This window comes from Vibrio sp. AIC-3 (assembly GCF_013114515.1).
GTDB lineage: Bacteria > Pseudomonadota > Gammaproteobacteria > Enterobacterales > Vibrionaceae > Vibrio > Vibrio crassostreae_C.
In genome coordinates, this window is sequence record NZ_VTXG01000003.1 from 173015 (window position 1) to 230685 (window position 57671).

The 57671-nt window shown below is 45.5% G+C and carries 47 protein-coding genes and 5 tRNA genes (1 of these 52 cut by a window edge); 18 read left to right on the forward strand and 34 right to left on the reverse strand.

The window, feature by feature from the left end; all coding sequences use genetic code 11:
• Positions 1 to 147 precede the first annotated feature (147 nt).
• The 3 genes from glnL to F0229_RS04040 all read left to right on the forward strand — a co-directional run bounded on the left by glnL (position 148) and on the right by F0229_RS04040 (position 5440).
• Complete coding sequence (gene glnL / locus F0229_RS04030; RefSeq protein ID WP_019826501.1) at positions 148 to 1224, forward strand: nitrogen regulation protein NR(II); 1077 nt, start codon at positions 148 to 150, stop codon at positions 1222 to 1224.
• Positions 1225 to 1345: 121 nt separating this feature from the next.
• A complete protein-coding gene (gene glnG / locus F0229_RS04035) occupies positions 1346 to 2749 on the forward strand; it encodes a nitrogen regulation protein NR(I) (protein ID WP_017059224.1) in 1404 nt (467 codons plus the stop codon).
• A gap of 108 nt (positions 2750 to 2857) precedes the next feature.
• Positions 2858 to 5440 carry a GGDEF and EAL domain-containing protein gene (locus tag F0229_RS04040; RefSeq protein ID WP_171732304.1) on the forward strand — a complete coding sequence of 861 codons (2583 nt, stop codon included), beginning with the start codon at positions 2858 to 2860 and terminating at the stop codon, positions 5438 to 5440.
• A gap of 83 nt (positions 5441 to 5523) precedes the next feature.
• Here the strand turns inward: F0229_RS04040 and hemN are convergent, their stop codons facing one another.
• From hemN to F0229_RS04065, 5 genes are all read right to left on the reverse strand, one after another.
• Positions 5524 to 6915, reverse strand: a complete 1392-nt coding sequence (gene hemN, locus F0229_RS04045; RefSeq protein WP_017060165.1) for an oxygen-independent coproporphyrinogen III oxidase — start codon at positions 6913 to 6915, stop codon at positions 5524 to 5526.
• 284 nt (positions 6916 to 7199) lie between these two features.
• Positions 7200 to 7688 carry a DUF2489 domain-containing protein gene (locus F0229_RS04050; RefSeq protein WP_017060164.1) on the reverse strand — a complete coding sequence of 163 codons (489 nt, stop codon included), beginning with the start codon at positions 7686 to 7688 and terminating at the stop codon, positions 7200 to 7202.
• 6 nt (positions 7689 to 7694) lie between these two features.
• Positions 7695 to 8252 carry a Der GTPase-activating protein YihI gene (gene yihI, locus F0229_RS04055; RefSeq protein WP_017060163.1) on the reverse strand — a complete coding sequence of 186 codons (558 nt, stop codon included), beginning with the start codon at positions 8250 to 8252 and terminating at the stop codon, positions 7695 to 7697.
• A complete protein-coding gene (locus F0229_RS04060; RefSeq protein WP_010433503.1) occupies positions 8252 to 8890 on the reverse strand; it encodes a class I SAM-dependent methyltransferase in 639 nt (212 codons plus the stop codon). The genes yihI and F0229_RS04060 overlap by 1 nt, the downstream gene beginning before the upstream one ends.
• Before the next feature lie 557 nt (positions 8891 to 9447).
• The gene (locus F0229_RS04065) at positions 9448 to 10065 is read right to left on the reverse strand and encodes a cytochrome c (RefSeq protein WP_171732305.1); all 618 of its coding nucleotides are present in this window, start codon (positions 10063 to 10065) and stop codon (positions 9448 to 9450) included.
• A 148-nt stretch (positions 10066 to 10213) separates the two neighbouring features.
• On the opposite strand from F0229_RS04065, the gene yihA reads away from it, so the two are divergent.
• Together yihA and F0229_RS04075 are read left to right on the forward strand one after the other, a co-directional pair.
• Positions 10214 to 10873 carry a ribosome biogenesis GTP-binding protein YihA/YsxC gene (yihA, locus tag F0229_RS04070; protein WP_017060162.1) on the forward strand — a complete coding sequence of 220 codons (660 nt, stop codon included), beginning with the start codon at positions 10214 to 10216 and terminating at the stop codon, positions 10871 to 10873.
• A gap of 218 nt (positions 10874 to 11091) precedes the next feature.
• Positions 11092 to 11691 carry a GTP-binding protein gene (locus tag F0229_RS04075; protein WP_171732306.1) on the forward strand — a complete coding sequence of 200 codons (600 nt, stop codon included), beginning with the start codon at positions 11092 to 11094 and terminating at the stop codon, positions 11689 to 11691.
• Between the two features lie 507 nt (positions 11692 to 12198).
• On the opposite strand, the gene polA is transcribed toward F0229_RS04075, so the two are convergent.
• The 3 genes from polA to hemB all read right to left on the reverse strand — a co-directional run bounded on the left by polA (position 12199) and on the right by hemB (position 17232).
• On the reverse strand, positions 12199 to 14997 hold the full coding sequence (polA, locus tag F0229_RS04080) for a DNA polymerase I (RefSeq protein WP_171732307.1): 2799 nt from the start codon (positions 14995 to 14997) through the stop codon (positions 12199 to 12201).
• A 679-nt stretch (positions 14998 to 15676) separates the two neighbouring features.
• On the reverse strand, positions 15677 to 16111 hold the full coding sequence (locus F0229_RS04085; RefSeq protein WP_171732308.1) for a GNAT family N-acetyltransferase: 435 nt from the start codon (positions 16109 to 16111) through the stop codon (positions 15677 to 15679).
• A 77-nt stretch (positions 16112 to 16188) separates the two neighbouring features.
• Positions 16189 to 17232, reverse strand: a complete 1044-nt coding sequence (gene hemB / locus F0229_RS04090) for a porphobilinogen synthase (protein WP_086711595.1) — start codon at positions 17230 to 17232, stop codon at positions 16189 to 16191.
• A 208-nt stretch (positions 17233 to 17440) separates the two neighbouring features.
• Between hemB and F0229_RS04095 the strand changes: the two genes are divergently transcribed.
• Entirely contained in the window at positions 17441 to 18202 is a 762-nt protein-coding gene (locus tag F0229_RS04095; RefSeq protein ID WP_146491961.1) for a TatD family hydrolase, read from the forward strand.
• Between the two features lie 288 nt (positions 18203 to 18490).
• On the opposite strand, the gene tatC is transcribed toward F0229_RS04095, so the two are convergent.
• The 7 genes from tatC to rmuC all read right to left on the reverse strand — a co-directional run bounded on the left by tatC (position 18491) and on the right by rmuC (position 24826).
• On the reverse strand, positions 18491 to 19246 hold the full coding sequence (gene tatC / locus F0229_RS04100) for a twin-arginine translocase subunit TatC (RefSeq protein WP_017060156.1): 756 nt from the start codon (positions 19244 to 19246) through the stop codon (positions 18491 to 18493).
• A gap of 148 nt (positions 19247 to 19394) precedes the next feature.
• Positions 19395 to 19802 (reverse strand): Sec-independent protein translocase protein TatB, encoded by a 408-nt coding sequence (tatB, locus tag F0229_RS04105; protein ID WP_017060155.1) that lies wholly within the window; start codon positions 19800 to 19802, stop codon positions 19395 to 19397.
• Between the two features lie 3 nt (positions 19803 to 19805).
• Positions 19806 to 20060, reverse strand: coding sequence for a Sec-independent protein translocase subunit TatA (gene tatA / locus F0229_RS04110; protein WP_017060154.1), 255 nt, complete (start codon positions 20058 to 20060; stop codon positions 19806 to 19808).
• Between the two features lie 53 nt (positions 20061 to 20113).
• Positions 20114 to 21748 carry a ubiquinone biosynthesis regulatory protein kinase UbiB gene (ubiB, locus tag F0229_RS04115; protein ID WP_017065813.1) on the reverse strand — a complete coding sequence of 545 codons (1635 nt, stop codon included), beginning with the start codon at positions 21746 to 21748 and terminating at the stop codon, positions 20114 to 20116.
• Positions 21745 to 22350 carry an SCP2 domain-containing protein gene (locus F0229_RS04120; RefSeq protein ID WP_017063051.1) on the reverse strand — a complete coding sequence of 202 codons (606 nt, stop codon included), beginning with the start codon at positions 22348 to 22350 and terminating at the stop codon, positions 21745 to 21747. The genes ubiB and F0229_RS04120 overlap by 4 nt, the downstream gene beginning before the upstream one ends.
• A gap of 98 nt (positions 22351 to 22448) precedes the next feature.
• On the reverse strand, positions 22449 to 23228 hold the full coding sequence (gene ubiE, locus F0229_RS04125) for a bifunctional demethylmenaquinone methyltransferase/2-methoxy-6-polyprenyl-1,4-benzoquinol methylase UbiE (RefSeq protein ID WP_029235100.1): 780 nt from the start codon (positions 23226 to 23228) through the stop codon (positions 22449 to 22451).
• A gap of 65 nt (positions 23229 to 23293) precedes the next feature.
• Positions 23294 to 24826, reverse strand: coding sequence for a DNA recombination protein RmuC (gene rmuC, locus F0229_RS04130; RefSeq protein ID WP_171732309.1), 1533 nt, complete (start codon positions 24824 to 24826; stop codon positions 23294 to 23296).
• Between the two features lie 138 nt (positions 24827 to 24964).
• Here rmuC and F0229_RS04135 point away from each other — a divergent pair, with 138 nt between their 5' ends.
• Positions 24965 to 25858, forward strand: coding sequence for a DMT family transporter (locus F0229_RS04135; protein ID WP_171732310.1), 894 nt, complete (start codon positions 24965 to 24967; stop codon positions 25856 to 25858).
• Between the two features lie 137 nt (positions 25859 to 25995).
• Here the strand turns inward: F0229_RS04135 and F0229_RS04140 are convergent, their stop codons facing one another.
• The 3 genes from F0229_RS04140 to ftnA all read right to left on the reverse strand — a co-directional run bounded on the left by F0229_RS04140 (position 25996) and on the right by ftnA (position 28358).
• Positions 25996 to 27189, reverse strand: coding sequence for an NAD(P)/FAD-dependent oxidoreductase (locus tag F0229_RS04140; RefSeq protein ID WP_171732311.1), 1194 nt, complete (start codon positions 27187 to 27189; stop codon positions 25996 to 25998).
• A 249-nt stretch (positions 27190 to 27438) separates the two neighbouring features.
• A complete protein-coding gene (gene uspB, locus F0229_RS04145) occupies positions 27439 to 27762 on the reverse strand; it encodes a universal stress protein UspB (RefSeq protein WP_009848060.1) in 324 nt (107 codons plus the stop codon).
• Between the two features lie 68 nt (positions 27763 to 27830).
• Positions 27831 to 28358, reverse strand: coding sequence for a non-heme ferritin (ftnA, locus tag F0229_RS04150; protein WP_004735556.1), 528 nt, complete (start codon positions 28356 to 28358; stop codon positions 27831 to 27833).
• Positions 28359 to 28547: 189 nt separating this feature from the next.
• Here ftnA and uspA point away from each other — a divergent pair, with 189 nt between their 5' ends.
• Both uspA and F0229_RS04160 read left to right on the forward strand, forming a co-directional pair.
• Positions 28548 to 28982, forward strand: a complete 435-nt coding sequence (uspA, locus tag F0229_RS04155; protein ID WP_017060149.1) for a universal stress protein UspA — start codon at positions 28548 to 28550, stop codon at positions 28980 to 28982.
• A gap of 52 nt (positions 28983 to 29034) precedes the next feature.
• Positions 29035 to 29913: a carboxylate/amino acid/amine transporter gene (locus tag F0229_RS04160; protein WP_017060148.1), complete on the forward strand. Its 879-nt coding sequence runs from the start codon at positions 29035 to 29037 to the stop codon at positions 29911 to 29913.
• Positions 29914 to 30025: 112 nt separating this feature from the next.
• On the opposite strand, the gene F0229_RS04165 is transcribed toward F0229_RS04160, so the two are convergent.
• From F0229_RS04165 to F0229_RS04175, 3 genes are all read right to left on the reverse strand, one after another.
• Positions 30026 to 30616 (reverse strand): hypothetical protein, encoded by a 591-nt coding sequence (locus tag F0229_RS04165; RefSeq protein ID WP_017060147.1) that lies wholly within the window; start codon positions 30614 to 30616, stop codon positions 30026 to 30028.
• 141 nt (positions 30617 to 30757) lie between these two features.
• The gene (locus F0229_RS04170; RefSeq protein WP_171732312.1) at positions 30758 to 31537 is read right to left on the reverse strand and encodes a class I SAM-dependent methyltransferase; all 780 of its coding nucleotides are present in this window, start codon (positions 31535 to 31537) and stop codon (positions 30758 to 30760) included.
• 112 nt (positions 31538 to 31649) lie between these two features.
• Entirely contained in the window at positions 31650 to 34772 is a 3123-nt protein-coding gene (locus F0229_RS04175; RefSeq protein WP_171732322.1) for an EAL domain-containing protein, read from the reverse strand.
• Positions 34773 to 34898: 126 nt separating this feature from the next.
• On the opposite strand from F0229_RS04175, the gene asnC reads away from it, so the two are divergent.
• Positions 34899 to 35363: a transcriptional regulator AsnC gene (gene asnC, locus F0229_RS04180; protein WP_008218581.1), complete on the forward strand. Its 465-nt coding sequence runs from the start codon at positions 34899 to 34901 to the stop codon at positions 35361 to 35363.
• A 91-nt stretch (positions 35364 to 35454) separates the two neighbouring features.
• Here asnC and prlC read toward each other — a convergent pair whose 3' ends face one another.
• The gene (prlC, locus tag F0229_RS04185) at positions 35455 to 37497 is read right to left on the reverse strand and encodes an oligopeptidase A (protein ID WP_171732313.1); all 2043 of its coding nucleotides are present in this window, start codon (positions 37495 to 37497) and stop codon (positions 35455 to 35457) included.
• 279 nt (positions 37498 to 37776) lie between these two features.
• Between prlC and F0229_RS04190 the strand changes: the two genes are divergently transcribed.
• From F0229_RS04190 to F0229_RS04205, 4 genes are all read left to right on the forward strand, one after another.
• Entirely contained in the window at positions 37777 to 38616 is an 840-nt protein-coding gene (locus F0229_RS04190) for a 23S rRNA (adenine(2030)-N(6))-methyltransferase RlmJ (RefSeq protein ID WP_017060143.1), read from the forward strand.
• Between the two features lie 187 nt (positions 38617 to 38803).
• Complete coding sequence (gene gorA / locus F0229_RS04195) at positions 38804 to 40159, forward strand: glutathione-disulfide reductase (protein WP_171732314.1); 1356 nt, start codon at positions 38804 to 38806, stop codon at positions 40157 to 40159.
• A gap of 201 nt (positions 40160 to 40360) precedes the next feature.
• Positions 40361 to 42088: a hypothetical protein gene (locus F0229_RS04200; RefSeq protein ID WP_171732315.1), complete on the forward strand. Its 1728-nt coding sequence runs from the start codon at positions 40361 to 40363 to the stop codon at positions 42086 to 42088.
• A gap of 41 nt (positions 42089 to 42129) precedes the next feature.
• Complete coding sequence (locus F0229_RS04205) at positions 42130 to 42483, forward strand: DUF6482 family protein (protein WP_277815879.1); 354 nt, start codon at positions 42130 to 42132, stop codon at positions 42481 to 42483.
• A gap of 92 nt (positions 42484 to 42575) precedes the next feature.
• Here the strand turns inward: F0229_RS04205 and F0229_RS04210 are convergent, their stop codons facing one another.
• The 11 genes from F0229_RS04210 to F0229_RS04260 form a co-directional block, all read right to left on the reverse strand.
• On the reverse strand, positions 42576 to 43817 hold the full coding sequence (locus F0229_RS04210; RefSeq protein ID WP_102320134.1) for an NADH:ubiquinone reductase (Na(+)-transporting) subunit B: 1242 nt from the start codon (positions 43815 to 43817) through the stop codon (positions 42576 to 42578).
• Between the two features lie 200 nt (positions 43818 to 44017).
• Positions 44018 to 44980 (reverse strand): SPOR domain-containing protein, encoded by a 963-nt coding sequence (locus F0229_RS04215; RefSeq protein ID WP_029235875.1) that lies wholly within the window; start codon positions 44978 to 44980, stop codon positions 44018 to 44020.
• A gap of 187 nt (positions 44981 to 45167) precedes the next feature.
• On the reverse strand, positions 45168 to 46106 hold the full coding sequence (locus tag F0229_RS04220; RefSeq protein WP_017060135.1) for an ABC transporter permease: 939 nt from the start codon (positions 46104 to 46106) through the stop codon (positions 45168 to 45170).
• 2 nt (positions 46107 to 46108) lie between these two features.
• Positions 46109 to 47086: an ABC transporter permease gene (locus tag F0229_RS04225; RefSeq protein ID WP_008218600.1), complete on the reverse strand. Its 978-nt coding sequence runs from the start codon at positions 47084 to 47086 to the stop codon at positions 46109 to 46111.
• A gap of 178 nt (positions 47087 to 47264) precedes the next feature.
• Positions 47265 to 48818, reverse strand: a complete 1554-nt coding sequence (locus tag F0229_RS04230) for an ABC transporter substrate-binding protein (protein WP_017060133.1) — start codon at positions 48816 to 48818, stop codon at positions 47265 to 47267.
• 94 nt (positions 48819 to 48912) lie between these two features.
• Complete coding sequence (locus F0229_RS04235) at positions 48913 to 50640, reverse strand: ABC transporter ATP-binding protein (RefSeq protein ID WP_017060132.1); 1728 nt, start codon at positions 50638 to 50640, stop codon at positions 48913 to 48915.
• 891 nt (positions 50641 to 51531) lie between these two features.
• Positions 51532 to 51608, reverse strand: a tRNA-Pro gene (locus F0229_RS04240).
• Between the two features lie 55 nt (positions 51609 to 51663).
• Positions 51664 to 51739: transfer RNA gene (locus F0229_RS04245), tRNA-His, on the reverse strand.
• A gap of 44 nt (positions 51740 to 51783) precedes the next feature.
• A tRNA-Pro gene (locus F0229_RS04250) sits at positions 51784 to 51860 on the reverse strand.
• Between the two features lie 77 nt (positions 51861 to 51937).
• Positions 51938 to 52013, reverse strand: a tRNA-His gene (locus tag F0229_RS04255).
• Positions 52014 to 52061: 48 nt separating this feature from the next.
• Positions 52062 to 52138, reverse strand: a tRNA-Arg gene (locus tag F0229_RS04260).
• Positions 52139 to 52436: 298 nt separating this feature from the next.
• On the opposite strand from F0229_RS04260, the gene F0229_RS04265 reads away from it, so the two are divergent.
• Positions 52437 to 52850, forward strand: coding sequence for a cytochrome c5 family protein (locus tag F0229_RS04265; RefSeq protein WP_017063036.1), 414 nt, complete (start codon positions 52437 to 52439; stop codon positions 52848 to 52850).
• Positions 52851 to 52931: 81 nt separating this feature from the next.
• Here F0229_RS04265 and rep read toward each other — a convergent pair whose 3' ends face one another.
• A complete protein-coding gene (rep, locus tag F0229_RS04270) occupies positions 52932 to 54950 on the reverse strand; it encodes a DNA helicase Rep (protein ID WP_017061960.1) in 2019 nt (672 codons plus the stop codon).
• 180 nt (positions 54951 to 55130) lie between these two features.
• Here rep and F0229_RS04275 point away from each other — a divergent pair, with 180 nt between their 5' ends.
• The 3 genes in view from F0229_RS04275 to F0229_RS04285 are tightly spaced (at most 18 nt apart) and all read left to right on the forward strand, a layout consistent with a single transcriptional unit that may run on beyond the window.
• Positions 55131 to 55712 (forward strand): TetR/AcrR family transcriptional regulator, encoded by a 582-nt coding sequence (locus F0229_RS04275; protein ID WP_171732316.1) that lies wholly within the window; start codon positions 55131 to 55133, stop codon positions 55710 to 55712.
• 18 nt (positions 55713 to 55730) lie between these two features.
• Positions 55731 to 56837: an efflux RND transporter periplasmic adaptor subunit gene (locus F0229_RS04280; RefSeq protein WP_171732317.1), complete on the forward strand. Its 1107-nt coding sequence runs from the start codon at positions 55731 to 55733 to the stop codon at positions 56835 to 56837.
• 11 nt (positions 56838 to 56848) lie between these two features.
• A protein-coding gene (locus tag F0229_RS04285; protein WP_171732318.1) for a multidrug efflux RND transporter permease subunit crosses the window boundary here: on the forward strand, positions 56849 to 57671 show its beginning. It continues 2300 nt past the right edge of the window; only the first 823 of its 3123 coding nucleotides appear in the window; it begins with the start codon at positions 56849 to 56851; its stop codon lies off the right edge, out of view.

A 57671-nucleotide genomic window follows, 5' to 3' on the forward strand; every position in this document is an offset into this window, starting at 1 on the left:
AAATAACCTCTACTTTTCACCTAATCGAAGCAGCTTTCAGCGACTCTAATGAATTATCTTTAGCTTCTGGTTGATATGCGCCATACTTGAACTTAGCCACGCACCAATTTGGTGCAGTGAGAAAAACACCAGTTCAAGGACGAAATAGTGAATCGATCAGCCAAAAGCGACAGCATAGATACACATCATCTTTCCAGCGCCATTCTCGACAATATGGTGACTTCGACATTGATGCTCGATGAGCAATTGTATGTCCGATACGCAAATCCGGCGGCTGAGCAGCTCTTTTCACAGAGCGCACGACGCATCGTTGATCATCCACTGAGCCAACTTATCCAACACGCTTCACTTGATTTGGCGCTTCTGACGCAACCGCTACAAAGTGGCCAGAGCATTACCGACAGTGACGTTACCTTCGTTGTTGATAACCGCCCACTGATGCTTGAAGTCACGGTTAGCCCAATATCTTGGCAGCGAGAGACGCTGTTATTGGTTGAGATGCGCAAGATAGACCAGCAAAGACGCCTTAGCCAAGAGCTCAACCAACATGCACAACAACAAGCGGCTAAGTTGCTGGTACGCGGGTTAGCACATGAGATCAAAAATCCACTCGGTGGCTTAAGAGGTGCGGCGCAGTTACTTGGGAAAATGCTTCCTGATCAGTCTCTTAATGAATATACGCAGATCATTATTGAGCAAGCCGACCGCTTAAGAGCATTAGTCGACCGTCTGCTTGGCCCACAGAAGCCGGGGACTAAATCAGAAGAGAACCTTCACCAGATACTTGAGAAAGTCAGGCAGCTCGTAGAGCTCGAATCGGGTTCAACGCTCGCCATCGAAAGGGATTACGACCCGAGCCTACCGGACATCTTGATGGATTCGGCACAGGTTGAACAAGCGATGCTCAATATCGTGAGCAATGCAGCGCAGATTCTAAAGACTCAAGATTCTGGCAAAATCACCATTCGCACCAGAACGGTGCATCAAGCAAATATTCACGGGCAGCGACACAAACTCGCAGCTCGTATTGAGATCAGCGATAACGGTCCGGGCATCCCCGATGATTTAAAAGACACGCTGTTTTACCCAATGGTCAGCGGACGAGAAGGTGGAACAGGGCTGGGGCTATCGATTTCTCAAAACCTGATCGATCAACACAATGGGAAAATTGATGTTGAAAGCTGGCCAGGCAACACCACATTCACGATTTATCTACCGATTTAGGTCATAAGAACCTCGCTATTGGACAGCGAGATGAAAGGCTTAGCTCGGTAACACAAAGATTAAGACATCATAAAAACAACAATGATTATCACAATAGATTTGGCTGCAAAGGAATTGAATTATGAGTAAGGGATACGTTTGGGTCGTCGATGACGACAGCTCTATCCGCTGGGTAGTAGAGAAAACACTTTCATCTGCGGATATTAAGTGTGAAACATTTGCTGATGCTGAGAGCGTGTTGCTTGCGCTTGAGCGCGAGACACCGGACGTATTGGTGTCTGACATTCGCATGCCCGGCATTGACGGGATTGAGCTGTTGCATCAGGTTCATCAACGCTCTCCCGACCTGCCCGTGATCATTATGACCGCGCACTCAGACCTTGATGCGGCGGTGAATGCTTATCAAAAAGGCGCCTTTGAATATCTTCCAAAGCCGTTCGATATTGATGAAACACTGACTCTAGTCGAACGAGCGATCGCGCACAGCCAAGAGCAGAAACGCGAACAAGCCAGTGAGGTCGCTGAAGACACCAACGCGCCAGAAATCATCGGTGAAGCACCGGCAATGCAGGAGGTTTTCCGAGCGATTGGCCGTTTGTCTCGCTCATCCATATCCGTGCTGATCAATGGTGAATCGGGTACCGGTAAAGAATTGGTCGCTCACGCTCTGCATCGTCACAGCCCAAGAGCTAAGAAGCCCTTCATTGCCTTGAACATGGCAGCAATCCCCAAAGATCTGATCGAGTCTGAACTGTTTGGCCACGAAAAAGGTGCCTTTACCGGTGCTAACAGCGTTCGCCAAGGACGCTTTGAACAAGCCAACGGCGGCACCCTATTTCTGGATGAGATCGGTGACATGCCACTCGATATCCAAACTCGCTTGTTGCGTGTACTTTCTGATGGTCAGTTCTATCGTGTCGGCGGTCACTCTGCAGTTAAGGTAGACGTTCGTATCGTTGCCGCAACCCACCAAGATCTTGAGCGCTTAGTGCATGAAGGCGACTTCCGTGAAGACCTTTTCCACCGACTCAACGTTATCCGAATCCATATCCCGGCACTTCGCGAACGTAAACAAGACATTGAAAAGCTGACTCATCACTTCCTAGCATCCGCCGCCGAAGAGCTCGGTGTTGAAGTGAAGACACTGCATCCTGAGACCATTTTGAAGCTCAACCAGCTCAATTGGCCGGGTAACGTGCGTCAGCTTGAAAACATTTGTCGTTGGCTTACCGTGATGGCCAGCGGCAGCGAAATTCTTCCTTCAGACCTGCCACCAGAGCTGCTAGAAGAAAAAGTGGTGACCACCTCAGGAACTGGAGATAACTGGCAACAACTGCTCGCTAATTGGGCAAAGTGTGCGCTTGATTCAGGAGAAAAAGAGCTGCTAACTTATGCTCTGCCAGAATTTGAACGTATACTGCTAGAAGCTGCACTCCACCACACTAATGGTCATAAACAGGATGCAGCTAAGGTTTTGGGATGGGGAAGAAACACCCTAACTCGTAAACTCAAAGAACTGTACTAGACCTTATATGATTCTCGATGCAGCTACTTTTTAACCAAAAAAGTGTCGCTTGGTTTGAATAGTGTCGGTACAATTACAGTACACTATTCACCAAAGTTGTAGCTAAAGATGTCTTTGAAAACACAAATTACTTTGAGAACCGCAGTGGTTCTGCCATTCGTGATGATTTTTCTGTTCACTATGGGTGTAATGGTTTTCACTCAAAAGCTAAGCTACAAAGAGATGGTGAGTGATGTTAGTGCACGCCAGCTGACATCACTGACTGACAATGTTCATCAAAGCCTGTCTAATTTTTTAGAAAAGCCATTTCACGCCAACCTCTCGCTCAGCCATAACATCGGCTACCACCATCTTTATCAAGCAGGCAATCTTAGTAAGGTCCAAGACTATATTTTTTATACGTTTTCAGACCATTACACTGCTGTACCTCAACTCGATGCGATCGGCTTTGGTTCTGAAGATGGTAACTACGTCGGTTTCCGCAAAGAGGCCAACAAAGGCTACACCTTGATGGTGCAAGACGAACGCACCAATGATCAGCTGGTCATTTACCGTGGCAGCAAAATTAGTGAAGACATTCGATCGGTGATTTCAGGTTACGATCCTAGAATCCGTCCTTGGTACACACCCATTGCGACACAGAAAAAACCGTTATGGTCACCAATTTATGCCAATGCTGACGAACGTCAAGAAATCACCTTATCTGCTCTAGCGCCTATCTATGATGATAATGAATTCAAAGCCGTCGTAGTCAGCGACATCAAAATCAATACCTTCAATGCGTTTCTCAGAAAGCTCAAAGATAGAACGGATGCCTCTGTTTACATCATCGATAAGCAGCAACGCTTGGTCGCGCACTCAGGCGGAGGCAGTGTCGTTTCATGGGGCACAGGACAAACCAACAAAGGGCAACGCAAACTAGCAACAGAGAGTGCTAATCCAGTCATACGTGAGAGTGCTAGCTACGTAGAGCAATTCCACCTAATCGAGAATTTGGGCGAGCAGCGCTTTAGTTTTAGCCTAGACAACGAACGCTACTTCAACCAAATCACCCCATACGAAGATGAGCACGGGCTCACGTGGTTTATTGGGGTGTCGATCCCTGAAAGCAATCTGCTCGGTGAATTGCCAGAAAATCAAAGAAACAGTTGGTTGCTTGGGCTAGCACTGAGCTGCATTGGGGTCATTGCAGGATTAATTGCCTTTAATCGCGCAACCCAACCCATCACCTCGACAGCGGATGCGGCAAAACGCCTTGCTAAGGGCGATTGGGACGCGAGCATGCCAAAAACAGGGCATATATATGAAACCAGCATGTTGGTCGAGTCATTCAATGAAATGACCAACAACTTAAGGGCTTCGTTTCATGCATTACAGTCTCAACTTACCTATGACTCATTAACCAAGCTATACAGCCGTGAAGGCTTTATTGACGCTGCCAAGAAACACCCCGACAACGAAAAAGGCACACTGTATTTGATTGGTATTGATCGCTTCCGAGACATCAATGACAGCCTAGGTCATTACAATGGCGACCAGCTACTTATCATTGCGGCCGCTCGTTTAAGAGGCACACTGCCATCCGAATACCTACTAGCTCGCACTGGTGGTGATGAGTTTGCCATCTACGCGCCAAACGTAACGCAAAGCGATGATGTTCAGCTGCTGACTAACCGCTTACTTCAAACCTTCGCTTCCCCATTTTCAATGGAATCGGAAAGCGTGGTGATTAAGGTATCGATGGGGATAGTGAATGTCTCGAATCTTCACGACATTACACTCCTGCTACGCAGCAGCAGCATTGCATTGAGCAATGCGAAACAAGACAAAACCAGTGTCTGTATTTATAGCCTTGAAATGGGCAAAGCATCGAGACATCGCACCAAGATGTTAGCGCGGATGAACCGAGCGATTGAGCTTCAACAGTTCGAACCGTTTTATCAGCCTATTATTGATCTGGAATCTGGCTCGACCATAGGAGCAGAAGCTTTAGCTCGCTGGATAACGGATGAAGGGGTGATCTCGCCACTCGAGTTCATTCCTCTCGCGGAAGAGAGCGGGCTCATTGACGATATCGGAAAACAAATTCTGCATAAGTCGTGTCGAGATACAGCCATCGCGATTGAGTCAGGAAAATGGAGCAAGGACTTCTCTATTCACGTTAACCTGTCGGTCGATCAACTGAGTGAAAGTGGCTTTGTGGAACAAGTAAAAGGCACGTTGCGAGACACAAATCTGCCAGCAAGCAACCTGACACTAGAGATCACCGAATCACGCATCGTCGACAACGACCCGACCATCATCGATAACATGCTGACTCTAAAAGCACTAGGGATATCAATTGCGATTGATGACTTTGGTACCGGCTATTCGTCACTGGCTTACTTACACAAACTGCCATTCGACTGCCTTAAGATCGACCGCAGCTTTGTCAGCAAACTTGATAAAGAGAACCTAGATAGCTCCATCGTCGCGGCCATCGTTAACATCACTAAGGGCTTCAAAGTAAGCTTGGTGGCAGAGGGCGTTGAAACACAGCAACAGGCTGAACTTCTCAAGCAGCTGCAGTGCCCGCTTGCTCAAGGCTTCTTATACAGTCGCCCAGTTCCGTTTGACCAATGGCCTACCGACCTCATCAACTCCAAGCAAAGTGCCAAGGTCAAACAAAATACCACTGAGAGTCTCACCTAAACCAGGCAGAAATCGAATGAGTCAGATACAAAAATGCCAGCATGATGCTGGCATTTTTTATTGTTCTATTCTCTATCGAGCGATTAGATAACGCGAGAGAATTGCTGCTGGCGAGCCTTTGCACGTAAGTATTTATCAAAACACATACAGATGTTACGGATCAGCAAACGGCCACGCAAAGTCACGCGGATTTCTTTGTCATCCACTTCAACCAACTCATCATTGATGAAGGTTTGCAGTAGCCCTAAGTCTTCTTTGAAGTAACCATTAAAGTCTACAGAAAACTCAGACTCGATCATGGTTTTATCAAGCTTAAAGTTACAGATAAGCTGTTTAATGACCTCACGACGCACTAGGTCATCACTGTCTAATACCACACCTTTCCAAAGTGCATGACGCAGGTCATTCACCTGAGCGTAATACTTCTTCAGCTCTTTTTGGTTTTGAGCGTAAGCATCACCGACCATAGAGATAGCAGAGACACCGAAACCAATTAAGTCAGCTTCACCTTGGGTCGTGTAGCCTTGGAAGTTACGATGCAGAATACCTTCACGCTGTGCTACGGCTAGCTCATCTTCAGGTAGTGCGAAGTGATCCATACCAATGAACTGGTAACCCGCTCCCGTTAGCGTCTCGATGGTATCTTGCAAGATAGCCATTTTCTCTTTCGCTTCAGGTAGATCTTCGTCTTTAATCTTACGCTGCGCCGCAAACAGCTGAGGCATGTGTGCGTAGTTAAATACCGATAAACGGCCCGGCTTCATTTCTAACACTTGCTTCAATGTTTCAGCGAACAAAGCTTGAGTCTGCTTTGGTAGGCCGTAGATCAAATCCAGGTTAGTTGAACGGAAGCCTAGCTCTTTCGCTCGTTTAACCATCGCAATGATGAACTCTTCATCTTGCTCACGGTTAACCAGTTTCTGCACTTCTTTATTGAAGTCTTGCACGCCAATGCTCAGGCGGTTGAAGCCTTCGTTACGCAGGTGGTCAAGTACGTCTAGCTCAATCTCACGCGGGTCAACTTCAATACTGATTTCAGCGTCAGCGGTGAAGTTAAACTCTTCACGCAAAATACTCATCAAACGAGTGATTTGTGTTTTGGTCAAGAACGTTGGCGTACCACCACCGAAGTGCAATTGCGTCACTTCACGGCCATTCAATAAAGAGGCGCGTTGGCGGATTTCATGTTCAATCACATCAAGGTACTCATCCGCTTTATGCGAGTGACGAGTAATGACTTTATTACAACCACAGTAGTAACAAAGCTTGTGGCAGAACGGGATATGCACGTAAAGAGAGAGTGGACGCTCAGGATATTGAGTACACGCCATGTCGTAATCAGCGACGGTAAACGCTTCATGAAACTCCAACGCAGTTGGGTATGAGGTGTAACGAGGTCCCGAATAGTTGTACTTGTTTAAGATCTCTTGATCCCAAACGATTTGCTGATTCGTTGTTACTGGCTTGCTCGACATAGCGGTATTTCCAATTTAGATCCGCGAGAACCTAAGGTCTCTCAAATCATTTTACATACATTAAAATATAGACGGGTTATTTTGCCACACGACCTGTAAGGTCGTTCCAAGACAAAATCAATTTTTTAGACAAAAACTCAGAACTGCTAGCTTGATCACTAACAAAGCGTCGGGATTAACGAGACGCAAAAGGTAAGAAGGCTCATTTAACACTATCTATAAAGATAAGGTGTCTCAAGAACACCCTGTATTAAACAAGCCTCTATTTTAAATAGTCTTAGCGACTAGATCATCTGAATGTTGATTTGGTTGTTGAGAGGTTTAACCTTCTCTTGCAACCTTTTCAGATCTTCAATGACCGCATCATTCAAGCGAGTCTCTGCCTTATGGCGCGTGAGATTCTGCTGCATGCGCTCTTTCTTCGTCAGTTCCTGTCTTGCCTCTCCGCGAGCCATATCTTTTACGATATGGTACAGCTCAGAAAGAGCAGGATACTCAGAATCAAAATCGACACGCTCATCACCCTGAACATTATCCATAATGATACACACTCGGATACTGATCTCAGGTAAGTCACATTGCCCTTGAATGCCCGCTAAGCACAAAGTATTTACGTTTTCGTAAATCGTCGCGTTGCGTTTTTCAATGGCTAGTGCTTGATGCTGCTTTTGCAACTCCGTCTGCTTCTTCACTTGAAGTAGAAGGTAACCTGCGTAAGAGCCCAAGCCGAGAATGATAATTCCACCAGCAATTGCTAATAAGGTTACGTTCACTGGCTATTAACCTTTAAAGCTGTCTAAATCGAAATCTTCGAATTGAGATAGCAAGTCTTCGTCAGAGCTCGCTTTCTTCTTAGAGGCAACCGGTGCTTCTTCGAAGATCTCTTCTTCATCGTCTTCTGGCTCTAGTAGACCTAAGCGTCCCATTAGGTGTTCGATACGATCAAGTTTCTCATCAACAAACTTCTGTAGACCAGCACCTAGGTTTTCACCATTTTCGATACGATCTAGGAGTGTGTTCAGTTGAGCGTCATTCTCAAGCATCTCTAACTCTTGTTCGTTAGATAGCTTGCGCTCTTGTTTAGTCGGCTTCTTCGCTGGTTCAACGATCAGCGGAATTTTTTTCTTGCTGCCTAAACGTGGATCACGAGCTTGTGCAGCTTTACGCTGTTTTGCTTCGCTACCATCTGAGTGACGGCTGCCAGACTTAAGGCCTTTACGCTTTTTAACACGCTTACGTTCACGACCTTCAACATCAGATTCACTACGGTTACGAGTAACCATAGGCTCCGGAGCGCCAAGTGCTCCCGGCTTTCTTGATTTCTTACTACGACCCATTACTGCACTTTCCTCAGTAAAATTACATCATTTCCAAAAAATTCTAGTTCGAGCTTATCCCGCTCTGCCAAAAACTGGAATGTTTGACGACTAAAGAAGACGACATGTGTCGGGTCATTCTTGTAGTGCCAACCAGCAAACGCGTCTACGTCTATTACTAGTTTAGTCATAAGACCAATCCAGCCCTTGGGTTTAACTAAATTCAACCATTGCTGCCACACTTTGTCTGGGTGATAAAGATGCTCTATCACCTCCGTGGCAGTCATAAAGTCATACGTTTTTTCCAACACAGAGGGTTCTGGGTGGTAATAGATATCGTACAACTCCATGGTGTGTCCGGCTTCTTCTAACATAATAGATAGCGTAGGGCCTGGGCCACAACCAAAATCCAACCCGTGTGAGTTAGATGAAATTTTGTCTGTTAGTGGATCCGCGATGCGAGATAAAAAGCGGCGATAGCCTGCATCACTAGGATCGTTCTCATGGAGATCATAGTGTGCTTTTTCTTCTTTTGCTTCTAACCTTTGTTCAGGTTTAACAAATACCAGTTCACATTGCTGACACTGCAGATAGGCTCTGCGTTTGTCTTCAAAATAGTGATTCACGCCTTGGTGATGGCATAAGGGACAAGTATACATAGCACATCCTTAAACAGGGATGCGAAACATACCAGAAACTGAGTTTATAGTGGAGAGGTATTGGGTGTTTTTTCATCAAATCAATAAAAAAAGCGATAGGAAAACCTATCGCTCTCTAAATCTGCCTATATCGGCCAAAATTTGCATACTCAACTTGGTACACAAATCTCCATTTGTTATTGGTGCTTTCCATGCCAAATTTGTTTGTTGTTCATCGTCCTGATGAGTTTTGGCTATCCTTTTCTAACACCTTGTTGCTGGGCTGTCCTAGCCTGATCCATTTCTGTCTATACCGTTAGACTAGATGATCATCCATATCTAAGTCAGCTCCTAGCTGATGGCGGTTACTTTACCGTGTTACAAAAAGACTACAAGAGTGCGACTTCACACTTTTGTACACAAATCGATCACACATTGATAAATCAGACATAAACACAAAACGCATTAATAAAACCAATACAAAAGAAAACGCCCCGACCATTACTGATCGGGGCGTCTCTTCAATCTCGCTCGAACGTACATTCCTTTACTCTGGCTAAGAGCAAGAAACCGACAAATTAGTGTAGACCACCAACGTACTTCGATAAGGTATCAATATCAGCGTCTGTTAACTTTTTAGCTACATCACGCATCATCGCATTCATGTCGTTATTACGGTCACCATCGCGGAATTTTTCAAGTTGAGCCTTGATGTAATCTGCGTGCTGACCTGAAATTTTAGGGAAACCAGAAAGTTCGGTACCATTACCACGAGGGCCATGACAAGCAATACACGCCGTTACGCCGCGTTCTGCGTTACCCGCTGTGTAAAGAACCTTACCTTCATCTAATACATTTTCAGGAGTAGAGTTACTAGAGATAGGTAGAGAGGCGTAGTATGCCGCTAGGTCAGCCATATCTTCTTCAGATAAAGGCATCGCCATTGCACCCATTACAGGTTCGTAACGACCTTGCTTACCACCACTTGTCATACCTAGCTTAAGCTCTTTTAACTGCTTCTCTAGATACTTCTCATGTTGACCAGCCAGCTTAGGGTACTGAGTGATCAGGCTGTTGCCGTCAGCACCGTGGCAGGCAACACATGTTTGTGATTTGGCTTTACCAGCTTCAATACTACCTTGAGCCCATACTGAGCAGCTGGCTAAAAGACTCAAAATTAGCGCTAATTTCTTCATGACATTCCATTATAATTATCAAGCTTCCAGTACCACTCTATGTTGCCACTCATGGTACAATAGGCGACCTTATGCCGAGCACGGTTATTTTACACAAATTCACAAAAAAGTAATCAATCGACTACACAAAGTCGAGATGGAGTTAACAGTGAGCGTAAAAATTCATTATCAAAACACGCATTTCATTACCAGTGCACCTGATATTCGTCATTTACCAGAAGACGAAGGGATCGAAATTGCGTTTGCAGGACGCTCCAATGCTGGTAAATCTAGCGCGCTAAATCGCGTTACAAACCAAAAAAGCTTGGCGAAAACCAGTAAAACACCCGGTCGAACTCAGCTAATCAACCTATTTAAGGTAACGGACGGTTGTCATATCGTCGATTTACCTGGATATGGCTTTGCTCAAGTACCACTTGAGATGAAGAAAAAATGGCAGAAGTCGCTAGGTGAATACCTACAACGACGTGAAAGCCTGAAAGGTTTAGTGGTATTGATGGATATCCGTCACCCAATGAAAGACCTTGACCAACAAATGATCTACTGGGCTATCGATAGCCGCATCCCAGTACAGGTTTTGTTAACAAAAGCAGACAAACTGAAAAGTGGTGCGCGTAAAGCACAGCTACTGAAAATCCGTAACGATGCAAAATCTTTCGGTGGTGATGTTGCGGTTGATGTCTTCTCTTCAATGAAGGGCATCGGCGTTGACCAACTGCGTGCCAAGATGGATGAGTGGTTTGCGCCTGCGCTTGCTGATCAAATCATTGATGAGTTAGCAGACGAAGAGCACAACGACTCAGAGTAGTTCCTCTACTTATCGCTATAGGTTAGAGCACTTACAACACGTGATTTAGCCTTATCAATGCCCCTCCTTATATAGGTGGGGTATTTTTTTGCCCAAAAATGAGTGAGTTAAGCATAAGTTTTTAGTGTTAAAAATCGGATTTAGCCACTAAAACCAATAGAAGTGAACCATACTAAAAGACACATCTAAATAATCAGAACAATGAGAAAGGAATACTCATGTGGAAAACACCATTGGCCATCATTGCACTTATGTTGGTCTCACTGACAGGGTTTGCCTCTGAAGCAGAACAAGAACAAGCCCCACTGATCAATGTCGATATGACCTTAGACCTCGATGGCATGGAAAAGTACGCCCAAGATGCGAGTGAGTCTCTTGAGGTGATATCGCAATCTTTGCAGGCGATAGTCAACAACCCCAACCTAAGCGACGACCAGCAACAAGCCCTCAATCAAACCGTTGAAAGTATCAATAAGCTTGCGAGCTCCACCAAGACATCACTCAATCAACTGCCACAAGCCTTAGACCAATCTCGCGTTGCCTTTAAGCAGACAAGCCAAACGCTGCTCGATGATATCCAAACCAAGATCATCATTGCGTTGGTTGCCGTTGTCGGTGTGATTATTATCGCCCTAACCGCGATTTATCTACTGATCTTGAAGCCAATGCAGCAAACCTTGGTAAAAGCGACCAACAATATCTCTTCAATGGCGCAATCCATCCAGATCACCGCCGAAGCTCTGAAATATAGCACCGAGAAACAACAGAAAATCATGGATTACATTGAGCATTCACCGACTCAATACACTGATAAATAAGGCGTGAGCCATCAATCCTTTATCGATAACTTGTAAAATAAAAGTTATTTCAAGTGATAAAACAATCGACTTAGAGACGGATTTAAATTACCAAAAGCTGATCGAATTCCAGATCTAAGGCAAATCAGGGGTTTATCACTGTGCTTGAGAAAGTGTAATAAAAGGCACTAAAAATGAGAGGTTTTACGGGGGAATGATAGGTTGGAAATATTTTTCTTTCGCACAAGAAAAAACGCCCCAGTCAAATACTGACTGGGGCGGCTGAATCAGCCTAATCCAATAACGTGAAACAAAAGGTCTGAAAGATAGAACATCTTACCTCTGTACCCTACGAGATTTAATGTACAACAATTGCTCAGAAATGAAAACAACTTTTGTAGTTTTTTTTCATGAATGTTTTATTAAAACACCTAAATTCTTATTACGACTTAACTTTATTTGAGACAAAAAAAAGCCAGTGTTTGTGCACTGGCTCATACTAATTTGCTTATTAAGGTCAAAAACTGATTAGTGGGCTTGATCCCAGTTGTCACCGTGGCCAGCTTCCGCAACCAGCGGCACTTCTAGCTCTGCAGCTGATTCCATCAATTCTTGTACTTTACTTTCAATTTCGGCTAAAGATGACTCTTCCACTTCAAATACCAATTCATCGTGTACTTGCATCAATAACTTAACTCGACCATCGCCTTCCGCTTGGATCCATTCATCAACCAATAGCATCGCTTTCTTGATGATGTCTGCCGCTGTACCTTGCATTGGCGCGTTGATCGCCGCACGCTCAGCAGCTTTACGACGCATGCCATTACGAGATTGAATTTCAGGAAGGTGCAAACGACGACCGTAAATGGTTTCAACGAAGCCCTGCTCTGAAGCAGCACTGCGCGTGTCTTCCATGTACTGCATCACACCAGGGTAGCGCTCGAAGTAAGTATCCATGTAGTGCTGTGCTTCGCCACGAGGAATACCTAGCTGCTTAGCCAAACCAAAGGCACTCATACCGTAGATAAGACCGAAGTTAACGGCCTTAGCACGACGACGTTGTTCCGTCGTTACATCCTCAATATTAACGCCGATGATCTCAGCCGCAGTTGCTGCGTGGATATCTTTGCCTTGTTGGAATGCTTCCAGAAGCGCTTTATCACCCGAAAGGTGCGCCATGATACGCAATTCAATTTGAGAGTAATCGACCGCTAGAATCTTCCAACCATGTTGTGCAACGAATGCTTGGCGGATACGACGGCCTTCTTCATTACGAATTGGGATGTTCTGCAGGTTTGGATCTGTTGAAGACAATCGACCCGTTGCTGTCACCGCTTGGTGATAAGACGTATGAACACGACCCGTTTCAGCGTTGATCATCTTCGGTAGTTTATCTGTGTAGGTCGACTTTAGTTTCGCAAGGCCACGATACTCAATGATCAGCTTAGGTAGCGGGTAATCAAGAGCCAACTCTTGCAGCACTTCTTCGTTGGTTGAAGGTGCACCTGATGGCGTTTTCTTGATAACAGGCAGACCCATTTTCTCAAACAGGATCGCTTGCAGCTGTTTTGGCGAGTTCATGTTGAACTCTTGCTCTGCAATCTCGTAGGCTTTCTGTTCTAGCTCATCCAATCGAACCGCAATCTCTTGCGATTGAGCGCCTAGCAGCATGTCATCGATGAATACGCCAGTGCGTTCAATGCGAGACATAACAGGGATCAGTGGTACTTCGATTTCTTCATAGATGGCTTTTAGCTTTTCATCTTGCTCAATGTTTTCCATCAAACGGTTATGAAGACGTAAAGTCACGTCAGCATCTTCTGCTGCGTATGGAGACGCTTCACCCAGCTCAATCTGGTTGAAAGTAAGCTGCTTCTTACCTTTACCTGCGATTTGCTCAAATGAGATGCAGCTGTGCTGAAGGAAACGCAGCGCTAGGCTATCCATATCATGCTTGCCGCCAACGCTATTAAAAACATAAGACGCTAGCATGGTGTCGTGCTTGATGCCTTTCATCTCGATACCGTAGCGCGCTAAAACGCTCATATCGTACTTCAGGTTTTGACCGACTTTAGCCTGTGCGTCATCTTCAAGAATCGGCTTAAGCTGTTCAAGTACCCAATCACGATCCAGTTGTTGAGGTGCATCTAAGTAGTCATGAGCAACCGGTACGTAAGCGGCAACGCCTTCTTCAGTTGCGAATGATAGACCAACAAGGTTAGCCACCATGTAGTCCAAGCTATCCGTTTCAGTATCAAAGGCAAACACCTCTGACGCTTTCAGTTTCTCTAGCCACGCATTAAAAGAGGCTTCATCTAGGATGGTTTCGTAGTTGTTGCGATCAATCGTCACTGCAGAGGTGTTCATTTCTACAGTAGATGTAGTTGATGCCTCGCTGCTGCGCACTGCACCCGACTTCTCATCCGCCTCAACCACACCGCTGCCGCCTTCAAGTAGCTCGTTCAACCAAGATTTGAAGACCAGTTGACCGTATAGCTTAATCAGCTCATCCGTATTTGGTTGTGCTTTTACAAGCGACTCAGGTGTCTCTTCTAACTCGACGTCCAGTTTGATCGTTGCAAGCTCGTAAGACATCTCAGCGTTGTCTTTATTATCAATCAGCTTCTTAGCCATGGTTTTTGAACCACGGAAGCCAAGAGCGGCAATATCATCCAGGTTTTGATACAGCTTTTCGATGCTACCAATGCCTTGTAGTAGAGCAGTTGCTGTTTTGTCACCAACACCTGGAACGCCAGGAATGTTATCCACTTTATCGCCCATCAGTGCAAGGTAGTCGATAATCAGCTCAGGTGGGATGCCAAACTTCTCTATCACGCCTTCGCGATCCATAACCACGTTGGTCATGGTGTTGATCAAAGTAACGTTGTCATCAACCAGCTGCGCCATATCTTTATCGCCAGTACTGATCAAAACCGGCATGCCCGCTTTAGATGCTTGAGAAGCTAGCGTACCAATCACATCATCCGCTTCAACGCCTGGGATCGAGATAAGTGGTAGACCCATTGCGCGAATCACGTTGTGCAAAGGTTCAATCTGACAACGTAGATCATCCGGCATAGGTGGACGATTAGCCTTGTACTCTGGGTACATGTCATCACGGAACGTCTTTCCTTTTGCATCAAAAATAACCGCAATACGATCAGAAGAAAATTGACGCATCATGCTGCGCAGCATGTTAACTACACCGTAAACAGCGTTAGTTGGGATATCACCATTGCTCATTGTGCCAGGGTAAGCATGGAACGCGCGATATAGGTAAGAAGAGCCATCGATCAGAATCAATGGATTATCAGGAATACGAGCCATAATGTTTGTGTATCCAGTAAGTACAGAAATTATCTGTTAAGAATGCCACGTCTGTTGGTTGGATTCCACGTTGTCGATCTGTATCCGTTCACTCGGTTGTGTTCGTTATAATCGATTTGTTGTTATTTTTTGTTCTTAGACGCAAGCGTTCTGTGGATAACTCTGTTTATATTATTTATCCACCCTGTTGAGAACTACGGTGAACAACTCAAAAAACACCAATAAACAACTGAAAATAAAGAATAATTTTACAGATCGAACAGATGATCAACGATCTTTTCTCGATCTTGCGTTGTGGAAAAGAATGCTGATGGCGTTTTATTCATAAAAATACGTGCCACTAAATATGCATCTTGTTGAAATGGTAGGTATAAAAAAAGCGACACCCGAAGATGTCGCCTAGCAAAAACCGGTAAAGCCATTCAAATTGAATACCACAGCTTTACCTAAAAGCTATAAATTACACTGGAAGCAATGTGAGCAATGTCGTGTCAAAAAGAACTTAGTACAAGTTCGCGAGAATTCTGTTGGGTAACCAAGTAGATACTTGAGTACTTAACATCCTTGTGAACATTTCCTCATTCCCTAAGACGAAGTTAATAATAATGATTCTCATTTAATAGTCAACAATTAAATGATAATAAATCTCATTTGATTTATAAACCGTTAACAGCAGTGCTTAAATTTGCTTCAAAAAATGGATTCTATGGTCATTAATGTCTTCTTTTTCTTCAAATCTTTCGATTAGGTAACCGTTTCTCAATAACAGGCGCAACATTGCAGGGAACCGGTTACGAGACTTAACCTTTAACTGTCTGTAGCCCTGCTCTTTCGCCCACTGTTCCTGAACGTCTAATTGCGCCTGTGCAACGCCTTTGTTCCTCGCGAGCGGTGACACGCCACCAAACCAGCTGTAAAAAGTATCTTGATCCAATTCATAGCCGATCTTAAAGCCAAGCAACACGCCAGCTTCTTCAGCCACTAAGATAAGGCTCTTTTTCCCTGCCAGCCGCTCTGAAAGAGAAGCGACACTCTCTTTTTTAGCGAACTCAGAGATCTGCTCGACCACAGACACCACTTCTTCTAAAGAACCTTGACGTACGACAACTGACATCTTATCCATCCTCATAAACGAAAGGGCTGGCACAATGGCCAACCCTTTTACTGATCACTTAAGTGAGCTCTACACGGTTACTTTTCTTTTAAGTGCTCTGCGGCTTGTGCATTGTCTTCTGCAAGCCACTCAGCCACATCTTTAGCGAAGTAAGTAAGAATGCCATCAGCACCAGCGCGCTTAAAGCACAACAGTGATTCCATGACGGTTTCACGCTCTTTTAGCCAACCGTTTTGAATCGCTGCTTTATGCATCGCATACTCACCAGACACTTGGTATGCAAACGTAGGCGCTTGCAGTTCGTGCTTAACACGACGAACAATATCAAGGTAAGGCATGCCTGGTTTCACCATCACCATGTCCGCACCTTCATTAAGATCCATCGCGACTTCATGAATCGCTTCATCGCTGTTGGCTGGATCCATCTGGTAGTTCTTCTTGTTACCACCTTTCAGGTTCGAAGCACTGCCGACTGCATCGCGGAATGGGCCGTAATAGCACGATGCGTATTTCGCAGAGTACGCCATGATTTGAGTATGAATATAGCCCGCTTCTTCTAGCGCTTCACGGATCTTACCAATACGACCATCCATCATATCTGATGGTGCAACCACATCTGCACCCGCTTCAGCGTGTGATAATGCTTGCTTGATCAAGACTTCTGTCGTCTCGTCATTCATCACGTAACCATCTTCATCGATGATGCCATCTTGGCCATGTGTGGTGAATGGGTCTAGTGCTACGTCAGTAATAACGCCCATGTTTGGCACATGCTCTTTTAGTAAACGTACAGCGCGCTGCACCAAACCTTCTGAGTTATGAGCTTCAGCTGCGCATAAACTTTTAGCATCTTGGTTCACGACTGGGAATAGAGCAATCGCAGGAACACCCAGTTTTGACAGGTAATCTGCTTCCTCAAGCATGTAGTCGATAGACAAGCGTTCTACACCTGGCATTGACTCGACAGGCTCGCGACGGTCTTTACCCATCAGGATAAACATTGGGTAGATTAGATCATCCACAGACAATTGATTTTCTGCCATTAGGCGACGGCTAAAGTCGTGCTTACGCATACGGCGCATACGGCGACCTGGGAATTGACCTTGAATTGAAACAGACACTAGATTCTCCTTGCCTAGTCTAAGCACCGAAATACTTAGATATGAAAAGTGCTAAATACAGGCAAAAGCATATCACTGATGGCTCAGGACGCTAGCAGTAAAATATAAAACCCACTCAAAAACAGGGAGAAATGGCAAAAAATGACCTTCTCCTCACACTGCCGTATACTCATGACAACTCAGTAAAGACCGCTTTCAGGACAAAACAATGATCGACACTCATGCTCATATTTACGCGAGCGAATTTGATGAAGACCGCGAGCAAGTTGTAGAGCGCGCACTGGCTCAAGGGATTGATACCATTCTATTGCCGAACATCGATTTAGAATCTATCGAACCAATGCTAGCGACGGAAGCTCAGTTTCCTGATGTGTGCCGTTCAATGATGGGCTTACACCCTTGTTATGTGGATGCGAATATCGAGCAAACCCTCAAAACCATTCGAGCTTGGTTTGATAAGCATGATTTTATCGCTGTGGGTGAGATTGGCATCGACTTGTACTGGGATAAAACTTTCAAGGTTGAACAAGAGATGGCGTTTGTGACTCAACTGCAATGGGCCAAAGAGCTCGATCTACCTGTGGTGATCCACACTCGTGATTCTATTGAAGAGACACTTGCCCTACTTCGTAAAGAACAAGATGGCAGCTTACGTGGCGTATTCCACTGTTTTGGCAGCAGCTTAAAAGAGGCTCAAGCGATCAACGCGCTCGGCTTTCACCTCGGATTAGGTGGTGTTTCGACCTTTAAGAATTCAGGAATGGATAAGGTGATCCCACATCTGGATATGAATTACGTCATCCTAGAAACAGATTGCCCCTACTTGGCACCTACACCAAATCGCGGCAAACGCAATGAACCGGCCTACACAGAATTGGTGGCAAAACGCATCGCCGAATTACGCGGAATTACTCTTAAAGAAGTCGAAAACATAACCACTATCAATGCTAAATCATTGTTTAATTTATAACAAATCTATTAATAAGTAATTATTACGGATTTTTCCTGAATTTATTTGAGAAAGCTAAGTGACATGTATAGTATCAACCACCTGCATATGGAGGTAGTTGATTATGTGTGACCATTCACAGCACTTACAACGTCAACATCGAACTCTATGGCATAAAATTTGGGGCATCAAAGAGCTCTATATATGTCAGAACTGTGGCTATCAGTTAAAGATTCGATAAACAGACATAATAAAAAAGCGGCCCTAGGCCGCTTTTTTATTATGTAATTTTTACTGAAGCATTCCAAATCAAGATTCAGCTTCTTCCTCTTCATCCGCATCTGGCTTACGCGTATAAAAACGTGCGAAGAACAGACCAATCTCAAACAAAATACACATTGGAATCGCCAACAGTGTTTGCGAGATCATATCTGGTGGTGTCAGCATCATACCGATGATGAAAGCACCCACAACAATGTAAGGACGCTTTTCAGACAAAGATTGAGGCGTTGTTGCACCCGTCCAACACAACAAGATAATCGCAACTGGCACTTCAAAGGCAATACCAAAAGCAAAGAACAGCGCGAGTACAAAATCAAGATAGCTTGAGATGTCGGTTGCGAACTCTACTCCTCCTAATGATATGGCCGTAAAAAAGCCAAATACCAACGGGAATACAATAAAGTAAGCGAACGCCACACCACAGTAAAACAGCAATGAACTTGAAGCCAATAGCGGCATGATCAAGCGTTTTTCATGCTTGTATAAACCCGGAGCAACAAAAGCCCACACCTGATACAAAATAAACGGAACCGCGAGGAATATAGACGCGATCAAGGTTAATTTCAGCGGTGTGAAAAATGGCGATGCAACATCGGTTGCGATCATCGTCGCCCCTTCCGGTAGACGATCTACCAAAGGTGCTGATACGAATTCATAAATATCATTAGCAAAATAAATTAGCCCGACAAATATCACTAGCACCGCGACAATCGCACGTAGTAGGCGATTACGTAGTTCTAGAAGGTGGCTAATTAAAGGCTGTGTCTGCTCAGTCGAAGACATGTCAAACCTCTTAAACAGGAAGATCGAAAAGGAGCCGCGCGTGTATCTATCCAGTTGAATTGGTATCCACTTGAATAGTTATTTACTTGAATAGATATCTATTTAAACATCTAGCGAATCAAGTATCCGGCGACTCCTCCTTGCGAGACTATTCGGCTTTCTTATCTGACGGTGCTGAAGCTTCACTGTTGACCTGAATGGTTTCAGATTCCACAGTTTCCATGACACTAGGTTTAGTCTCACTTGGCTTATCAGACTCAGGCTTAGCATACGGACGTTGAACCTCAGCAGCGGCCTGCTTGAGTTCATCGACTGACGCTTTAAGGTCTGGAGATAAATCTTCCATACCCATTTTTTCCGCCTTGCGTAGGTTTTCTTGCAGCTCTTGCACCTTAAGCTCATGAGAAAGTTCATCTTTCACACTGTTTGCCATGCTTTTCGCTTGTCCAACAAACTTGGAAATACTGCGAATCGCCACGGGCAAACGCTCAGGCCCTAAAACCACTAACCCAACGACAGATATTAATACCAGTTCCCAAAAACCGATATCAAACACGATTTACGCCTGCTCTTTGTCTTTCTTTGTTTCAGCAGTTGTTTCAGCGTGAGCTTCTGTCTTCTGCTGTTCAATATTCTTTGGTTCGAAGTCTGCATCTTTCTTATCTGCAGGCTTGTCTTCATCGCTCATCGCTTTTTTGAAGCCTTTAACCGCTGAACCTAAGTCACCACCCATACCGCGCAGTTTCTTTGTTCCGAATAGCAAAATTACAATTACAGCAATGATTAGAAGTTGCCAAATACTGATACCACCCATTGTCATTGTCCTCGGGTCTGTCTACACATAAAAATATTAAGAGAGTCTACTGTCTAACGACGGTAAGCTCGCCAACTAAGCAACCAAAATGTGACACCTGCGATGCCACAGCCCATAGATAGCTGCTCATAAGGGCTTGAAACTAATATTGCGGAGCATACGACTAAAGTGGCTCCAACGCCAAACAAAAACTTTCCAGTTGCTTGCTGACGCTTACTATCTCGGTAACCTTGATAAAGCTGATCCATTCTGTGGTTCATCGCTTTACCTTGGCGCAAGCTGTCATAAAGTAGCTCTGGCAGCTCTGGCAGTTTTTCTGCCCAGAATGGCGCACGCTCTTTTACTGCGTTGATCACAGCTTGCGGCCCCACCTGATTCATCATCCAGGTTTCAAGGAAAGGCTTCGCCGTTGCCCACAAATCAAGTTGCGGATACAGCTGACGGCCTAGGCCTTCGACATACAACAAGGTCTTTTGCAGAAGCACCAACTGAGGTTGAACCTCCATGTTGAAACGTCTTGCTGTATTAAATAAGTTTAGCAACACATGGCCAAATGAGATCTCGCCAAGTGGTTTTGCAAAGATTGGCTCACACACCATACGGATCGCGAACTCAAAATCATTGACGTTAGTGTCGTGTGGCACCCACCCCGAATCAACGTGTAGCTCAGCAACTTTACGGTAATCTCGATTGAAGAAAGCCAACAAGTTCTCTGCTAAATAGCGCTTATCTTCGCTATTGAGCGTACCAACAATGCCACAATCCAAACCAATCCACTGAGGGTTATCTGGATTCTCTGGGTTAACAAATACGTTGCCCGGGTGCATGTCTGCATGGAAAAAGCTATCTCGGAATACTTGGGTGAAGAATACCGTCACACCGCGTTCCGCGAGCAATTTCATGTTGGTGCCGTTGGCTTCTAGCGTCTCAATATCGGAGACTTGAATACCATAGATTCGCTCTGACACCATCAGGGTTTCGCTGCTTAGATCAGGGATAACCTCTGGAACATACAGCTCTTCACTGCCTTCAAAATTACGTCGCAGTTGAATGGCATTGGCCGCCTCACGGCGCAGGTCGAGCTCATCAAGTAACGTTTTCTCGTACTCGTGAACCACTTCAACCGGTTTCAAACGACGTGCTTCAGGAAGCGACTTAGCGACTATACGCGCCATTCGGTGCATCAGTTTTAGATCTGCGTCAATCACCGGGCGAATATCAGGTCGAATTACCTTCAGAACAATCTCACGACCGCTCTCTTTCAGCTTTGCGGTATGCACCTGAGCGATAGAAGCAGAAGCCAGTGGCTCGATATCAAAGTCGGTAAACCAGTTGTCTAAACTGCCACCCAACGCCTTTTCCATATCTTGCTTCGCCAGTTGACCATCAAACGGCGCAACTTGGTCTTGCAACAACGCCAACTGATCGGCGATATGAGGAGGGAACAGATCACGACGTGTCGACATCATCTGTCCAAACTTGATCCACACTGGACCAAGTTCTTGCAGCGCAAGGCGCAAGCGATGACCCAACTCTTTATCTTGATGCTTGTTCTTAAGCCAAAACAGTGACTTTCGCGCCAACAAAGGAGCTTTAGTCAGTTGGTGTTCCGGCATCAACTCATCAAGGCCGTATTCCAACTGTACCTTGATAATATGATAAAGACGTTTCAGTTCTGCTGGGGTCATGCTTTCTCCAACAGAGCGTTCAACTTAGCTTCAAGACGAGCAGCAGAGCTTTTTACGTCATCAACTTGGTCGCAAAAATGCGCGACTTCTAACGGTGCTGGTGCGATCTTCCACTCTTCAGTCAGAACTTGAGCAACATGGTTTTGATGCTTAGTCGCCTGTTTTGCTACAAAGCCACCGACGTTTTTAACGCCTTGCACCAAGGTATGCGCAACCACATCACCCGTTACGCGCGATAACCACTCTTCCAAATCAGGCTTGCAGTCTGTCATCAGTTGAGCAAATTTCTGAGCCAGTTGAATATCACCCTCTAAGATCAACTTATCTTGCTTGATCAGCTTGGTGATGTTCGATTGCTCACGCAATTCCGGTAATACCGATAGGTTCAAAGATAGGTAGCAATCAGGCTGCCCTTCGTATTCCGACAACACATCAATTTGTTGGCTGAAAACGAAAGTGAGTGTTTTATTCAACTCTTTCAAATTAACTTGAATGATCTGCCCCTTTAAACGAGACAAACGACGAACCAAGGCTGGATCATCGTTCACGAAAGTATTTAAAGAGGTTTCAATAACTGCGGTGACCAATGGATCAAATGGCATGACTGTCCTTACCTTTGAAAACGGATAAGCCTTAACCTATCCGTTCTGTCTTTATTCTTATTGTTTAGCACGCCCTAAGAGCCTACTACCAAGTTCGACTAGAACTTGTAACCGCGGTGCAGCGCAACAATGCCGCCCGTTAGGTTGAAGTATTTAGTATTCTCGAAACCCGCGTCTTGCATCATGCCTTCCAAGGTTTCTTGGTTAGGGTGCATGCGGATTGATTCTGCAAGGTAACGATAGCTGTCTGCGTCGTTGGCAATCAGCTCACCCATTTTTGGCAACAGGTGGAAAGAGTAGGCATCGTAAACCTTTGATAGTGGCTCAAGCACTGGCTTAGAAAACTCAAGAACCAACAGACGGCCACCCGGCTTAAGTACGCGGTACATAGAACGCAGCGCTTGGTCTTTATCGGTTACGTTACGCAGACAGAAGCTGATCGTAATGCAATCGAAGTAGTTGTCTGGGAAAGGCAGCTCTTCAGCGTTTGCTTGAACGTAATGTACGTTACCAACAATACCGCTATCACGCAGCTTATCACGGCCAACATTCAGCATTGAGTTGTTGATATCAGCAAGAACCACGTGGCCTTTTTCACCAACGATACGCGAGAATTTCGCAGTAAGGTCGCCAGTACCACCACCAAGATCTAGGATACGCTGACCAGGGCGAACGCCACTGCAATCAATCGTGAATCGCTTCCACAAGCGGTGAACACCACCCGACATTAAGTCATTCATGATGTCGTATTTAGCGGCTACAGAGTGAAATACCTCTGCTACTTTCGCGACTTTTTCGTCTTTTGCGACTGTTTCGAAACCAAAGTGTGTGGTTTCTGACTCTACTGCTGAATTTGTCTGCACGCTTGTGTCCATAATGCTGTTATCTACCATGGTAAGTTCTCATCGACAGCGCTCTTTGTGTTTAGAGGCGCTGCGGCCGATTAGTTTACTTTATCCTCAGCAGGTTGTCTTTCTACTAAGGAGGCATTTTCTGAAAAAGCCTCATTTTGCGCCATTTCAGCCAAACCAATCGAGATCGGTTTCTTCACTTCAACACCCAATTGCTTGAAGCTTTCGGCCTGACGAATCACGTTGCCACGGCCTGTTACTAGCTTATTCATCGCACCTTGATAGCTTTGGTTGGCTCTATCTAACGAGCTACCAAGGCCTTCCATATCATCCACAAACAAGCGCAGTTTGTCGTAAAGCTTACTTGCACGCTCTGCGATGACTTGAGCGTTCTGGTTCTGTCTTTCATTACGCCACAGGTTATCAATGGTACGCAGTGCCACCAGCAAGGTCGTTGGGCTGACCAAGATGATATTTTGCTCCATCGCATCTTTCACCAAGCTAGGATCCGCCTGAATCGCCACTTGGAATGCTGGTTCAACCGGGATAAACATCAACACGTAATCCAGACTCTGTATGCCTTTGAGCTGATGATAATCTTTCTGGCTCAAGCCTTTGATGTGCGCTCGCAGTGACACCAAGTGATCGCGCAATGCAGCATCGCGTTGCTGATCGGTTTCGGCATTGAAATAGCGTTCAAATGCCACCAGCGCCATTTTTGAATCGACCACCACTTGCTTGTCTTGTGGCAGATGCACAATCACATCCGGTTGATAACGCTTGCCCGCATCGTTTTGCAGGTTCACTTGCGTTTGGTATTCGTGGCCTTCGCGCAGTCCTGATTCAGCAAGCACGCGAGCCAGTACCACCTCGCCCCAGTTACCTTGTTGTTTGTTGTCACCCTTTAGCGCTTGAGTCAGGTTCACCGCTTCACGCGTCATACTCTCATTAAGACGCTGCAGGTTTTTAAGCTCATGCACCAAAGTATGACGCTCTTTGGCTTCTTGGCTGAAGCTGTCGTTCACTTGTTTCTTAAAGCCTTCCAACTGCTCTCTTAGTGGAGACAACAAACCTTCTAGGCTCTGCTTATTCTGCTGATCGACCTTGGCGGTTTTGGTTTCAAACAGTTGGTTCGCTAACAATTCAAACTGCTGCTTAAGTCGTGATTCAGCTTGCTCTAGCAACTGCAGCTTTTCGCTATTGGCGAGGTTTTCTTGGTCATGCCTTGCTTCTTGCTCGCGCAGCTCGGCTTCTAATTCAGACTTATGATCTTTAAGCACATTAATCTCATCAGCGTACTGCTGGCGCTCTTGCTTTACCGCCTCAAAGTAGCGCAGTTTTTCCATTGCAGCCATCACCTTACCGTGCGCCTGCTTGAGCTCGAATGCCGCTTTGTCTCGGTCATCATCTAACTCATCGAGCTCTTGTTGCGCCTCTGCGAGTGATGCTTTGAGCTGAGCTTGCTGAGATTCATGCAACAAACGATCGGACTCTAGCTGCTGCTCGAGCAATCGCTGCTGAAAAGAGAGCTTCTGTTTAATCCACCAACCCACGACACCGCCGCTGACGAGCGCGCCAGAAATTGCAGCAATAAGCGTTGCCTGATGTTCGATAATCCATTGCATGATAATGATTTAGCCTAATTTGAAATAACTCATTAAATGGTATTTTGATACTGGATAAATGTCCAGTTTGCCGTATTAAAATTCGACAGATAGACTAGGCGCTCCGTATTCTGTCCCATCAAATTAGAATGAGTTGCCATGAACGAACATCGTGCCTTGGGCTTTGGCCTTTCCGCAGTACTGCTGTGGTCAACGGTCGCTACTGCTTTTAAGCTGACCCTTGCTGAGTTTTCACCGATTCAAATGCTGACCATTGCCAGTATTGTGTCGTCGATTGCGCTGATCGCAGTCTGCGCCTTTCAAGGTAAGCTCTCTCAGCTGAGTACAACGTTCCTTTCAAACCCTTGGTATTACCTGCTGCTCGGCTTGGTTAACCCATTGGCTTATTACCTGATTCTATTCAAAGCCTACGACCTGTTGCCCGCTTCTCAAGCTCAAGCCATCAACTACAGCTGGGCTATCACGCTAACCTTAATGGCGGCGGTTTTTCTGGGGCAAAAGATTCGTAAGCAAGATTGGATTGCGTGTACCTTCAGCTATGCGGGTGTGGTAGTTATTGCCACCAAAGGCGATGTGTTAGGCATGCAGTTCGATAGCCCACTCGGTGTGGCACTGGCGCTGCTTTCTACTCTGCTTTGGGCAGGATATTGGATTCTCAACACCAAAAACAAGGCTGACCCAGTGGTTGGCGTACTGCTTGGTTTCTTAGTGGCATTACCTTTCGCGATCGGTTTAACCCTTTTTGAGGGCGAAAGCTTTAGCCAAATTACGGCGAAGGGTTGGATGGCGGTGACTTACGTTGGTCTGTTCGAGATGGGCATTACCTTTGTATTATGGTTATCAGCACTCAAGCTAACCAACAATACGGCGCGTATCAGCAACCTAATTTTTGCCTCGCCATTTATCTCACTGATGCTACTTTCCACCATCATTGGCGAAGAGATTCACCCTGCAACACTGTTTGGTTTAGTGCTGATTATTGCTGGTTTGGTGATTCAACAGATCAAGTTTTCAAAAAACAAAGCTGCGTAAATAAGCGCTAAAAGATTCGATTGAGAGCGAAAAGCTATCAATAAAGTCGAATCTAGAGCTAGTACACAATGTTAGATACAAAAATGGCGAGTCGTATGACTCGCCATTTTTATATAATTTAGAATCTATGGGTAAGCTTAAACCCACTGACCTGCTGCAAAGCCAGAACTCCAACACCATTGGAAATTATAGCCGCCTAACCAACCTGTTACGTCCATTACTTCACCGATGAAGTAGAGGCCAGAAACCGTCTTACATTCCATGGTTTTTGAAGATAGATGATTGGTGTCCACACCGCCTAGAGTCACTTCCGCTGTTCGGTAACCTTCCGTGCCGTTTGGCGCAATTTTCCAGTTCTCTAAATGCTCTACAATGTCATTCAGCTGTTTTTCATTGAACTGCTTGAGCGGCTTGTCTTCAAGCTCTTTGCGGTCAATCAGTACTTCTACAAAACGCTTTGGTAATGCTTTCGCTAAGGTGTTTTTCAGGCTCTGATTTGGGTGTTTCTCTCGAGAGTTTTCAAGTAGTTCAGCAACGTCCACTTCTGGTACTAGATTAATCGAAACCGATTGACCCGCTTTCCAGAACGAAGAAATTTGCAATACCGAAGGACCAGATAAGCCGCGGTGGGTAAACAGCAACGCTTCTTTGAATAAGGTGCCGTCTTGCGCGGTGATCTCGGCAGGAATCGCGATTCCTGAAAGCTCAGCAAAGGCTTCTTTGTCTTCTTTATGCAGAGTAAATGGCACCAAACCCGCAGTAGTCGGCATCACAGACAAACCAAATTGCTCGGCAATCTTATAGCCAAATGGCGTTGCGCCCAGCTTAGGCATCGACAAACCACCTGTCGCGACAACTAGCGAGTCACACTCAACTTCGTCGGTATTGAGGTGCATCTTGAAGCCAGCATCTGTTTTTTCGATAGAGTGAACATCACAACGGTAGCGTTGTTCGACTTTCGCTTGCTTACACTCGTCAAGCAGCATGCTCACAATGTCTTTTGCGGTGTGGTCATTGACACAGAACAACTGGCCGTGATCGCGCTCTTCGAACTCAATGCCGTACTTGCTGACCATCGAGATAAAATCCCAGTTGGTGTATTGAGATAAAGCTGACTTCACGAAATGAGGGTTGTCACACAGGAAGTTGTTGGCTGAAACATCATAGTTAGTGAAGTTGCAACGACCGCCACCTGAGATTAAAATTTTTCTGCCTGGTTTCTTTGCATGATCAACCACCAGCACTCGTCGGCCACGTTTACCAGCTTCCGCAGCACACATTAAGCCTGCGGCGCCCGCACCAATTACGATTACATCAAATTTTTCACTCATGTGGTTCTGCTTTTCTTCACTTTTGCAGCCCGAGTACACCCTGTTCTCGAAATGCCATCAATAAAAAAGGATGTGCATAAACAGCACATCCTTACTAATTGCTCGCTATTTTAGCGGCAATTTTAAACTTTGCAATTGATGTTCAATTGTACAATTAGCAGACAGCAGCAAAACCACTACTTAACTTAGCGAACCAACAACCGAAGCTTCACACCAGAACCTAAGCTCTACTTCACACGTACTAAAAACTCAGACGATGAAAGAAGACAGCAAGGTTACACCTAGCAGAGCGGAAGAGAGTATGAATAACTGTCTTACGCGATCGCACTTCGAAGTAAAAACTTCGTCATGATGATGGTGATACTCTTTGCTTTTGATGTAACTGAACAGGCGAACCTGTTTGGTCATATTGCCATGGGTTGTGAAAAAACCGCCTCCGTCTACTTGTTGATAAAGTAGAGGATGTGCTTCTCGCATTATATAAATGAGTGTTCTTAGCGCAGTAAAATATCGCGCCCAGTTCACGCAAGTCACAACCATTAGTGCAAATAGAATAGTGTCGCCGCTGATCATCCTTTCCTCCCTACATCTTCATAAGAAAACTCAAAAGAAAAAGATAATCAGTGTCTTTCCCGTACTACCTAAACGGCAGGAGCTTCCATAATTGAAGATGAACCATCTTTTGCCAATTGCGCTAGGTCTTTATCAATAAAGAACAGTGCTTTACCGTCTTCACCAACAAGCTCTAGCTTATCCAATACACCTTTAAACAACTTCTCTTCTTCGTGTTGCTCTGCAACGTACCATTGCAGGAAGTTAAAGGTTGAGTAATCTTGTGTGCTGAAAGCAACGTGAGCCAGTTTGTTGATCTTTTGAGTAATCATTTGCTCATGTTCATAAGTTTCACGGAACACAGCACCAAGGCTATCAAATTCATGTTTTGGCGCTTCAATCGCACCTAGAATTGGCATTGCACCTGTTTCACTTACGTAAGTGAAAAGACGCTGCATATGTTCCATTTCTTCTACTGCATGAACACGCAGAAACTCTGCTGCACCTTCAAATCCTTTGTCTTCACACCAAGCACTCATTTGTAAGTATAGATTGGATGAGAAAAATTCTAGGTTAATTTGATCATTCAGTTGCTCAACCATAGTTTTTGACAGCATTTAAGACTCCTAATTACATCCTCAATTTTCTCTACTATATCACTATTTAATGAATATCTCGCAGGCCATTAGTTAACCAATATTTCGAGCTGTCATTACGCAAGACAGTGGATATGAGATCACTTCAGCAAAAAAAACCATCGCATAGTGCTAATCTTAAATCAGACAATGAATAAAGGAGGTAGCGATATGAGTTACAAACATATTTTGGTCGCGGTCGATTTATCAGAAGACAGCAAATTAATTGTGGATAAAGCGGTAGCATTGGCTAAGCCATTGGAAGCCAAAGTCTCTTTTATCCATATCGATATTAACTACGCAGAGCTGTATACCGGCCTGATTGATATCAACATGGCCGAAACCCAGCACAACGCGATGGAAGCGTCTCGTATTCAGCTGCAAAATTTTGCGGAGCACGCCCAATACCCGATCACCCATACCCTAGTAGGCAGTGGTGATTTGAGTCATGAGCTGTGTGACACCATCAACGAGTTCAATGTTGATCTCGTGGTTTGCGGTCACCATCAAGACTTTTGGAGCAAGCTGCTCTCTTCAACACGCCAACTGATCAACGCCTCTCCGGTTGATATGCTGGTCGTGCCTCTAAGAGATTCAGAAGACTAATGATTTAAGGTTAGGTAACATACAGCTCATATCTTATTAACGAAGTTTTACTATGAGCTATTTAGCTGGTGTTACCCTCCTATGGGCCTTCTCCTTTAGCCTGATCGGCGTTTACCTTGCGGGTCAGGTTGATTCTTGGTTCTCTGTTTTAATGCGTGTTGCCCTTGCTGGCGTCGTATTTCTTCCTTTCCTAAAGTTTCGCGGCGTATCGCGTAAGCTGATCGCTAAATTGATGGCAATTGGTGGTATCCAGCTTGGCCTGATGTACTGCTTCTACTATCAGTCTTTCTTACTGCTATCCGTTCCTGAAGTCCTTTTGTTTACTGTCTTTACCCCAATTTACGTCACGCTTATTTATGACTTTCTCAAAGGGCAATTCTCTCCGTGGTACCTAGTGACAGCGGCAATTGCGGTATTGGGCGCGGTATTCATTAAGTTCGCAGGTATTAACGAAAACTTTTTAGTCGGCTTCCTCGTCGTGCAAGGCGCGAACCTGTGCTTTGCTATTGGTCAGGTGGGCTACAAGGTGGTGATGGAGAAGGAATCGACCGAGTTGCCTCAGCGAACCGTATTTGGTTACTTCTACTTAGGGGCGCTATGTGTCGCGTCAGTGGCTTTCATGCTACTAGGCAACCCAGAGAAACTGCCCACCACCACACTTCAATGGGGAATCCTGATCTACCTTGGCTTGATTGCGTCGGGGCTGGGTTACTTTATGTGGAATAAAGGCGCGTGCATGGTGAATGCTGGCGCGCTGGCAGTGATGAACAATGCCTTGGTTCCTGCTGGTCTGGTGGTGAATATCCTGATTTGGAACAGAGATGTCGATTTGGTTCGCTTGTCTATTGGTGGCGCCGTTATCTTATTCTCTTTATTCGTCAATGAGACGTGGGTGAAGAAGCGCGTAGCAAGATCCGCAAGCAACGCTTAGCTGATTTGAACGAGCTACATGAGTCAGCTCGGATAACCCCAAAAAGCAAAAGAGCGACCTAAGGTCGCTCTTTTTAAATCATCGCTGTAGCAATAAACCATTCAAATCAACTTCAGTGAATTTGATTGTGGCTCACTACCTGAGTCTTGGTTTCAGTGAAGGCAACATCATCAAGTTGTAGGTTGATTCGTTCCAATTCACTTTCCAGCTTCTGACTTTTCTTAAACAGCTTTTGCTGCTTCTTAATCATCTTCGCCAGTTTCTTATTGTACTTCTCTTGTTTCTTAGCCGCTTTCTTCGCTTGTTTGAGTTCAGCTTTCTCATCACCGCTCGCCTTCGCCATCAGTTTTTTCAGCTTGGCTTTTTTCTGTGCGGCTTCTTTTTTGGCAAGCTCAGGGGCCATATCAGCGGCGGCTGGATCGAACATTTGTACGCTCGGTTCAATTGCCTCGTTGATTTCCGCAAGCGACAGTTCTGGTGCAGGTAATGTTTCCGCTAGCAGGCCGCATGCGACTTTCTCTTCAACGGGTTTGTTTTGACAACCAAGAGGTGGAATTGCGGTGGGTTTGCATAGATTCGCTTGATCCGCCGAAGAACGCGCGCAAGAACGACACACGAACTTAGGTTCAGTCACCAAGCTGTGGATCTCGCCCAAGTGTTCGGTGATATCTCGACGGTTTAACTTACAAAAGCGTTTAGCCATGCTTCAACTCCAGCTAAGAATAATAATGATTCTTAGTTAGATATACATCTGTAACGCGACTATCGCAAGTGTTAAATGGCAATTTATCGTATTTATGACGGGAAATTTTCTTAGCGTGTATCTAAGTTATTGATGCTTCAATTAAGTCATTGATGCTTTCACATAGACGTCAAAACGGTTCTTTTTGGTTTCGATCGCCATGCTCGGTTTTTGCTCGTCTAACCAAGCTGCGTAATCCGGTCTTTTAACCACAACTCGCTTCGATGCCAACTTCATCGCTGGCTCAAATAGGCCATCAGCATCCAGATCGGCACCCACCAAAGATTGGAATACGCGCATCTCTTTTTTGACCAGAGCCGATTTCTTTTTGTTCTCTGGGTGTGGGTACATAGGGTCGAGGTACACCACATCAGGTTGTTCAAAGTCAGGATCGTTACTGAGCTTGTCTAAAGCATCGTGACTGGATGCGTGAATCAACTTCATGCGTTCAGTTACCCAACCACCGATATCTGGGTCTTGTTGCGCTCGCTGCAAGCCATCATCAAGCAGTGCGGCCACAACGGGGTGACGCTCGACCATTTGCACCTTACAACCTAGAGAAGCCAACACAAACGCATCGCGCCCTAAGCCTGCAGTACCATCAAGAATAGTTGGCGTTGCGCCTTTGTTTAAACCAGCTGCTTTGGCAATCGCCTGACCTTTACCACCGCCAAACTTACGTCGGTGACCAACTGCGCCTCCCACTAAATCAACAAAGATAGCGCCAAGCTTGGGCTCATCGACTTTACGTAGCTCAAGTCGCTCACTAGTCAGTACCAAAGCAAAATCGCAGCTTTCATCATGAGATAAGTTCCAGCGGGTCGCTAAGTCATTCAAATGATCGATTTGGGTAGCATCTTCGCAAATCAGTTGTAGTTGCAAGGTCGTCTCCAACAGACAGTAGTATTCAAAACAAAAGAGGCAACCAGTTTACCTGATTGCCTCAACAATACATATTAGCGGTGAAAAGTATTCCCAGCTAAAGTCGGCTTACCTAAACCAATGGCTCTGTCTCTCGCTCTTGTCTTAACTCTTCAACAAGCTCTGCGAGTGGCTTAGGTCGCCCTATGATGTAGCCCTGCGCGTAGTTCACACCCAGTTCGATAAGCTTGTCGATAATCTGGGTATTTTCAACGAACTCAGCCACGGTGTGCTTGCCCATCTGCTTGGCAAGATCATTGATCGAGCGAACCATCACATGGTCCATCTCATTCACATCAATATCACGTACAAACAAGCCATCGATCTTCACAATATCGACAGGCAGCTTTTTCAGATAGCCAAATGACGATAGCCCTGAGCCAAAATCATCCAATGCAATCATGCAGCCAAGCTCTTTGATTCGAGTGAAGAACTTGATCGCCTGCTTCATGTTACTCATGGCCGCTGTTTCGGTGATCTCTAAACAAATCTTATGACACGGTATCGATGAATCGCTCAGGCTATCTATCAAAAATTCGACAAACTCACGGTTACCCATCGAGTGACCGGAAAGATTGATTGAACACATCCCCAGTTCCTCAATAACCTCAGGGCGTTGCTCCAACCAACCCAAGGTTTGAGTGACGACTTGGCGGTCAATCAAATGCGCGATGTTATAACGCTCTGAGGCTGGCATGAAGATCCCCGGGGAGATGTATTCCCCTTGGATGTTCTTGATGCGGACCAAGATTTCAAAGTGCATTTTATCGCTGTCTTCATCTAGGCCAAGAATTCGCTGCGCAAACAACTCTAAGCGATCGTTAGCCAAGGCCTCATGCACTAGGTTAACGCACTCCATCTCAAGATGGCGACGACGCAGGTCTTCATCATCTTGATGGTAAAGATGATAGCGATTGCGACCTTCTTCTTTAGCGGCATGACAAGCTGCATCCGCCTGAGCGTGCACCATCTGTGGTGAAGCTGCTGTATGGTCGATCAATCGAATACCGATAGAGCACGTCAGGTTGAGTCGAATATCATCCCACAAGAATGGATTCTCACTCATCATCGAGATAATACTGCGACACACATTCACCGCATCTCGTTCAGTACAGTCTTTCATCAGCACAGCAAACTCATCACCACCCATTCGCGCTAACACCGCATTGTAAGGCAGTACGTCTTCTAGCAGTTTGGCGCTAAACAAGATCGCAGCATCACCCGCTTCATGTCCTGCGGTATCGTTCAGCACTTTCAGCTGATCCAAATCTAGGAACAACATTGCGTGAGTTCGCATGTGGCTCTCAACCTCTTTCAGCGCCTTTTGCAGCTCTTGCTCAAAGTGGTTGCGGTTAAAGGTGTCAGTCAGTAGGTCATAGCGAGCCTGATACTCTAGCTTTTCAGAAAGCTCGTGCGTTTCGGTGATGTCTTCACCCACAATCAACAGCTGATCAGACTCCACCAACGGGCGGATATTTTCACGAATCCAGCTCTTGCTGCCGTCGGCATGGCGATATTCGATATCACGACGCCACACACCACGAATCTTATGCTGAGGTTGCAGCAAGATATGACGAGGAATCATCGCGTTCTCATCAACATAGAATTCTCTAGGGCGATGGCCCAACAACTGATCGAGAGGGTATCCCAAAAGCTCTTCGGCAAACTGGTTCACTTGTTGAATGCGATTATTGCCATCGAGCGTAATCATCATCACCGGCTGTTTGTCGTAATACAGCTTCAAGTTTGCTTCACGTTGGAACAGCTTATTCTCAGCAAGCTTACGTGAGGTCACGTCGCGCGCCTCAAAGAGAAACTGAATGTCTTCGTCTTCACTGCCCGGCATCGGCTTCAATGAAATATCCAACACCATCGCACCGCGATCTCGACACCACACCTCGGCTTCAAATCGTAAGGCTGGGTGCTCACTTTTTGCGATGAAATATTCGGCTAGCACTTCTCGCGCAGAACTTTCCCAATGTTGGTGTTGTTGCAGCGGCGTTCCCAGTTTATAGCCTTGATTATAAAGCAGCTCATGTAACTTGCTGTTACTCGACAGCAGCACGCCACCCTTATCAATGATGCCCATAAATTGCAGGCTCTGATCAAATATCGACTCCAACAGTCGTTGGCTTTGGCGACTTGCACGTTCGCTCTTCTTCAGACGGTTAAGGTAATACACCAACACCGCGATAACACACGACATGCTCAAGAACATTAAACCGATGGTGCGAATTTCATCACGATAGCGCATTAAGAATGACTTCGGCTTATTGAGGAAGGTTACTGAGGCTTCATTCTCTGCACCCAAATCCCAACGTGAGATCTGTTGGTAATCGAGTTTGATTTCTGGCGCGCCAGCAACCACCAATGGCAATGGAGCCTTAGGATTGTTCAGCACGCTCAACAGCACGCGCCCCGTGTCTCGACCTTGCGTTTCTCCACTGTGGATCACGCCACCAATCGCACCAAACCCAAGTCCTAAATCATGCACAATATACAATGGCATCTGAGTTTTTTTGTTGAGCTGACGCCAGTCTTCTTTGCTGCTGACCCGACCATTGATGTCGCGGTAGTAGGCCCAGAACAACAAGCTTTTAGTTAGATCAGCGCGTTGCGCGAACGTCATCAGTTCTTGATAAGAATCAGGCGTATATTGCTCCACCATCCCAGAAAACTCAGGGCGTTTTTGTAGAAATAAATCCACTTGAGCGCGAATAGCTTCACCCGTTACCGAGTGATCGGTAACCACGTAAACTTTTTTAACCGTCGATTGAAGTCGATTGATCAGCTCAATATTGCTCGCCATATCAATATCTTCAGTGATACCGGTTGCGTGCAAGCCTTCAATCATTTGCGGAGAAAAATTGTTGATGCCACCAAAAATAACGGGCGTGCCATTGAGTTCGGGCGCTAAGCGTTTCATCAGATTGAGGGCGTTATTATCACTGACGACTACAGCGGCAAACTCTTCATGCGACAGCTTAGTGCGGTATAGCTGATAAATTCGCTCTAAGTATTCAGCGTTTTGAGTTCGCTTGGTATCGAGATAAACAACCCGGTAAGATAACCCATCGCGATCGAGCTCATCAGATAGTCCTTTATGGAAATCATCTGTCCAGAAAAAGCCTTGATGATAAGAGTGAATAACCAACACATCTTTTGCCTGAGCTGAAGCAAAAACACTCCAACACATCACAATAAAAAATAACGAAAATCGCACTGAATTCACCCTAACCCTATAGTTACTGCTAATATTATCACCCTTGGCTATGATGTGTACTCAAGCCGGTATGTTTTTCATTCAACCTAAGGATTATGCATGTCCACAACCACAGCTCGTCTAGATGATCTAGACCGTGCCATTCTCAAAACCTTGATGGAAGATGCACGAACTCCTTACGCTGAAATGGCAAAGCAGTTCGATGTCAGCCCTGCGACGATTCACGTTCGCATCGAAAAGATGAGATCGGCAGACATTATCGAGCGAACGGAAGTTGTGGTAAACACCAAAAAACTGGGTTACGACGTGTGTTGCTTTATTGGCATCAACCTTAATGCTGCCAAAGATTACCACTCGGCGATCGCTAAGCTGAATGCCTTAGACGAAGTGGTTGAGGCGTACTACACCACTGGTGCTTACAATATCTTTGTAAAGCTGATGTGTAAGTCGATAGAAGAGCTGCAGTTTGTATTGATCGATAAGCTGCAAGCGATCGATGAAGTTCAGTCGACAGAGACACTGATTTCATTGCAGAACCCTATCAACCGCAATGTGAATCCATAACATTGATTCGCCTTGCTTGGCATAACGCACAGACAAAAAAAGAGCCTCTAACTAGAGGCTCTTTTCGCAATAAACTAGATAGTTACCGTGATTATGCGTTGATTCCCGCGTGGCGCAGCATTGCGTCGATTTGTGGCTCACGACCACGGAAGCGTTTGAACAGCTCCATTGGCTCTTCACTGCCACCCATTTCAAGGATGTTGTTCAGGAAGCGATTACCCGTTTCAGTGTTGAAGATACCCTCTTCTTCAAATGCTGAGAACGCATCTGCCGATAGCACTTCTGCCCACAGGTAGCTGTAGTAGCCCGCGCTGTAACCACCAGCAAAGATGTGACCAAAGCTGTGTGAGAAACGGTTCCAATCTAGGCTTGGCAGTACCGACACCTTAGACTTAACATCCGCTAGCGTTTCTAGTACGCGAGCACCCACTTCAGGGTCGTATTCTGTGTGTAGCGTGAAATCGAACAAACCAAGCTCTAGCTGACGCAGGATAAACATCGCAGATTGGAAGTTCTTCGCCGCTAGCATCTTCTCTAGCATCTCTTTTGGTAGCGCTTCACCCGTTTCGAAGTGACCAGAGATGAACGACAGCGCTTCTTCTTCCCAACACCAGTTTTCTAGGAACTGACTTGGTAGCTCAACCGCATCCCAAGGCACACCATTGATACCCGCAACTGCGCCCGCTTCTACTTGCGTTAGCATGTGGTGGATACCGTGGCCGAATTCGTGGAACAAGGTCACCACTTCATCGTGAGTAAACAGTGCTGGCTTATCACCAACTGGCTTATTGAAGTTACACGTTAGGTAAGCAACCGGGGTCTGTAGCTCGCCAGATTCGGTAATGCGACGACCACGACAGTCATCCATCCAAGCGCCACCACGTTTGTGTTCACGTGCGTATAGATCTAGGTAGAAGCTACCACGCAGTGTTCCAGTCGCATCAAAGATATCAAAGAAACGCACTGACTCATGCCAAGTGTCTACGCCTTGACGCTCTGTTACCGACATACCAAACACGCGGTTCAGTACCTCAAACAGGCCTGAAACCACATTCGATTCAGGGAAGTATGGGCGAAGCTCTTCATCAGAGATCTCGAACAGGTTCTGCTTCTGCTTTTCGCTGTAGTAAGCGATGTCCCATAGGTTTAGCTCAGAAACACCAAACTCTTTCTCTGCAAACTGACGCAGCTCTTCAACTTCACGCTCACCTTGTGGTTTTGCTTTTACTGCTAGGTCGTTCAGGAAGCCAAGAACCTGATCTGGCGTCTCAGCCATCTTAGTCGACAGTGATTTTTCGCTGTAAGTACTGAAACCAAGCATGCGCGCGATCTCGTGGCGCAGCTTAAGTTGCTCGGTGATGATCTCAGTGTTGTCCCACTTACCTGCGTTTGGACCGCGATCTGAAGCGCGCGTTACGTACGCTTCATAAAGCTCTTTACGCAGTTCTTGGTTATCACAGTAGGTCATCACAGGTAGGTATGATGGGATATCTAAAGTCAGTAGGTAGCCTTCTTGCTCTTTAGACTCAGCCGCCGCTTGAGCTGCCGCCAGTGCTGATTCAGGCATACCTGCCAGCTCAGCTACGTCTGTGATCTGCTTGCTCCAACCCATGGTTGCATCAAGCACGTTATTTGAGAATTGAGAGCCTAACTCAGACTGGCGCTTGCTGATCTCGCCGTAACGATGCTGTTCATCTGCAGGTAAGCCAATGCCCGACAATTCAAAGTCGCGCAGTGCGTCGGTAATAGTTTTTTGTTGAGCTCGGTTCAGTGCAGAGAATGCTTCACTCGCCTTGATCGCTTTATACGCTTCGAACAAGCCTTTGTGTTGGCCAACCCAAGTGCCGTATTCAGATAGCACAGGTAAGCAGCTCTCATACGCTTCACGCAGTTCGTCACTGTTCACGACAGAGTTCATATGGCTTACAGGTGACCAAATGCGACCTAAACGATCATCCACTTCTTCAATTGGAGCAACTAGGTTGTCCCAGCTTGGTGAAGTATTACCTTCAAGTACTTGTTCTATCTTGTTGCGACACGCTTCAATCACTTGCTCAACTGCAGGCTTTACGTGCTCTGGCTTGATCTGTGAAAACGGAGGTAAGTCCGTGAAGGTTAATAGCGGATTAGACATATAAACATTCCTTTGGCTTTAGAGACTTTCGTCTTTTTTGTAATGAGGTCGTCTTACAGTCATCAGGCTAAAGTTCGCCCTAAAAAATCACCTGCGAATAGTTATTAAATAGTGCCCATAAAGGCAAATTTCAATAGTAGAACCAATAACTAACTGCAGATAGCTGACGACTGTCCCTGAATTGTTCGAGAATTTATGGTCCATTGAGGGTTATAATAGTCTGATTAACCCCACCTACACTAACCACACTCTAATTCGAGAGTGTTACGAGAGTTTAATTTGTTAAGTTATCGCCACAGCTTCCACGCAGGTAACCATGCCGACGTAGTAAAGCATATCGTACAGAGCCTTATTCTTAATTCTTTGAAACAAAAGGATAAGCCTTTTGTTTATCATGACACTCACTCTGGTGTAGGTCGTTACGACTTAACGCATGAATGGTCTGAAAAAACCGGTGAATACAAGCAAGGTATTGCTCGTGTGTGGGAGCAAACAGACCTTCCTGAAGACATTCAAAGCTACCTTGAGTCTATTTCCATTCTCAATAATGGCGAGAAACTGCGTTACTACCCGGGTTCTCCACGTGTTGCACGTGCACACCTGCGTGACCAAGACCGCATGGTACTGACTGAGCTTCACCCAGCCGATCACCCGCTGCTTGAGCAAGAGTTCCACCGTGATCGTCAGGTATCTATCTACAAAGAAGATGGTTTTAAGCGCTTAAAGGGCAGCCTGCCACCAAAAGAACGTCGTGGTTTAGTACTGATCGACCCGCCTTACGAGCTGGCAAAAGAGTACCGTGATGTCGTGACTGCAATCGCTCAAAGCCACAAGCGCTGGGCAACCGGTATCTACGCAATTTGGTACCCGGTAGTAAATCGCTGTGATATCGAAGATATGATCGAAGGTCTCGAAGGCTTAGGCATCAACAAGATTCTACAAATCGAACTTGGCGTATCACCAGACACCAACGAGCGTGGCATGACGGCATCAGGCATGATCGTGATTAACCCGCCTTGGAAGCTAGAAAGCCAAATGAAAGAGATTCTTCCATTCTTGAAGGAAGCAATTGCGCCAGCGACCGGTCACTTCAAAGTAGAGTGGATCGTACCCGAGTAATCTCGAGTCCACATCATAGACTGAAGAATCTTCAACAGACTGTGATGTGGACGAATAAATTTTAAACAGGGAGATTGAGTTCAACCGATCTGCCCTCAATATAATAATTAGACAATTTAAGAATCTATAGGACGTAGGTATCCGGTGCTCTCACTGTGACTACAACCTTCAATAAATGGAGAAAGTAATGGCGACTCATTTTGATTACATCTGTATCGGCGGCGGTTCAGGCGGCATCGCATCAGCAAACCGCGCAGCAATGCACGGTGCAAAGGTTGCACTTATCGAAGCTCAAGACCTTGGTGGTACTTGTGTAAACGTTGGTTGTGTTCCTAAAAAGGTAATGTGGCACGGCGCTCAAGTTGCTGAAGCGATCAACCTATACTCTGAAGATTACGGCTTCGACGTTGACGTAAAAGGCTTCAACTGGAGCAAATTAATAGAAAACCGCCAAGCGTACATTGGTCGTATCCACCAATCTTACGATCGCGTTCTTGGTAACAACAAAGTAAACGTAATCAAAGGCTTTGCTAAGTTCGTTGACGAGAAGACTGTTGAAGTTAACGGTGAACACTACACAGCTGATCATATTCTGATCGCAGTAGGTGGTCGTCCAACCATTCCAAACATCCCTGGCGCAGAATACGGCATCGATTCAAACGGTTTCTTCGACCTAATGGAGCAACCTAAACGTGTTGCTGTTATCGGCGCGGGCTACATTGCTGTTGAGATCGCAGGTGTACTAAGCGCGCTTGGTACAGAAACACACCTGTTCTGCCGTAAAGAATCTCCACTACGTAGCTTCGACCCAATGATCATCGAGACATTGGTTGAAGTAATGGAAGCGGAAGGCCCAACACTTCATACACACTCTGTTCCAAAAGAAGTAGTGAAAGAAGCAGACGGCACACTGACTCTACACCTAGAGAACGGCAACACTCAAAACGTTGACCACCTAATCTGGGCTATCGGTCGCCACCCAGCAACTGACGCTATCAACCTAGCATCAACTGGCGTTGCAACTAACGACCGTGGCTACATCAAAGTAGACGAGTTCCAAGCAACCAACGTTCCTGGCATCTACTGTGTTGGCGACATAATGGAAGGCGGTATAGAGCTAACTCCTGTTGCTGTTAAAGCAGGTCGTCAGCTTTCTGAGCGTCTATTCAACGGTCAAACTAATGCGAAGATGGACTACAAGCTCGTTCCTACTGTTGTATTCAGCCACCCACCTATCGGCACGATTGGTCTAACGACTCAAGAAGCTGAAGAGAAGTACGGCAAAGACAACATCAAGGTATACACGTCTGGCTTCACTGCTATGTACACAGCAGTAACCAAGCACCGTCAACCTTGTAAGATGAAGCTAGTATGTGCTGGCGAAGAAGAGACAGTAGTCGGCCTACACGGCATCGGTTTCACTGTTGATGAAATGATTCAAGGCTTCGGCGTTGCAATGAAGATGGGCGCAACCAAAGCAGATTTCGACTCTGTTGTGGCGATTCACCCAACGGGCAGCGAAGAGTTTGTTACCATGCGTTAAACCTTTGTAAGTCAAAGAAATATTATGAAAAGCCGACATCTGTCGGCTTTTTGTGTTTTTTACCGTATGGTTTGAATATTTATTAACCGAACAGCATTTTACACACTTAACTTGGAAGAAAGATCACGCTACAATCGCGCGCTATAAAATTACACGCATAAAAATAACAAATAGCTCTATTACAGAAAGGATGTACGAGTAATGAAAAAAGTGAGTATTCTCGCAGCGGCGATTGCAGTGGCTTTAACAGGTTGTGGTAGCGACAGTTCTAATTCAGGTGTCACAACACCGACAGAACCATCAACAACAACCAACAAATTTATCGATGCCGCTGTTGAAGGTATCTACTACAACACCAGTTCTGGCTTAAATGGTGTTACAAATAGCGAAGGCGAATTTACCGCTAAAACTAGCGACACGGTGACCTTCTTCATTGGCGGCGAAAACGGCTTAAAAGTAGGTGCAGCATCAAACCGTGATGTACTGACTCCATTTGAAGCGGCGGGTAAATACGCTCGTGCACTTAACCTAGCAATTTTACTTCAGTCTCTGGATAACCAGTTTGGTAGCACTTCAGATGAAATTCTGACAATTCCAGATGTGTTGCGTGAGCCTGATGCTGCTACGTTAGCGAAGATGAAAGATCTGAGTCTTGATGACCGCGCTAGCGTGATTGACTTCCTAGATACGATGGATGTAGATGCGGCTAATATTGCCTCTGAAGAACAAGCATTAACTCATATGGAAAATACATTTGGATCAATGGAACGCGGTGATGACTCTACAAATCCATTTATCACTGCTGGCAAATTCGTTCGTTACATTGATGTCACCCAGAACTCTAACGAATTCATATACGTCCACGCTGACAAGCTAATGGAAGAAGAAATGTTCGAGCGTACTCGCGGCATGACCGAGATGACGTTCAAAGTGAATTCTGCAGAATCAGTCACTATGTTCGCAGGATCTAACGACTATTCATTATCAGAAAGCTTTGCTGAGCAATACCTAACATGTGTATCTAACTCTGCTCATCAATGGATAGATGAAGACAGCTCGAAACTACAAGGTTGTGATACAAACAAGGATGGTACTGTAGACCAAACAAATGGCTCAGTAACACCTGATAGCAAATTTGTATTGAATGACGCGTTTGCCTACAAACTTCGAGACTTGGCACAATCAGAAACCGCTGATGAAGAATTCACAGCCGAAGACATCGAGGGATGGAAGCCATTCGATGTACAAAAAGCATCTGACTTGAATCACTACACCGCAAACAATGTCTGGGATGACAAAGATAAAGACAGCGACCCATCAAACTGGATTCGTGATACGACTTCTGGCTCTTTCGATCCTGTAACTGGCATTTATTCTGAGATTGTTAAGAAAGAAACACTGGGGAGCGACGCAAATAATCCTCAACCTCGCGTAACAGAGCGTGTTGCTTACTACTACGAAATTCCAACAAAAGATTCTGAACGTTATGTAGATTTCACTGGTACATGGGAAACGAAAGAGTACTGTGACAATGGCGAAGTTGCAGTGAGTACTATGGTGTTCGGCACAACAAAAGTAACTACATCAGGTTTTGAGTGTGACAGCGAAAATGGCGGCCAATCTTCACCAGAAGATATGGGGCAGTTTGATGCAACCTACGCGGAGTTAGGCGCTATCGATTACTGGTGGTTTGGTCAAACAGACCGAGCTTCAAAAGCGACACTGACAGAACTGAACACAGTAGTTCGTTTCTGCGACCAAGACAATTACGTTGCAGGCGCTGCTTGTACCTCAAATGATGAATACTTCGTTAAGTGGGAATACCAACCTGCGGGTACCAATTGGGATGAAGGCCTACTGATCCGTCGTAAGATGGATAACACAGGTAACACCGATGGTCGCGTTAGCATCATGCAGAAAATCAACTAATCACTGAGTTATTTTGATGACTTAATCAAAAACCAGAAGCCGTGCTTCTGGTTTTTTTCATTTTGACCCCACATGAACCTTCAAACAACTATCAACGTAGATACCAAAACAAAGACCTATCTAGAACAGCAATGGAGTTTGTTATGAATCTACTAATTGAATCATTTGAAGGCGGGATCTACTTGGCTTACCAAGTTATTGGCGAGCAAAAGCAATTAATTAAAGATGACCACCAGCATCCTATGAAGTTTTTGAGTGTAAACCAAGCACGCGATCATTTTAGTGACCAAGGCGTAGCATCAGCAATGTTGGTTCATAACAGCGCCTACGACGAGATGTGCGGTGAGCATTGTGGTAGCACACAGCCTTTCGAGATTGATTTGAAGTGGAGTTAAATCAACCTCAAATCAATCGCGATAAAAATTGAAAGGCTTGCATCAATGCAAGCCTTTCTTATGGGAGTCACTTTCACTTTTAATCACCTAGATTAGCGCGATGTCCGTTTAAGTCTTCGTTTAATGTTCTGCTCTTTCACTACAAAGTCGAATAGCGGAGCGAACAGGTTGGCGAACAAGATAGCCAGCATAATGCCCTCTGGGTAGGCTGGATTAAGCACTCGAATACCGACCGTCATCACGCCGATCAAAATCCCATAGGCCCATTTACTCTGATTGGTAAACGCGGCAGATACAGGGTCTGTTGCCATGAAGAAGGTACCAAAGGCAACACCACCCAACACAAAGTGCCAGTAAAACGGCATCGAAAACATCGAGTTAGTATCCGACCCTATCCAGTTCAGTAAACTCGACGTCACGACAAGGCCGACAATCACACCGGCGACAATGCGCCAAGACGCTATCTTCATCACAATCAAAATCAACCCCGTCAGCATGATCAGCAGTGACGACACCTCACCCATCGAACCTGGAATATTACCGATAAAGGCATCCATCCAGGTGATCGCCTCGCCAGTCATGTTATTGATGAGTGACGTGCTGCCGCCTTCATACCATTGACTCAGCGGTGTCGCGCCTGAATAGCCGTCAGCGGCAACCCACACAAGCCCACCCGACATGTTGGCTGGATAGGCGAAATAGAGAAACGCGCGGCCTGCAAGGGCTGGGTTCAAGAAGTTTCGTCCTGTACCACCGAACAGCTCTTTGGCGACAACGATACCAAAGGTGATACCTAAAGCGGCTTGCCAAAGCGGGATGGTTGGCGGAAGAATGAGTGCGAATAGTACCGAGCTAACAAAGAAACCTTCATTCACCTCATGTTTTCGTACAACGGCAAATAAAACCTCCCAGAAGCCACCTACCACAAACACCGTGGCATAAACGGGTAGGAAATAGAGTGCACCAAGCAACATCTGACTTTCCCAGCCACTTGCCACCAATGACTGCGCATCACCAAATGCCCACGACAGACGCCAGCTGCTTTCAATAACCGAGGCAAGTTCGTTAAGTTGATAGCTGGAGGTTAATGCGAGGACGCTTTGGTGTCCGACGTTATACATCCCCCAGAACATTGCCGGGAAAGTCGCCAGCCATACCAGAATCATGATGCGCTTTAGGTCAATGCTGTCACGAACATGGGTTATACCGCGGTTTACGTTTCCGGGTGTATAGAATATTGTCGCGAAAGCTTCATACACTGGGTAGAGCTTTTCGTACTTCCCTCCGGCTTCAAAGCGTGGAGCCACGTCTTCTAATCGTTTCTTTAAACTCATAATCTCAAAATCACCTTATTGCTTGAGTTATGGTTTTCTACGCATCAGCCGCGCTATTTGAACAATTTTTAACGATTTTTAATCAAATTCGTCTTGAAGAACGAGTGTCTAAAAGTCGAACCGATGTCGAAAAAGAGAGGCGTATAAACAACAAAGCCCCAGCAATGGCTGAGGCTTATTTGGTTTGGTAACAGTCGTCGTTACTTAACGCACATCACATTAAGCAATGAAGAACCTTTCAACTGGTTGACGTTACCGTTGGTAAACAGACCTTTCTTATCTGCGCCCCAATAAGGGAGATGCATTGGCCAGTTCTGTTTTTCCATAACCTTTGAGCTCAAGATGCTTTGCCATTGCTTCTCACTCATCAGCTTCATGTTGACCTGATTACACACCAATTCAGCGCTATCGTAATCTAGGCGGCTCCAAGGCTTACCTTGCTCCATGTAGAACTGTTGTTGATGATCTAGAAGGTAAGGAATAGCATATTGGCTACCCGCAATGTCTGCTTTCACGCGAATCTCGATCTCTAGATCATTGTCTGAACTCGCGTTACCGCTTGGTAGCGTCTGAATTGCTGCAGCGCTCGCTACCGCCGCCACTTGCTTAGTAGCCACAGGTTTCGGTGCAGGCTTAGCTTCTACTTTTGCAGGAGCCTTGTGCGTCACCGCTTTTGGCTCTGCTGGTTTTGCCACAATAGGCTGTGATGAGGTTTTCGACTTATCGACCATACGAATAAAGGCTTCACCGTAACCAGAAACCTTACGCACCTGAGCTAGGTCTTTTCTCGCATCAGAGAAGGTAGAATAAGGTCCGATTAAGCAACGGTAGTCTCCGCCTTCCGGCTTCATCCAAACGTTGGTCGAGATCTTCTCATACAGAGGCTTTGCTCGGCTCAGTGACAAAGGCTTGTTCAGCAGGCCACATTGAACCCAAAACAGTTCGTTATCTGAATGACGTTTTGGTGCTTTACTGCCCCACACGCCCTTACCGATCGGACATGATTGCTCTAGCTGTGGTAATTGGTTGGTGCTTGCCTGAGTTGCATCACATAGAACCGACTCTGCATTCACTTGGCTCGATACCAAAAGAGATGCAGCGATAAGTCCCATACGATAATTTCTCGTCACAGCACGACATACAGCATTCATTGTCAATTTCATAACCACCACTTAAACCCTTGCGGGCTAATTATTACCGAATCTATGTCGATAAAACATGAATTCCATTTTAACTATTATTGACACTGTCAATAATACTAAGTTCCAGATCCATTAAGCAAAAAAAGAGCCGTAATTGCTTACGGCTCTTAATTTAGTGACTTTTTTTACTAAAAATCAAACCGGGCTATCACCCTTTATAAATTTTCGGGTTAAACACGTCACGTAACCAGTCGCCTAATAGGTTAATAACGAGAACCAATGTTACCAAAAGCACACCTGGGAATGCTGTGATCCACCATGCTCCTGAGAAAATGTAGTTAAAACCAGTACTGATCAGGGCACCGAGTGACGGTTGGTCTACCGGAAGACCTAAACCGAGGAAAGAAAGTGCCGCTTCTGACATGATGGCATTTGCCACCTGTACCGTAGAGATAACCAAAATCGGTGATAAACAGTTAGGCAGAATATGGCGGAACATGATGCGAGGCGCTCTAAAGCCCATCACACGTGCCGCTTCTACGTACTCTTTCTTCTTCTCTGCCAATACCGATGCACGAATCGTACGAGCATACTGCGGCCATTCAGCAATACCGATGATCACCACCAGCATAACAACCGCATATTGCGCGTAGAAGTCACTACCGAAACTCGCCTTAAAGATGGCCGAGACAATGATCGCAACCATCATGGTTGAGAACGAAAGCTGAACATCGGCAAAACGCATCAGGAAGCTATCAATACGACCACCGAAGTAACCTGCAGACAAGCCAATGATGATACCGAGAGTCAGCTGAAGACCTACCGCTAGGAAACCGATCGTCAATGACAGACGCGAGCCGTAAAGCATCGTAGATAAGATGTCACGACCCTGCTCATCAGTACCCAGTAGGAAGCGTTCTTCGCCGTCTTCCATCCAAGATGGTGGCAACTCAGAATCCATGATGTCGATAGACGTCACGTCATACGGGTCTGTTGGCGCTAGAATAGGTGCCGCTAATGCCATAACAAGGAAAGCTGCAAAGATAGCGAAGCTCACCATTGCCACTTTGTCACGTAAGAAGTAGTACAGAATGTCTGACTGCTTGAATCGCTCCCAACGAGATGGAGCTGTTGTTGTTTGTTCCATGATTATGCTCCTTTCCCTGTGATGTTCACTGTTGGGTTAATGATGCCGTATAGCAAGTCAACAATGGTGTTAGTTACTACGAAGATCAGGCCAACGAAGATAACGTATGCGGTAATCAGTGGTGTATCCACTCGGTTAATCGCTTCAAGGAATAGGAAGCCGGTACCCGGCCACTGGAATACAGTTTCAGTAAGAATGGTGTAAGCCACCATAGTACCGATTTGAACACCGCCTACCGTTAGTACTGGCAGCATTGTGTTTTTCAAAGCGTGTTGGTAGTAAATCTTGTTCAGCGCTAGACCTTTTGCTTTACCAAACTTGATATATTCAGAGCTAAGAACCTCTAGCATTTCAGAGCGTACTAGACGAATGAACAGAGGCAGCATGATAGATGCTAGAGCAATACTCGGCAGCACTAAGTGTGCAAGGCCATCTATCGTTAAGAAACCAGACTCCCAGCCAAACCAGTTTGCGGTCTCACCACGTCCAAACGACGGCAGCCAACCTAACTCAATAGAGAATACATACATCAACATGATTGCGGTTAAGAAAACAGGCACAGAAATGCCGATACTACTGCCCGCCATCACCAGTTTAGTGAAGAAGCTTTTTGGGTGTATTGCAGAATAAACGCCAAGTGGAATCGACAGACAAACAATGATCAGAGAAGCGCCGAACACAAGCTCAAGCGTTGCGACTAGTTTATCTAAGATTACGTCCACAGCTGGGCGTTTAAAGAAATATGAAGTACCAAGATCACCTTGTAGAGCTGCGCCCACAAAGCGAGTGTATTTTGTAATGAAGGGATCATTTAAGCCGAGTTCATCACGCAGCGCTTGACGCTCCGATTCTGAAACAGATTGACCGACTAACTCACGCAACGGGTCGCCCAGGTTATCCTGAATGGCAAACGCCACCAAACTGATCACAAACATCACTATCAGTGCCTGAAACAGGCGCTTGACCAGAAACGTAACCATTCCTTGCCCCTTATCTATCCATGACTATCTAGTCGAAATCCGCGACTAGATAACAAAATTCAGTCTTAAAAAAGGTATTTAGCCAGACTGAAGGAAGACCAAATACCGAAACTTAAATCTATATCTTAATAATTTGAGAGCCTGAAAAGCTTCAGGCTCTCGATTCTAGCAAGCTAGATTATTTTACAACTAGGTCGCCGAAGTAAGGCATAACCATTGGGTTTACTACGTCTGCTGCACCAACGTTAGACTTCGCGCCCCACGCTTCACTTTGCCAGTGTAGCGGTACGAATGCTGCGTCGTTGTAAAGTGTTGCTTCAACGCCTTTCAGCATTTCAGCACGCTTAACTGGGTCAGTTTCAGTGTTAGAAGCTTCTACGATCGCATCCATTTCTGGGTTTGAGTAGCCAGAACAGTTGTATTGACCACGGCCAGTCTCTTCGTTACGAGTCATAGTTAGGAACTCGTTGAAGTTAGCTGAATCTTCTGTATCTGAGTGCCAGCCGATCATCATCATGTCTGCTGAACATAGGTCAAACTCAGGCCAGTACTGTGCTTTAGGCATAGTTTTAAGATCAACTTTGATACCAATCTTAGACAGCATTGCCGCAGACGCTTGCGCTACTTTCGCATCGTTCACGTAACGGTTGTTTGGAGCCATCATAGTTAGCGTAAAGCCATCTTCGTAGCCCGCTTCTTTCATCAGCTCTTTCGCTTTTTTCAGATCGTAACGAGGAACTAGGTCTTCGTTGTGACCCGCGTAGCCTGTTGGGCTTTGCTGACCAGCTGCTGTTGCGAAGCCTTTCATGATCTTCTTAACGATACCTTCGTTGTTGATTGCGTGAACAATCGCCTGACGAACGCGAACATCTTTAAGTGCTTCGTTGCTGTTTTGGTTCATTTGGAACGTGATGATACGAGTACCAGGTAGCGTCACTAGATCGATGTTCTTAGCGTTTTTAACACGCTTGTGATCGTTTGGTGCTACTGGGTGAATCATATCAACGTCGCCAGAAAGAAGTGCTGCAACACGTGTCGCGTCTTCTTTGATTGGCACAAGTGTTAGCTTGTCTACGTTGCCTTCAGTTTCTGTGTCCCAGTAATCGTTGAAACGCTCGAACGTTACTTTAACGCCTTGCTCACGCTGCGTTACGATAAATGGACCAGTACCTGAAACGTTAGTCGAAGCAAACGAGTTACCGTGCTTAACTAGCTCAGACTTGTCTTTACCTTCCGCTGTTTGGCCAGAGTAGAACTTGCTGTCCATTGGGAAGATGTAAGTTGCTGTTTGTAGTACTAGTGGGTAAGCCGCTTTTGATACTAGCTCAACTGTGTAGTCATCCACTTTTACCATTTTTTCGTATGGCGTGAAGATAGACTTAAAGTCTGGAGAAGCTTGTAGACGTTCAAAAGTCCACACAACATCATCAGCAGTCAGTTCGTTACCAGAGTGGAATTTCACACCTTTACGTAGGTTGAAGCGGAAAGTCGTTTCATCAACACGCTCCCAGCTAGATGCTAGGCGGCCTTCAAAATCCATCTCTTGAGTGAAACGTACTAGAGGGTCAAACACCATGTGAGACATTTGCAGTGTGCCACCAGACAGCTGCTCGTGCGGGTCAAGTGATACTGGGTCAGCTGCGTAGCCAACGGTAATATCTGCTGCAGCTGCACTAAAGCTTAGGCCAGCTGCCATCAAAGCTACTGCTAATTTGCTTTTCATGGTTTTCATTGCATAACTCCTTCATGCGGGAATCCAGATCCCTAGTTGTTGTATTTGCGTCTGTTTATTGTTGTTAGCAAGCTAAACTCCAGCCTGCTGATTTTTATACCGCGGCTTGTGCCACTGCTTTTTCTTCTCTTAAGCCTGTAAATTCAGGCATTAAAGAAATCAGTTGTTTGCTGTATTCATGCTGAGGTGATTGGAACAGCTGCTCCGTTGGCGCAACCTCCAATAATGTCCCCATCTGCATCACACCAACACGGTCACACATTTGGCGAATAACCGGTAGATCGTGACTGATGAACAGCATGGTTAGGTTTAGCTCGTCTTGTAAGTCTTTTAGTAGGTTAAGAATCTGAGCCTGTACCGACACGTCCAGTGCCGATGTTGGTTCATCACAAATCAAAAGACGTGGGCGAGTCGCCAAAGCGCGAGCGATAGAAATACGCTGACGTTGACCACCTGAGAATTCGTGTGGGTACTTCACCCCAGCCATTTTGCCTAAACCAACGTGCTCTAGCAGGTCGTTCACGATCTGACGAGTTTCATTTTCGTTGCGAGTAAGCTTATGGAATCGGATAGGTTCAGCAATGATGTCGAATATCTTCATTCGAGGGTTCATTGATGTGTAAGGGTTTTGGAAAACCATCTGCATTTGACGACGCATAGGGCGACGTTCTTTTTCAGATTTCAGACCAGTAAGATCAACGCCTTCAAACGTTACCTTGCCTGAGTTTGGTGCGTACAAGCCAGCAATCACACGAGCAATCGTTGATTTACCTGAACCTGATTCACCTACTAAACCAAACGTCTCACCCTCATGCACTTCAAAGCTCACGTTGTTTGATGCTTGAACGTACTCACGACGGCTCTCAAAGAAAGAATCTTTGGTGGTAAAGCGTAAGTTTACGTTCTCAACGTTCAACAGAGGGCCAGTGTAATCACGGTGATCTTGGCTTTGACCTAACCAGTGGTTCTTCACATCCAATGGTTCCATCTCTTGTGCTTCTTCGATGTAGCTAACAAGAGGGAAACGATCGAGTTTGCGATCCGAACGAGGAACCGCAGAGATAAGACTGTGTGTATATGGGTGTTCAGGAGTACCCAGAACTTTCGCTGTTGGGCCAAACTCAACTAAGTCACCACGATACATAACGGCTACGCGGTCGGTAACGTTAGATACCACGCCCATGTCGTGCGTGACCAACATGCAACCTACGTTCTTCTTAATACATAGGTCGCGAATCAAACCCAAGATCTGGTCTTGGATAGAAACATCCAGTGCTGTTGTTGGTTCATCTGCGATGATTAGGTCAGGTTCACCTGCCAATGCGATCGCGATAACCACACGCTGACGCATGCCGCCAGAGAATTGGTGAGGGTACTGCTTTAAACGGTTTTCTGGTTGTGGGATACCCACTTGGTTCATCAAGTCTAATGAGCGCTGGTAGGCTTCTTGATCCGAAACCTTCATGTTGGCATGAATCGTCTCTTTTAACTGCTGTTCTACTGTGAATAGAGGGTTAAGAGAAGTCATTGGGTCTTGGAAGATAAAACCAATCTTTGAGCCGCGAACAGAACGCATCTGTTCAGGAGATAAACCAGAGACTTTTTCGCCATCCAGAAATACCTCGCCGCTAGCAATGCGGCCAGGAGGGCTCAGCAAATCGATCACAGCATTACCTACTGTTGATTTACCTGCACCAGACTCGCCTACAACACCAACAATCTCACCACGTTCAATGTTGAACGAAAGTGATTTAACTGCGGCGTGAACTCCATGACGAGATGGGTATTCGATACGAAGATTTTTTACTTCTAAAAGTGACATTACCAGACCTCTACTGCTTTGGCAGCTTTCTGCCCTGTCTGCAAAATTGAATCCATTCTTACCAGAATATTGTTCTGATATTTTATACGGTTGACAATTTGGCAAATAATTCACAGAAAAGCAACAAAAATAGGATAAAAAGTCGACATTAAACGCTTAGCAAGCAAAAGTGCCACATAACTATTCACCAAAAGAGCATATAGTAAGAAAAATCAACATTATATTATCGGCAAGAAATACTCACAAACTCCTTACCACTACTTACTTGTAGAGTTAAAGCCGTGCTTCAAAGCAGATCTCACTACCAGTCACTAAAAACAAATAATTATTCCAAAAAAAAATTAACACTATAGAAACAAACGCTAATTTTGTTAATTTAAATAAATAAAACAACCAGATAAACGTTAATTAGCCATACATTTAACCATCTGTATTATTTTGGTAAATACAAAACAGACAAACGAAAGGCCTAATAAATCAGAGGAGTTTTTGAACGACCAAATGCGTACAAAGCTGTCAAATTCAGGCCTTAGTGAGCAAATTTAGGATCAGGTTTCACTTTTCATAAAAGTCTTTAGACCAAACCCATTAATATGTCGAATTATTGAGCACTCCATTTATATAAAATTAGATATAGAACTGTACATTTGATAAAGAAAGCAACTCTGTAGCAGCACCATTATCAAGCAGATCGTTAGGAATCTGTTTTATATAAGAAGGGGAGATAGATGTAAGAAGCCCCGTCATTTCTGACGCGGACGGCTAGTTGAGGCTTCTTAAGTGATCGGTGAAGAGGCATTCTTTGAACATCAGGTGAACCCCCACTCTGTTCAAGTTATCTAAATTTCAGATGTAAAAAAGCCCTAGTCTTTCGACTAGGGCTTCTTAAGGTGGTCGGTGAAGAGGGATTCGAACCCCCGACCCTCTGGTCCCAAACCAGATGCGCTACCAAGCTGCGCTATTCACCGAGACGTTTCGTTTGATTTCTCAAACTGGGAACTTCAAAGAAGCTACCAAAATTAATGGGGTGGCTAACGAGATTCGAACTCGCGACCACCGGAATCACAATCCAGGGCTCTACCAACTGAGCTATAGCCACCACTAATTTTTTATATAACCGCTTAAAAGCGATTATTGAAATAGTGGTCGGTGAAGAGGGATTCGAACCCCCGACCCTCTGGTCCCAAACCAGATGCGCTACCAAGCTGCGCTATTCACCGACTAGTTTTGTATCGACTCTTGGGAATAATAAATCAACACTGGAAGCCGAAGCTACCGATATTTTGTAAAGAAAGAATGGGGTGGCTAACGAGATTCGAACTCGCGACCACCGGAATCACAATCCAGGGCTCTACCAACTGAGCTATAGCCACCATTATTTCTTTTTGCCAATTTCTCACTTACCGAAGTAAGAGACCGGATGGCGCGCCTGAAAGGATTCGAACCTTCGGCCTTTGGCTCCGGAGGCCAACGCTCTATCCAGCTGAGCTACAGGCGCATGCCCTGTCGGCGGAGTGGAATAATACGTATATCACCCAATGCCGTCTAGTACTTTTTTAACTTTTTTTTCTGTTTGGTCTCTTTTTCGACAGTTAATATGTGATAAACCCCTTATTTGAGTACTACAACCCGCCACAGCTTATAAGTTGTTGTTTATTGCAACAACTTATCGGGATATAATCACCCATTATTTACATTGGTTTAACAGTTGCTCTTTGCTGGTTAAAGCCAAAACACCCTTCCAACACTATAAATTGGTAAGCATGTACTTACCTTGGGAATGTAAAGTGAGTTTAATGGATATGTCTCGTCGAATTTTAAGCGTTGTCATCGCAGTTTTAACCTTTTCAACTGGCGCAATGGCTGCAGGCCTAAGCGAAGCGGAGCACGATGCAATTGCTGAACGCATCAAACCAGTTGGCCAAGTTTACCTAGTCGGCAGCGAGCCAGTAGCCGCAGAACCAACAGGCCCTCGTGATGGCGCAGCAGTTTACGGTACCTTTTGTATCGCTTGTCACGCATCTGGCGTAAGTGGCGCACCTAAAACAGGTGATGCTGGTGACTGGGGTCCTCGCATTGCTCAAGGTCGCGACATTCTAGCTGACCACGCAATCAACGGCTTCAATGCGATGCCAGCGAAAGGTTCATGTATGGATTGTTCAGACGACGAAATCAAAGATGCTATCGAGCACATGATTGCCGGTCTGTAATTAAAAATGCCAGATTCAGAAAAGGTGACCTCATGGTCACCTTTTTTATTGGCTTCTATATAGTGCGATTAAAGTAGGGCATTACTTCTTGTTGAACATCGCTCGAATATTCGCAATGTGCGCCTGCCCTTTTTCCATTCTTTCTTCAGCGGATTGAGGCTTCTTAACGCTTTCCCACTCCACATCATCGTGCGGCAGCTCATCGAGGAAGCGGCTTTGTGTTGGCTTTATTAATTCACCATATTGACGACGTTCACGACACTTAGTAAAAGTCAGCTCTTTCTGCGCTCGAGTAATCCCCACATACATAAGACGACGTTCTTCTTCTACGTTGCCTTCATCGACACTGGTTTGGTGCGGCAAGATGCCCTCTTCTGCACCCATCAGGAATACATATGGGAACTCTAGACCTTTCGATGCATGCAATGTCATTAATTGGACTTGATCTGCATCGTCATCATCCTCACCACGCTCCATCATATCGCGCAGCGTTAAACGTTGAACCACCTCGCGCAGGGTTTTCTCTTCTTTATCGTAGTTGTCACCCTCAAGATCGGCCACAATCCAGCTATACAGATCAGAGACGTTCTTCATTCGCATTTCAGCGGCTTTCGGGCTCGCTGAGGTTTCGTACAACCAATCTTCGTAGTTGATGTCACGAACCAAAGAACGAACGGCTTCAACCGTATTACCACGCTCGGCATTGTCTGAGATACGAACAATCCAGTCACCGAAGCGGCGCAAATTTTCTAAACCACGCCCCGTCAGTGTCTGCTCTAAGCCCATCTCGAAGCTGGCCTCAAACAAGCTCTTACCACGCATATTGGCATAGCTACCTAGCTTTTCTAGCGTAACCGGGCCAATCTCACGACGTGGTGTGTTTACAATACGCAGGAAGGCGTTGTCATCATCAGGGTTCACCAACACACGTAGGTAAGCCATGATGTCTTTAATTTCTGCTCTGGCGAAAAAGGATGTACCGCCTGAGATTTTGTAAGGCACACGGTTCTGCATCAAGGCTTTTTCAATCAAGCGAGATTGGTGGTTACCGCGGTAAAGCACTGCGTAATCTTTGTATTCTGTGCGATTCAAAAACTTGTGGGCGATGATCTCACCGGTAATACGCTCTGCTTCATGCTCTTCATTCTTTGCATTCAGTACCTTGAGCTTTTCACCGTCTGGGATCTCTGAGAACAGTGACTTTTCATAAACGTGTGGGTTGTTGGCGATCAAGATGTTCGCCGCACGTAAGATTCGACTGGTTGAACGATAGTTTTGCTCGAGTTTGATCAAACGAAGATTCGGATAGTCCTCACCCAGCAACACCAAGTTTTGCGGTTTTGCACCACGCCATGAATAGATAGATTGGTCATCGTCACCTACGACTGTCAAGCGACCACGCTCTCCCACCAGTAAACGAACCAACTCATATTGGCTGGTGTTGGTATCTTGGTATTCATCGACCAGTAAATAGCGGATACGCGACTGCCAGCGCTCACGCACCTCTTGATTGGTTTTCAGTAGTAATACAGGCATCGCGATCAGATCATCAAAATCGAGTGCGTTGTATGCCTTCATCTGTTTCTGGTACATCTCAAAACAGAATGCAAACAACTGCTCTTGTTCGCCTTGAGCACGTGCTTTCGCCTGATCTGGCGTCAGCATGTCATTTTTCCAATTCGAAATGGTGCTCATTAAAGCGCGTAGCAAATCCTTATCACCATCGATCTGTCTCTCTGTTAACTCTTTTAACAAAGCTAACTGGTCTTGGTCATCAAACAGAGAGAAACCCGCTTTCAAACCCAGCGCTTTGTATTCACGGCGAATGATGGTTAAGCCCATGGTATGAAAAGTCGAAACAATCAGCCCTTTCGATTCGCCCTTACCTAGAGTTTGCCCAACACGCTCTTTCATCTCGCGTGCCGCTTTATTAGTAAAGGTCACCGCCGCAATATTACGCGCCTTATAGCCACATTCCTGAACCAGATAAGCAATTTTATTGGTGATAACACGTGTTTTACCGGATCCAGCGCCCGCTAATACTAAGCAGGGGCCCGAAACATATTTCACGGCTTCATCTTGTCTTGGGTTCAGTTTCATTTGATTCTCAGTTTGGTCTAGAGGGGCGAATTCAATTGCGCGCCTATAATAATGCTGCAACAGCACGAATGCTACGTTCTCTTATACAAGATTTTTACGCTGATTATGTAAAACTTTGTTGCACATGTGTGTGGTTATTAGGCTATAATGAATGAACGTTCATTCATTGGTAGTTGAAATATGACAACTCATGCACCTCGGGATAAACGCCAGCAAATACTTTCTGCAGCTGAAAAGCTAATTGCAGAGGTCGGTTTCCAAGGCCTTTCAATGCAAAAATTAGCCAAAGAAGCGGGAGTGGCTGCAGGCACTATCTATCGCTACTTCGATGATAAAGAGCATTTGATAGAAGATGTTCGAATGCTCGTGACTCAAAGAGTAGCTGATGCTGTTCAACAAGGGGTTAATGATTCGGATCCAATTAAACAACGCTACCGTACTATGTGGTTGAACATATGGCACTTAGCAGGAACGAATTTAGCCGCAATAAAAAATCGGGTTCAGTATGACTCTCTACCCATCACAAATAGCCTAAACTTCAGGGAACTAGAACGTAAAATGTTTGCCCAAGTTGAGCTGCTATTTAATGAGGGGAAAGAACAAGGATTGTTTAAACCACTTAACAATGAAGTATTAGGTGGATTGAGCTTGGCGGCTAGTGTTTCTCTAGCACGCAAGCATTCTTTAGGATTTTACCAACTTGATGAGGCAGAACTAGAATCTGCAATCGAAGCCAGTTGGGACGCAATAATTAAACACTAGATCGGAGTTTTGACCATAATGAAAAAGTGGACTTTCTTCATGTTACTCATCGCTGTACTACTTTTCGGCAGCGTTATTGGGTTTAACATGTTCAAACAACAAAAAATTGCTGAGTATATGGCCAACCGCCCTGAACCAGAGTTTCCAGTAACGGTAACTGAAGTTCAGCCGATCGACTGGGTTCCAGTGATTGAAGCTATCGGCTTCATCGAACCTAACCAAGGTGTGACACTAGCGAACGAAACCAGCGGTGTTATCGATCAAATTTCTTTCGAATCAGGTACTGAGGTTAAAAATGACCAACAACTGATCCGCCTTGATTCTGATGTAGAGAAAGCCAATCTAAAAAGCTCTGAGGCACGCTTACCGGCTGCTGAAGCTAAATACAAGCGCTACCAAGGGCTATTCAAGAAAGGCTCTATCTCTAAGGAAGCCTTCGATGAAGCAGAAGCTAATTTCTTATCGTTAGCGGCTGATATTGAAAGCCTTAAAGCATCGATTGCCCGTCGCGAGATCCGCGCTCCGTTTGACGGCACTGTCGGTATTCGTAATGTGTATCTAGGCCAATACCTACAATCTGGCACTGACATCGTTCGCCTAGAAGACACCAGTGTTATGCGCCTACGCTTCACTATTTCTCAAAATGACATCTCTCGTATTGAGGTTGGTCAGGCGATCGACATCTTCGTTGATGCATACCCAGAAAAACCGTTTAAAGGTTCTATTAGTGCCATTGAGCCTGCGGTTAGCATCCAAAGTGGTCTTATCCAAGTTCAAGCGGATATTCCAAACAATGATGGCAAGCTTCGCAGTGGCATGTTCGCTCGCGCTAACATCATTCTTCCTAAACTAGAGAACCAAGTAACTCTGCCTCAAACAGCGATTACTTTCACTCTATACGGCGACAATGTTTATATCCTAACTGAAGAAGACGGCGTTCAACGCGTTACTCAACATGTTGTAAAAGTAGGTGAACGTACTGCTGATATCGCACACATCCTTGAGGGTGTGAAAGCGGGCGATACCGTTGTGACTTCTGGCCAAGTACGTCTAAGTAACGGTGCCAAAGTTAAGGTTGTGGAAAGTGATGCAATCACACCACCATCTGAAACACCTATGCTGTAACCGGAGGCACAATGCGCTTTACTGATGTTTTTATTAAACGTCCAGTTCTAGCGGTATCCATCAGCTTTTTGATTGCGCTGCTTGGCTTACAAGCAATCTTCAAAATGCAGGTGCGTGAATACCCTGAAATGACGAATACCGTAGTAACCGTCACCACGAGTTACTACGGTGCAAGTGCCGATCTTATCCAAGGCTTTATCACCCAGCCCCTCGAGCAGGCTGTGGCCCAAGCGGATAACATCGACTATATGACTTCTTCTTCTGTACTCGGTAGCTCGACGATTACCGTGAACATGAAGTTGAACACAGACCCGAATGCGGCGCTGTCTGACATACTGGCCAAGACTAACTCGGTACGTTCTCAGCTTCCTAAAGAAGCCGAAGATCCAACCGTAACTATGTCTACCGGTTCAACAACGGCGGTACTCTACATTGGTTTTACCAGTGATGAGTTGGTGTCGAGCCAAATTACCGACTATCTAGAGCGAGTAATCAACCCGCAACTATTTACGGTAAATGGCGTATCTAAAGTTGACCTATATGGTGGTATGAAATACGCACTACGCGTATGGCTAGACCCGTCAAAAATGGCTGCAGTTAATTTAACCGCTAGCGATGTGATGTCGGTACTGAATGCCAACAACTACCAATCGGCAACCGGTCAGGCAACGGGTGAGTTCGTTCTCTACAACGGCAGTGCTGATACCCAAGTATCTAACGTTGAAGAGCTAGAGAATCTTGTAGTACGAAGCGGTGCAGGCGAAATAATCCGTCTATCTGACATTGCTAAGGTTTCGCTAGAGAAAAGCCACGATGTGTACCGTGCAAGTGCGA

Excerpts from the sequence above, each read along its gene's own strand:
- glnG (WP_017059224.1), top strand. The coding sequence starts at position 1,346 with ATGAGTAAGGGATACGTTTGGGTCGTCGATGACGACAGCTCTATCCGC.
- F0229_RS04040 (WP_171732304.1), top strand. The coding sequence starts at position 2,858 with ATGTCTTTGAAAACACAAATTACTTTGAGAACCGCAGTGGTTCTGCCA.
- hemN (WP_017060165.1), bottom strand. The coding sequence starts at position 6,915 with ATGTCGAGCAAGCCAGTAACAACGAATCAGCAAATCGTTTGGGATCAA.
- yihI (WP_017060163.1), bottom strand. The coding sequence starts at position 8,252 with ATGGGTCGTAGTAAGAAATCAAGAAAGCCGGGAGCACTTGGCGCTCCG.
- F0229_RS04060 (WP_010433503.1), bottom strand. The coding sequence starts at position 8,890 with ATGTATACTTGTCCCTTATGCCATCACCAAGGCGTGAATCACTATTTT.
- F0229_RS04065 (WP_171732305.1), bottom strand. The coding sequence starts at position 10,065 with ATGAAGAAATTAGCGCTAATTTTGAGTCTTTTAGCCAGCTGCTCAGTA.
- F0229_RS04075 (WP_171732306.1), top strand. The coding sequence starts at position 11,092 with ATGTGGAAAACACCATTGGCCATCATTGCACTTATGTTGGTCTCACTG.
- polA (WP_171732307.1), bottom strand. The coding sequence starts at position 14,997 with ATGGCTCGTATTCCTGATAATCCATTGATTCTGATCGATGGCTCTTCT.
- F0229_RS04085 (WP_171732308.1), bottom strand. The coding sequence starts at position 16,111 with ATGTCAGTTGTCGTACGTCAAGGTTCTTTAGAAGAAGTGGTGTCTGTG.
- F0229_RS04095 (WP_146491961.1), top strand. The coding sequence starts at position 17,441 with ATGATCGACACTCATGCTCATATTTACGCGAGCGAATTTGATGAAGAC.
- tatC (WP_017060156.1), bottom strand. The coding sequence starts at position 19,246 with ATGTCTTCGACTGAGCAGACACAGCCTTTAATTAGCCACCTTCTAGAA.
- tatA (WP_017060154.1), bottom strand. The coding sequence starts at position 20,060 with ATGGGTGGTATCAGTATTTGGCAACTTCTAATCATTGCTGTAATTGTA.
- ubiB (WP_017065813.1), bottom strand. The coding sequence starts at position 21,748 with ATGACCCCAGCAGAACTGAAACGTCTTTATCATATTATCAAGGTACAG.
- F0229_RS04120 (WP_017063051.1), bottom strand. The coding sequence starts at position 22,350 with ATGCCATTTGATCCATTGGTCACCGCAGTTATTGAAACCTCTTTAAAT.
- rmuC (WP_171732309.1), bottom strand. The coding sequence starts at position 24,826 with ATGCAATGGATTATCGAACATCAGGCAACGCTTATTGCTGCAATTTCT.
- F0229_RS04135 (WP_171732310.1), top strand. The coding sequence starts at position 24,965 with ATGAACGAACATCGTGCCTTGGGCTTTGGCCTTTCCGCAGTACTGCTG.
- F0229_RS04140 (WP_171732311.1), bottom strand. The coding sequence starts at position 27,189 with ATGAGTGAAAAATTTGATGTAATCGTAATTGGTGCGGGCGCCGCAGGC.
- uspB (WP_009848060.1), bottom strand. The coding sequence starts at position 27,762 with ATGATCAGCGGCGACACTATTCTATTTGCACTAATGGTTGTGACTTGC.
- ftnA (WP_004735556.1), bottom strand. The coding sequence starts at position 28,358 with ATGCTGTCAAAAACTATGGTTGAGCAACTGAATGATCAAATTAACCTA.
- uspA (WP_017060149.1), top strand. The coding sequence starts at position 28,548 with ATGAGTTACAAACATATTTTGGTCGCGGTCGATTTATCAGAAGACAGC.
- F0229_RS04160 (WP_017060148.1), top strand. The coding sequence starts at position 29,035 with ATGAGCTATTTAGCTGGTGTTACCCTCCTATGGGCCTTCTCCTTTAGC.
- F0229_RS04165 (WP_017060147.1), bottom strand. The coding sequence starts at position 30,616 with ATGGCTAAACGCTTTTGTAAGTTAAACCGTCGAGATATCACCGAACAC.
- F0229_RS04175 (WP_171732322.1), bottom strand. The coding sequence starts at position 34,772 with ATGTGTTGGAGTGTTTTTGCTTCAGCTCAGGCAAAAGATGTGTTGGTT.
- asnC (WP_008218581.1), top strand. The coding sequence starts at position 34,899 with ATGTCCACAACCACAGCTCGTCTAGATGATCTAGACCGTGCCATTCTC.
- prlC (WP_171732313.1), bottom strand. The coding sequence starts at position 37,497 with ATGTCTAATCCGCTATTAACCTTCACGGACTTACCTCCGTTTTCACAG.
- gorA (WP_171732314.1), top strand. The coding sequence starts at position 38,804 with ATGGCGACTCATTTTGATTACATCTGTATCGGCGGCGGTTCAGGCGGC.
- F0229_RS04200 (WP_171732315.1), top strand. The coding sequence starts at position 40,361 with ATGAAAAAAGTGAGTATTCTCGCAGCGGCGATTGCAGTGGCTTTAACA.
- F0229_RS04210 (WP_102320134.1), bottom strand. The coding sequence starts at position 43,817 with ATGAGTTTAAAGAAACGATTAGAAGACGTGGCTCCACGCTTTGAAGCC.
- F0229_RS04215 (WP_029235875.1), bottom strand. The coding sequence starts at position 44,980 with ATGAAATTGACAATGAATGCTGTATGTCGTGCTGTGACGAGAAATTAT.
- F0229_RS04220 (WP_017060135.1), bottom strand. The coding sequence starts at position 46,106 with ATGGAACAAACAACAACAGCTCCATCTCGTTGGGAGCGATTCAAGCAG.
- F0229_RS04225 (WP_008218600.1), bottom strand. The coding sequence starts at position 47,086 with ATGGTTACGTTTCTGGTCAAGCGCCTGTTTCAGGCACTGATAGTGATG.
- F0229_RS04230 (WP_017060133.1), bottom strand. The coding sequence starts at position 48,818 with ATGAAAACCATGAAAAGCAAATTAGCAGTAGCTTTGATGGCAGCTGGC.
- F0229_RS04235 (WP_017060132.1), bottom strand. The coding sequence starts at position 50,640 with ATGTCACTTTTAGAAGTAAAAAATCTTCGTATCGAATACCCATCTCGT.
- F0229_RS04265 (WP_017063036.1), top strand. The coding sequence starts at position 52,437 with ATGGATATGTCTCGTCGAATTTTAAGCGTTGTCATCGCAGTTTTAACC.
- rep (WP_017061960.1), bottom strand. The coding sequence starts at position 54,950 with ATGAAACTGAACCCAAGACAAGATGAAGCCGTGAAATATGTTTCGGGC.
- F0229_RS04275 (WP_171732316.1), top strand. The coding sequence starts at position 55,131 with ATGACAACTCATGCACCTCGGGATAAACGCCAGCAAATACTTTCTGCA.
- F0229_RS04280 (WP_171732317.1), top strand. The coding sequence starts at position 55,731 with ATGAAAAAGTGGACTTTCTTCATGTTACTCATCGCTGTACTACTTTTC.